At 75.2% G+C, this 55,328-nt stretch carries 48 protein-coding genes and 1 pseudogene (2 of these 49 cut by a window edge); 22 read left to right on the top strand and 27 right to left on the bottom strand.

Features of this window, described 5'->3' with window-relative positions; translation table 11 throughout:
- Positions 1 to 1,032, bottom strand: partial view of an MFS transporter gene (locus ACZ51S_RS17880; protein WP_468961379.1) — the 5' portion only. The gene continues 492 nt to the left of window position 1, outside the view; only the first 1,032 of its 1,524 coding nucleotides appear in the window; it begins with the start codon at positions 1,030 to 1,032; its stop codon lies off the left edge, out of view.
- A gap of 231 nt (positions 1,033 to 1,263) precedes the next feature.
- Between ACZ51S_RS17880 and rpmG the strand changes: the two are divergent.
- Positions 1,264 to 1,429, top strand: a pseudogene (gene rpmG, locus ACZ51S_RS17885) (50S ribosomal protein L33).
- Between the two features lie 132 nt (positions 1,430 to 1,561).
- On the opposite strand, the gene ACZ51S_RS17890 reads toward rpmG, so the two are convergent.
- On the bottom strand, positions 1,562 to 1,810 hold the full coding sequence (locus ACZ51S_RS17890; RefSeq protein WP_388940223.1) for a DUF6158 family protein: 249 nt from the start codon (positions 1,808 to 1,810) through the stop codon (positions 1,562 to 1,564).
- A gap of 175 nt (positions 1,811 to 1,985) precedes the next feature.
- Between ACZ51S_RS17890 and ACZ51S_RS17895 the strand changes: the two genes are divergently transcribed.
- Positions 1,986 to 2,723 carry a hypothetical protein gene (locus ACZ51S_RS17895; RefSeq protein WP_468476612.1) on the top strand — a complete coding sequence of 246 codons (738 nt, stop codon included), beginning with the start codon at positions 1,986 to 1,988 and terminating at the stop codon, positions 2,721 to 2,723.
- Positions 2,724 to 2,769: 46 nt separating this feature from the next.
- Here ACZ51S_RS17895 and ACZ51S_RS17900 read toward each other — a convergent pair whose 3' ends face one another.
- From ACZ51S_RS17900 to ACZ51S_RS17915, 4 genes are all read right to left on the bottom strand, one after another.
- The gene (locus ACZ51S_RS17900; protein WP_468961381.1) at positions 2,770 to 3,117 is read right to left on the bottom strand and encodes a hypothetical protein; all 348 of its coding nucleotides are present in this window, start codon (positions 3,115 to 3,117) and stop codon (positions 2,770 to 2,772) included.
- A gap of 154 nt (positions 3,118 to 3,271) precedes the next feature.
- Positions 3,272 to 3,520, bottom strand: coding sequence for a hypothetical protein (locus ACZ51S_RS17905; RefSeq protein ID WP_468803057.1), 249 nt, complete (start codon positions 3,518 to 3,520; stop codon positions 3,272 to 3,274).
- A 142-nt stretch (positions 3,521 to 3,662) separates the two neighbouring features.
- Entirely contained in the window at positions 3,663 to 4,331 is a 669-nt protein-coding gene (locus ACZ51S_RS17910; RefSeq protein ID WP_468803058.1) for a response regulator, read from the bottom strand.
- Positions 4,332 to 4,366: 35 nt separating this feature from the next.
- Positions 4,367 to 5,536 carry a sensor histidine kinase gene (locus tag ACZ51S_RS17915; RefSeq protein ID WP_468476608.1) on the bottom strand — a complete coding sequence of 390 codons (1,170 nt, stop codon included), beginning with the start codon at positions 5,534 to 5,536 and terminating at the stop codon, positions 4,367 to 4,369.
- 299 nt (positions 5,537 to 5,835) lie between these two features.
- On the opposite strand from ACZ51S_RS17915, the gene ACZ51S_RS17920 reads away from it, so the two are divergent.
- On the top strand, positions 5,836 to 7,992 hold the full coding sequence (locus ACZ51S_RS17920; protein ID WP_468961382.1) for an MMPL family transporter: 2,157 nt from the start codon (positions 5,836 to 5,838) through the stop codon (positions 7,990 to 7,992).
- Between the two features lie 103 nt (positions 7,993 to 8,095).
- Here ACZ51S_RS17920 and ACZ51S_RS17925 read toward each other — a convergent pair whose 3' ends face one another.
- The 3 genes from ACZ51S_RS17925 to ACZ51S_RS17935 all read right to left on the bottom strand — a co-directional run bounded on the left by ACZ51S_RS17925 (position 8,096) and on the right by ACZ51S_RS17935 (position 12,127).
- On the bottom strand, positions 8,096 to 9,889 hold the full coding sequence (locus tag ACZ51S_RS17925) for an ABC transporter permease/substrate binding protein (protein WP_468476606.1): 1,794 nt from the start codon (positions 9,887 to 9,889) through the stop codon (positions 8,096 to 8,098).
- Entirely contained in the window at positions 9,889 to 10,950 is a 1,062-nt protein-coding gene (locus ACZ51S_RS17930) for a quaternary amine ABC transporter ATP-binding protein (protein WP_468476632.1), read from the bottom strand. Before ACZ51S_RS17930 ends, ACZ51S_RS17925 begins: the two co-directional genes overlap by 1 nt.
- A gap of 208 nt (positions 10,951 to 11,158) precedes the next feature.
- Positions 11,159 to 12,127: a SigB/SigF/SigG family RNA polymerase sigma factor gene (locus tag ACZ51S_RS17935; RefSeq protein ID WP_468476605.1), complete on the bottom strand. Its 969-nt coding sequence runs from the start codon at positions 12,125 to 12,127 to the stop codon at positions 11,159 to 11,161.
- Between the two features lie 164 nt (positions 12,128 to 12,291).
- Here ACZ51S_RS17935 and ACZ51S_RS17940 point away from each other — a divergent pair, with 164 nt between their 5' ends.
- Complete coding sequence (locus ACZ51S_RS17940; protein ID WP_468803061.1) at positions 12,292 to 12,651, top strand: winged helix-turn-helix domain-containing protein; 360 nt, start codon at positions 12,292 to 12,294, stop codon at positions 12,649 to 12,651.
- A 124-nt stretch (positions 12,652 to 12,775) separates the two neighbouring features.
- Here the strand turns inward: ACZ51S_RS17940 and ACZ51S_RS17945 are convergent, their stop codons facing one another.
- On the bottom strand, positions 12,776 to 13,567 hold the full coding sequence (locus tag ACZ51S_RS17945) for a GntR family transcriptional regulator (protein WP_468887466.1): 792 nt from the start codon (positions 13,565 to 13,567) through the stop codon (positions 12,776 to 12,778).
- A gap of 134 nt (positions 13,568 to 13,701) precedes the next feature.
- On the bottom strand, positions 13,702 to 15,240 hold the full coding sequence (locus tag ACZ51S_RS17950) for an IucA/IucC family protein (RefSeq protein ID WP_468476602.1): 1,539 nt from the start codon (positions 15,238 to 15,240) through the stop codon (positions 13,702 to 13,704).
- Positions 15,241 to 15,325: 85 nt separating this feature from the next.
- On the opposite strand from ACZ51S_RS17950, the gene ACZ51S_RS17955 reads away from it, so the two are divergent.
- Together ACZ51S_RS17955 and ACZ51S_RS17960 are read left to right on the top strand one after the other, a co-directional pair.
- Positions 15,326 to 16,927, top strand: a complete 1,602-nt coding sequence (locus tag ACZ51S_RS17955; RefSeq protein WP_468961385.1) for an IucA/IucC family protein — start codon at positions 15,326 to 15,328, stop codon at positions 16,925 to 16,927.
- 59 nt (positions 16,928 to 16,986) lie between these two features.
- The gene (locus ACZ51S_RS17960) at positions 16,987 to 17,631 is read left to right on the top strand and encodes a class I SAM-dependent methyltransferase (RefSeq protein ID WP_468476600.1); all 645 of its coding nucleotides are present in this window, start codon (positions 16,987 to 16,989) and stop codon (positions 17,629 to 17,631) included.
- Positions 17,632 to 17,866: 235 nt separating this feature from the next.
- On the opposite strand, the gene ACZ51S_RS17965 is transcribed toward ACZ51S_RS17960, so the two are convergent.
- Positions 17,867 to 18,295 carry a DUF8189 domain-containing protein gene (locus ACZ51S_RS17965; RefSeq protein ID WP_468476599.1) on the bottom strand — a complete coding sequence of 143 codons (429 nt, stop codon included), beginning with the start codon at positions 18,293 to 18,295 and terminating at the stop codon, positions 17,867 to 17,869.
- Between the two features lie 336 nt (positions 18,296 to 18,631).
- Between ACZ51S_RS17965 and ACZ51S_RS17970 the strand changes: the two genes are divergently transcribed.
- The 3 genes from ACZ51S_RS17970 to ACZ51S_RS17980 all read left to right on the top strand — a co-directional run bounded on the left by ACZ51S_RS17970 (position 18,632) and on the right by ACZ51S_RS17980 (position 24,445).
- A complete protein-coding gene (locus tag ACZ51S_RS17970; RefSeq protein WP_468476598.1) occupies positions 18,632 to 21,463 on the top strand; it encodes an AfsR/SARP family transcriptional regulator in 2,832 nt (943 codons plus the stop codon).
- A gap of 120 nt (positions 21,464 to 21,583) precedes the next feature.
- Positions 21,584 to 23,149: an FAD-binding oxidoreductase gene (locus tag ACZ51S_RS17975; RefSeq protein ID WP_468803067.1), complete on the top strand. Its 1,566-nt coding sequence runs from the start codon at positions 21,584 to 21,586 to the stop codon at positions 23,147 to 23,149.
- A gap of 27 nt (positions 23,150 to 23,176) precedes the next feature.
- On the top strand, positions 23,177 to 24,445 hold the full coding sequence (locus ACZ51S_RS17980) for a hypothetical protein (RefSeq protein WP_468803068.1): 1,269 nt from the start codon (positions 23,177 to 23,179) through the stop codon (positions 24,443 to 24,445).
- On the opposite strand, the gene ACZ51S_RS17985 is transcribed toward ACZ51S_RS17980, so the two are convergent.
- A complete protein-coding gene (locus ACZ51S_RS17985) occupies positions 24,399 to 24,794 on the bottom strand; it encodes a hypothetical protein (RefSeq protein WP_468476595.1) in 396 nt (131 codons plus the stop codon). The two genes, ACZ51S_RS17980 and ACZ51S_RS17985, sit on opposite strands and share 47 nt — an antisense overlap.
- A gap of 109 nt (positions 24,795 to 24,903) precedes the next feature.
- Between ACZ51S_RS17985 and ACZ51S_RS17990 the strand changes: the two genes are divergently transcribed.
- Positions 24,904 to 26,328, top strand: a complete 1,425-nt coding sequence (locus tag ACZ51S_RS17990) for a sensor histidine kinase (RefSeq protein WP_468887451.1) — start codon at positions 24,904 to 24,906, stop codon at positions 26,326 to 26,328.
- Positions 26,325 to 27,008, top strand: a complete 684-nt coding sequence (locus tag ACZ51S_RS17995) for a response regulator (RefSeq protein WP_468476593.1) — start codon at positions 26,325 to 26,327, stop codon at positions 27,006 to 27,008. The genes ACZ51S_RS17990 and ACZ51S_RS17995 overlap by 4 nt, the downstream gene beginning before the upstream one ends.
- 4 nt (positions 27,009 to 27,012) lie before the next feature.
- Here ACZ51S_RS17995 and ACZ51S_RS18000 read toward each other — a convergent pair whose 3' ends face one another.
- Entirely contained in the window at positions 27,013 to 27,549 is a 537-nt protein-coding gene (locus ACZ51S_RS18000; protein WP_468803072.1) for a hypothetical protein, read from the bottom strand.
- 44 nt (positions 27,550 to 27,593) lie between these two features.
- Positions 27,594 to 28,052, bottom strand: a complete 459-nt coding sequence (locus ACZ51S_RS18005; protein ID WP_468803073.1) for a hypothetical protein — start codon at positions 28,050 to 28,052, stop codon at positions 27,594 to 27,596.
- A 304-nt stretch (positions 28,053 to 28,356) separates the two neighbouring features.
- Here ACZ51S_RS18005 and ACZ51S_RS18010 point away from each other — a divergent pair, with 304 nt between their 5' ends.
- The 4 genes from ACZ51S_RS18010 (at position 28,357) to ACZ51S_RS18025 (ending at position 32,271) form a co-directional block, all read left to right on the top strand.
- Positions 28,357 to 28,515 carry a DUF6126 family protein gene (locus ACZ51S_RS18010; protein ID WP_468803074.1) on the top strand — a complete coding sequence of 53 codons (159 nt, stop codon included), beginning with the start codon at positions 28,357 to 28,359 and terminating at the stop codon, positions 28,513 to 28,515.
- A 111-nt stretch (positions 28,516 to 28,626) separates the two neighbouring features.
- Complete coding sequence (locus ACZ51S_RS18015) at positions 28,627 to 29,802, top strand: UDP-N-acetylglucosamine--N-acetylmuramyl-(pentapeptide) pyrophosphoryl-undecaprenol N-acetylglucosamine transferase (protein ID WP_468476589.1); 1,176 nt, start codon at positions 28,627 to 28,629, stop codon at positions 29,800 to 29,802.
- A gap of 208 nt (positions 29,803 to 30,010) precedes the next feature.
- Positions 30,011 to 31,054: an alpha/beta hydrolase gene (locus ACZ51S_RS18020; RefSeq protein ID WP_468803075.1), complete on the top strand. Its 1,044-nt coding sequence runs from the start codon at positions 30,011 to 30,013 to the stop codon at positions 31,052 to 31,054.
- Positions 31,051 to 32,271: an acyltransferase family protein gene (locus tag ACZ51S_RS18025; protein ID WP_468476587.1), complete on the top strand. Its 1,221-nt coding sequence runs from the start codon at positions 31,051 to 31,053 to the stop codon at positions 32,269 to 32,271. The genes ACZ51S_RS18020 and ACZ51S_RS18025 overlap by 4 nt, the downstream gene beginning before the upstream one ends.
- Positions 32,272 to 32,352: 81 nt before the next feature.
- Here ACZ51S_RS18025 and ACZ51S_RS18030 read toward each other — a convergent pair whose 3' ends face one another.
- The gene (locus ACZ51S_RS18030; protein WP_468803077.1) at positions 32,353 to 33,012 is read right to left on the bottom strand and encodes a winged helix-turn-helix transcriptional regulator; all 660 of its coding nucleotides are present in this window, start codon (positions 33,010 to 33,012) and stop codon (positions 32,353 to 32,355) included.
- A gap of 94 nt (positions 33,013 to 33,106) precedes the next feature.
- On the opposite strand from ACZ51S_RS18030, the gene ACZ51S_RS18035 reads away from it, so the two are divergent.
- Entirely contained in the window at positions 33,107 to 34,318 is a 1,212-nt protein-coding gene (locus tag ACZ51S_RS18035; RefSeq protein WP_468476585.1) for a pyridoxal phosphate-dependent aminotransferase, read from the top strand.
- Between the two features lie 88 nt (positions 34,319 to 34,406).
- Here ACZ51S_RS18035 and ACZ51S_RS18040 read toward each other — a convergent pair whose 3' ends face one another.
- Positions 34,407 to 34,829, bottom strand: a complete 423-nt coding sequence (locus tag ACZ51S_RS18040; RefSeq protein ID WP_388940168.1) for a DUF350 domain-containing protein — start codon at positions 34,827 to 34,829, stop codon at positions 34,407 to 34,409.
- A gap of 397 nt (positions 34,830 to 35,226) precedes the next feature.
- On the opposite strand from ACZ51S_RS18040, the gene ACZ51S_RS18045 reads away from it, so the two are divergent.
- Positions 35,227 to 37,107 (top strand): ABC transporter ATP-binding protein, encoded by a 1,881-nt coding sequence (locus tag ACZ51S_RS18045; protein ID WP_468476584.1) that lies wholly within the window; start codon positions 35,227 to 35,229, stop codon positions 37,105 to 37,107.
- 35 nt (positions 37,108 to 37,142) lie between these two features.
- Here ACZ51S_RS18045 and ACZ51S_RS18050 read toward each other — a convergent pair whose 3' ends face one another.
- Positions 37,143 to 37,853: a FadR/GntR family transcriptional regulator gene (locus ACZ51S_RS18050; protein ID WP_468476583.1), complete on the bottom strand. Its 711-nt coding sequence runs from the start codon at positions 37,851 to 37,853 to the stop codon at positions 37,143 to 37,145.
- Between the two features lie 157 nt (positions 37,854 to 38,010).
- On the opposite strand from ACZ51S_RS18050, the gene ACZ51S_RS18055 reads away from it, so the two are divergent.
- Complete coding sequence (locus ACZ51S_RS18055; protein ID WP_468476631.1) at positions 38,011 to 38,502, top strand: gluconokinase; 492 nt, start codon at positions 38,011 to 38,013, stop codon at positions 38,500 to 38,502.
- 32 nt (positions 38,503 to 38,534) lie between these two features.
- Positions 38,535 to 39,932 (top strand): GntT/GntP/DsdX family permease, encoded by a 1,398-nt coding sequence (locus ACZ51S_RS18060; protein WP_468803078.1) that lies wholly within the window; start codon positions 38,535 to 38,537, stop codon positions 39,930 to 39,932.
- A 62-nt stretch (positions 39,933 to 39,994) separates the two neighbouring features.
- Here the strand turns inward: ACZ51S_RS18060 and ACZ51S_RS18065 are convergent, their stop codons facing one another.
- The 4 genes from ACZ51S_RS18065 to ACZ51S_RS18080 form a co-directional block, all read right to left on the bottom strand.
- Positions 39,995 to 40,252 carry a hypothetical protein gene (locus ACZ51S_RS18065; protein ID WP_468803080.1) on the bottom strand — a complete coding sequence of 86 codons (258 nt, stop codon included), beginning with the start codon at positions 40,250 to 40,252 and terminating at the stop codon, positions 39,995 to 39,997.
- Positions 40,249 to 40,941, bottom strand: a complete 693-nt coding sequence (locus ACZ51S_RS18070; protein ID WP_468803081.1) for a hypothetical protein — start codon at positions 40,939 to 40,941, stop codon at positions 40,249 to 40,251. The genes ACZ51S_RS18065 and ACZ51S_RS18070 overlap by 4 nt, the downstream gene beginning before the upstream one ends.
- Positions 40,942 to 40,977: 36 nt before the next feature.
- Entirely contained in the window at positions 40,978 to 41,766 is a 789-nt protein-coding gene (locus tag ACZ51S_RS18075; protein ID WP_468803083.1) for a serine hydrolase domain-containing protein, read from the bottom strand.
- A gap of 109 nt (positions 41,767 to 41,875) precedes the next feature.
- On the bottom strand, positions 41,876 to 45,442 hold the full coding sequence (locus tag ACZ51S_RS18080; protein WP_468961390.1) for a S8 family serine peptidase: 3,567 nt from the start codon (positions 45,440 to 45,442) through the stop codon (positions 41,876 to 41,878).
- Between the two features lie 192 nt (positions 45,443 to 45,634).
- On the opposite strand from ACZ51S_RS18080, the gene ACZ51S_RS18085 reads away from it, so the two are divergent.
- Entirely contained in the window at positions 45,635 to 47,194 is a 1,560-nt protein-coding gene (locus ACZ51S_RS18085; RefSeq protein WP_468476578.1) for an MFS transporter, read from the top strand.
- 110 nt (positions 47,195 to 47,304) lie between these two features.
- On the opposite strand, the gene ACZ51S_RS18090 is transcribed toward ACZ51S_RS18085, so the two are convergent.
- The 3 genes from ACZ51S_RS18090 to ACZ51S_RS18100 all read right to left on the bottom strand — a co-directional run bounded on the left by ACZ51S_RS18090 (position 47,305) and on the right by ACZ51S_RS18100 (position 49,875).
- A complete protein-coding gene (locus ACZ51S_RS18090) occupies positions 47,305 to 47,550 on the bottom strand; it encodes a DUF6126 family protein (RefSeq protein WP_468476577.1) in 246 nt (81 codons plus the stop codon).
- A gap of 44 nt (positions 47,551 to 47,594) precedes the next feature.
- Entirely contained in the window at positions 47,595 to 48,257 is a 663-nt protein-coding gene (locus tag ACZ51S_RS18095) for a helix-turn-helix domain-containing protein (RefSeq protein WP_468476576.1), read from the bottom strand.
- Between the two features lie 79 nt (positions 48,258 to 48,336).
- Positions 48,337 to 49,875 (bottom strand): ATP-dependent DNA ligase, encoded by a 1,539-nt coding sequence (locus ACZ51S_RS18100; RefSeq protein WP_468803129.1) that lies wholly within the window; start codon positions 49,873 to 49,875, stop codon positions 48,337 to 48,339.
- Positions 49,876 to 50,028: 153 nt separating this feature from the next.
- Here ACZ51S_RS18100 and ACZ51S_RS18105 point away from each other — a divergent pair, with 153 nt between their 5' ends.
- Both ACZ51S_RS18105 and ACZ51S_RS18110 read left to right on the top strand, forming a co-directional pair.
- Entirely contained in the window at positions 50,029 to 52,776 is a 2,748-nt protein-coding gene (locus ACZ51S_RS18105; RefSeq protein WP_468803086.1) for an alpha/beta fold hydrolase, read from the top strand.
- Positions 52,773 to 53,675, top strand: coding sequence for an ABC transporter permease (locus ACZ51S_RS18110; RefSeq protein ID WP_468961392.1), 903 nt, complete (start codon positions 52,773 to 52,775; stop codon positions 53,673 to 53,675). The genes ACZ51S_RS18105 and ACZ51S_RS18110 overlap by 4 nt, the downstream gene beginning before the upstream one ends.
- A gap of 37 nt (positions 53,676 to 53,712) precedes the next feature.
- Here ACZ51S_RS18110 and ACZ51S_RS18115 read toward each other — a convergent pair whose 3' ends face one another.
- Both ACZ51S_RS18115 and ACZ51S_RS18120 read right to left on the bottom strand, forming a co-directional pair.
- On the bottom strand, positions 53,713 to 54,687 hold the full coding sequence (locus ACZ51S_RS18115) for a D-2-hydroxyacid dehydrogenase family protein (protein WP_388940145.1): 975 nt from the start codon (positions 54,685 to 54,687) through the stop codon (positions 53,713 to 53,715).
- Positions 54,684 to 55,328, bottom strand: partial view of an aldo/keto reductase gene (locus ACZ51S_RS18120; protein WP_468476573.1) — the 3' portion only. It continues 303 nt past the right edge of the window; only the last 645 of its 948 coding nucleotides appear in the window; its start codon lies beyond the right edge, outside the window — the gene reads right to left on this strand; its stop codon occupies positions 54,684 to 54,686. The genes ACZ51S_RS18115 and ACZ51S_RS18120 overlap by 4 nt, the downstream gene beginning before the upstream one ends.

The following is a 55,328-nucleotide window of genomic DNA, read 5'->3' on the forward strand; positions in this document are numbered from 1 at the left end:
GGCCGCGAGGACCACCAGCCCGGCGCCCAGGACGTGCCGGATCGGGTAGCGGTGCATCAGCGCCGGCGCCACCAGCGAGGCGCAGATCAGCGCCAGCGGGGCGGGCAGCAGGCGCAGCCCGGCCTCCAGCGGGGTGTAGCCCTGGCCGTACTGGAACCACTGGGTGACGAGGAAGAGGATCGCGCCCATGCCGACCATCGGCAGGAAGATCGCGGTGGCCGCGACGCTGAAGGCGGGCCTGGTGAACAGCCGCACCTGGAGCAGCGGCTCGTCCAGGCGCAGCTGGCGGCGGACGAACACGGTGAGCGCGAGGGCGGCGACGGCGAGCAGGACCCAGGGCAGCGGGTCGGCGACGCCGCTCTTGCCGAGCTGCTTGATGCCGCCCGCGAGGGCGAGCATGCCGACGATCGACTGGCCGACGCCCCACCAGTCCCACCGGCCGGTGCCGCGCGGGGCGCGCGATTCGGGCAGGTAGCGCAGGCCCACCGCGACGATGAGGGCGGCGACGGGGAGGTTGAGGAGGAAGGCGGAGTGCCAGCCGTGGTCCTGGACGAGGAGCCCGCCGACGACGGGGCCGAAGGCCATGCCGCCGCCGAACACGGCGGCCCAGACGGCGAGTGCGAAGGCGCGCTCCTTGGCGTCGGTGAAGACGCTGCGCAGGATCGACAGGGTGGCCGGCATGATCGCCGCGCCGCCGACGCCGAGGAGGGCGCGGGCGGCGATCACGTGCCAGGCCTCGGTGGAGAACACGGCGATCAGCGAGGCGGCGGAGAAGATGCCGAAGCCCGCCATGAGCAGCCGCTTGCGGCCCCAGCGGTCACCGAGGGCCCCGGCGGTGACCAGCAGCCCGGACAGGGCGAGGGCGTAGACGTCGATGATCCACAGCTGTTGCACGGCGCCGGGCCGGAGGTCCGCGACGAGCGAGGGGAAGGCCACGTTGAGGATCGTGGTGTCCATCGAGATGAGCAGGAGACTGCCGGAGAGGATCGCGAGGACGATCCAGCGGCGCGGGTCCTGCGTGGGGGTGTGCATGGAGTTCCGTTCGGGGTAGCGCACGGGAGGGAGCCGCCCGGCGGCGCCGGCGGTGGCCTCGGGGAGGCCGGCGGCGTCGAGCAGTTCTTAATTCGGGCACCATGATGAGCCTCCTTCGCCTCGAATGATACAAATCTGTCTCACTGGACGCAAGAATGACTCACCTGGCGGGCGCGGGCGCGCCCCATCCGGCTCTATTGAAAATGGGAACCGTTGTCATATACTGAGGTCATGGCTCGCAATGACATACGCCCGATCGTCAAGCTCCGCTCCACCGCGGGGACCGGCTACACCTACGTCACCCGCAAGAACCGGCGCAACGACCCCGATCGGATGGGTGCTGCGCAAGTTCGACCCGGTGCTGCGCCGGCACGTCGACTTCCGAGAAGAACGCTGACCCCTTGACCCCGCGCGCCTTCGCCGGCGCCGATTCGCGGCGGACCGGGTTTCACCGCCCCGCCGCAGGGCACAAACCCACTGCCGCCCCGCGCATTCGCGGGGCGGACCAGTTTCCGGGGGGAACCCGTGCTCAGCCCTCGCCCGAGGTGCGGGCGCGTGCACCGGAGCGGGTACGGGCCGCACTGGGGGCGCGCTCCGGGTGGCGGCGCACGTACTCCTCCTCCAGCTCCTTGAGCCGTTGGGTGTGCGTGGCCAGCGCGTCGTCAGAGCCGTGCAGCAGGGTCTCGTGGCGCGTGCGGTGGATGGTCTCCAGCTCCTTGAGCAGTCGGCCGTCCTCCAGATCCCGCGCGGACGCACCTGCGGCGTGCTGCTCCGCCATGGCAACCACCTCCACGTCCTACGGTAAACGGGTCGGGTCCGATCAGCCGTCCGGGCCGCACCCCGGCTCCCGCACGCCCGGCCGAGCCCCGCCGGCCGCCGCGGCGGGCCTCCCCGGGCGCCCGAACGGCGGTCCCCGCGGTGCGCGGGCCGGCCGGTGCCGGGAGGGTGACGGCATGGGCGACTGGTGGTACCGCAACATCCTGGAGCCGGGGAAACTGCCGCTGCTCCTGGCGTTGTCGGCGTTCGTCGTCACCTTCGCGGTGACACGCGTCATCACGCGGATGATCCGGGCCGGGAAGGGCCCCTTCCGCAATGTCGCGCCGGGCGGTCTGCACGTGCACCACTGCGTCCCCGGGGTGGTCCTGATGACCGTCGGCGGGTTCACCGCGATCGCCGGCGGCCGGACGGGGTGGGGCTCCTGGGTGGCGGCCGTGCTGTTCGGGGCGGGCACGGGCCTGGTCCTGGACGAGTTCGCCCTGATCCTGCACCTGAGCGACGTCTACTGGAGCAAGGAGGGCACCCTCAGCGTCGAGGCCGTGATCATGACGTCGGCCCTGGCGGGACTGCTGCTGTGCGGGTTCCTGCCGCTGGGCGTCGACGGCCTGACCGAGGACCAGCAGACGAACCGTCTGCTCCTCGGGGGCACGGTGCTGTTCAACCTGCTGCTGGCCGCCGTGGCACTGCTGAAGGGCAAACCGCGCCTCGCGATGCTCGGGGCGATCGTGCCGCTCATCGCCCTGATCGCCGCGGTACGGCTGGCCCGGCCGGCGTCACCGTGGGCGCGCCGCTTCTACGTCCACCGGCCCGGGGCCCGGGCCCGGACCGTCAAGCGGGCGTACCGGCACGACCGGCGCTGGAGCGGACTCCAGCGCCGGATCGACAACCTGATCGGGGGCGCCCCCACCCCTTAGTTCCGGGAACCGGACGCCCGGTTCACCGTCCACGGAGTCCGGCGGGTCAGGCGGAGGCGGTGGAGGGCGTTCCGTCGAGCTCCCACGCGTGGCGCTTGAACTCCCGGCGGAAGTCGGCGTGGTCCTCCCACTGGCGGGCGATGCCGCGCAGCACGTCCCAGTGGTGCTCCACCGACTGGTCGATCACCTTGCGCAGCAGCGGATCGGCCGTCGCACGGGTCTCGATGAGCCCCTTGACGGCGGAGGCCTCCAGCACGCTGTTGCGCAGGGCGCGCAGGGCGCGGGAGGTGTCGTCCATCGCGAAGCCGCGCTCGCTTCCCGTCTCCGCGTCGAACAACGGGGTCAGCCGGGCCTCGATGAACGCGGTGATCCGCTCGAAGTGCTGCACGTCCATCAGGTTCTCCCGCTCCCGCCGGTCGGCGCGCGGGGCGCGACACGGCTCATCGATGCTGCTGCTCACAGGTGTGCTGAGGGCAGGATACGAGGTCACCGCGGACGGCCGGGGCGGGAGGGCGCCGGGGGCTTCGCTCCGGGGGGCGGCGCGGTCGTCAGGGGCTGAGGGGGGCGGGCGGGGTGACGGCCAGGACGGGCGGGGCCGGGGAGGCCCAGCGGTGGCCGCAGGGGTCGAAGAGCAGGTCGACCGGTTCGCCCGGGCGCTGGCGCCAGGAGATCCGTTCCGGCGCGCCCGCGCACCGCGGGCAGACGGGCAGCGGGGACGCCGGCGGGGCGGGGCGGGGACCGGTCCGGCACTCGGGCGCCGCGGCGAGTACCGGCGGCGCGGTGTGCGGATCACGCATGGGGGCTCCCTGGTCCGGCGGTTGTGCTCCTGGCACTGTGCCATGCGCGGAGCTCCCCGCGCACCGGCGGATCATCCAGTGTTCCGGCTGGTCAGGCGTACGAGTTCCAGGGGGTTCCGGTGTTCCCGCGGGCACCGGGTGATCAAGCGCCCCCGCGCTCGGGCTGGACCAGCCCCGTCTCGTAGGCGGCGATGACCGCCTGGGCCCGGTCGCGTACGCCCAGCTTGCCGAAGACGGCCGTGATGTGGTTCTTGACCGTGGAAACACTGATGTCCAGCTCCGCGGAGATGCCGGCGTTGTCCAGGCCGGTCGCGAGCAGCCGCCAGATCTCCAGCTCGCGCGGGGTGAGCCCGACGGGGGCCTCCGGGGCGGGCCGGGGCTCGCGCGGGGTGGTGCGTACGTAGGCGGAGAGCAGCCGGGTCAGCAGCCTCGGCGCGACGGCGGCCTCCCCGGTGTGGACGGTGCGGACGGCGGCGATCAGCTCCTCCGGGGAGATGTCCTTGGGCAGGAAGCCGTAGGCGCCGGCGCGCAGGGCGGCGACCACGTACTCGTCCATGTCGAAGGTGCTCAGGGCGAGCACCCGGGACTCGGGCCGGACCTCGGCCAGCCGTCCGGTGGCGGCGACGCCGTCGAGCACCGGCATCCGGATGTCCATGACCACCACGTCGGGGCGCAGCCGCTGGGCCAGGTCCACGGCTTCGGCCCCGTCGGCCGCCTCGCCGACCACCTCGATGTCCGGGTCGGGCGCCAGTATCAGGGCCAGGCCGCGCCGTACCAGCGGCTGGTCGTCGGCGATGAGCACGCGGATCATCGGTGGTGTTCCTCTCGTGGCGGGTGGAGCGGGGGTCAGGCGTGTCCGGGGTGCGGTGTCCCGTCGGGGGGCACCGGGAGGCGGGCCGCGACGCGGAAGCCGCCGTCGTCGCGGGGCGCGGCCTCCAGGGTGCCGCCGTGCAGGGCCACGCGTTCCCGCATGCCGATCAGACCGTACCCGCCGTGCCGGGGCGGCCGGCCGGGCGTGCGCCGGGCGGCGCCGTCGCCGGGGCCCTCGTCGCAGACCTCCACGGCGACCTCGTCCGGCCGGTACGTCAGCCGCACCCTGGCCGGGGCGTTCCCCGCGTGCTTGCGGGCGTTGGTCAGGGCCTCCTGCACGACCCGGAACACGGTGAGGCCGACGGTGGGCGGCAGCGGGCGGGCGGGGCCGCTGACGGTGAACTCCGTGTCCATCCCGGCGAGCCGGGACTCGGTGACAATCCGCTCCAGGTCCGCGGCCCCGGGCTGCGGGGCGGGCGGGCCGGTCTCCGGTTCCTCCCCGGCCCGCAGGACGTCCAGCAGTTGGCGCATCTCGCCGAGGGCCATCCGGCCCGAGTCCTCCAGGATGACCAGCGCCTCGCGGGCGGCCCCGGGGTCATGGGCGAGGTTGGCGCGGGCGCCGCCGGCCATGAGCTGCATGGTGGTGATGTGGTGGGCGACGATGTCGTGCAGCTCGCGCGCGATGCGACGGCGCTCCTCGGCCACCGCCCGCTCGGCGAGCAGGATCCGCTTGGCCTCGGTCTCCCGCTGCCACCGCTTGGCCATGAGCCCCGTGGTGACGACGAGGAGGCTGGCGCCCGTGTTGGCGATGAGCCCGAGGCCCGGGTCGAAGGGCAGGCCGCCCTGCCCGAGGCTGGTGAGGGGGGCCGTCGCGAGGACGGCGCACACCACCACGGAGGGCCGGCAGGCCACGGCGACCGAGTACAGGGCGACGGCCGGGGTGAGGCCGAAGTGCGGGGAGACCGAAGCCGTGAGGTTCACGGCCGCGCCGAGCAGCAGGACCGCCGCCAGTGTCACCGCCGGGTGACGGCGCCGGGCCAGCAGGGCCAGCGACGAGGCCACCACGAAGAACGCCGCGGTGACCTCCAGCGAGGCGTCCTCGAACTGGGTGTCGAAGGCGAAGCCCGTCAGGTCCACGGCCGCCGCGCCGACCGCCACCAGTGCGTCGTTGCGCGTCCACGTCAACCCCTCGGCACGCGTGCCCATCCTTCGGCTCCTCCGCCACGGACCGCCGGCGGGCCGTCCTCGTAGATCCATTCTCCCATCGGGCCGTCCCCGGGACACCGGCCCCGGGGACGGGGTGCTACCAGGACCCAGGTCCTGGTCGCAGCGGTGTCCCGGACCCTGGTCCCGGCGGCGTTCTCCTTCTCCACCAGGACGTTTTCCCGTCCGGACGCTGATGTTCTGGGTACCGGCCGGTCGCCCCGGCCGGTACCCGCACGCACCACCGGAGGAGAACAGTGATCCGCGCCCTGACGGGATGCTCGACGAGGAACCCATGGAAGGTGATCGCCCTCTGGGCGGTGCTGGGCATTGCCGTGGCGATCCTGGGCCAGGTGTTCGTCTTCCGCGCCACCCAGCCCGGCAACGACGGCTTCCTGCCCGCCTCCTACGATTCGGCGGCCGCGCTGCGGATCGCCGAGGAGAGCTTCGGGGCCCGGCCGGACTCCGACCCGCTGACGGTCCTGGTGGCCCGTACGGACGGTGCGGCGCTCGCCGCGCCCGACGAGCGCCGGATCGAGGAGGTGTCGCGGCGGCTGGCCCGGACGAAGGTCACCATGCCGAGGACGGAGGACGATCCGCCGTTCACGCAGGACCACTCCCAGGTCCCGCGCATCGGCGCCGGGATGACGGCCCCGGACCGGTCCTTCCGGCTGCTGTCCGTGGAGCTGAAGGGCAATCCGGAGGACCCCGGGGTGCAGGGCACCTACAAGGCCTTCCGCGAGCAGACGCGGGCCGCGTTCCAGGAGGCGGGACTGCGGACGGGGTTCACGGGCGGCCTGGCCGCCACGGTGGACACCGCCGATGCCGAGAAGACCCGGTCGACGGTGGTCGGCGCGGTGGTGACGGGGCTGATCGTGCTGCTCCACGTCCTGGTGTTCCGCAGTGTGTTCGCGGCGCTGCTGCCCCTGGTCTCGGTGGCCGTCATCGGCGGTGCCGCGGTCGGGGCGGTGGTCATGGCGTCGATGGCGAGCGGCATCCGGCTGGCGCCCTCCACTCCCGGCCTGATCAACGTGGTGCTCATGGGCATCGGGATCGACTACTTCCTCTTCCTTCTGTTCCGCTTCCGTGAGCAGCTGCGGCGCCACCCGGCGCAGAGCGGGCGCGCCGCGGCCGCGGAGGTCGCGGGCCGGGTGGGCACGGCCGTCACTTCGGCGGCCCTGACGATCGTGGCCGCGTTCGCCACCCTCGGGATCGCCTCCTTCGGCCAGTTCCGGGTGCTGGGCCCGGCGATCGCGGTGTCGGTGCTGGTGATGCTGCTGGGCAGCCTCACGCTGATGCCGGCGCTGCTGGCCGTGACCGGCCGGAGGATGTTCTGGCCCTCGAAGGCCCTGCGGCGCGAGCCCCGCGAGGGTGTGGCGGGCGCGCTCGGCCGGCTGACCGCCCGGCGTCCGGTGGCGCTGGTCCTCGCGTCGCTGGTGCTGCTCGGCGCCCTGACGGCGGGTCTGGCCGGCATCCGCATGGACTACGGGTCCGGCGCGGACGGCGAGCGGACCGCCGCGGTGGAGACGGCCGCGGAGATCTCCCGCGCCCTGCCCGCCGGTGTCTCGGACCCGGCGAGCGTGCTCGTCGCCGCGAAGGACGGCGCTCCGCTCGGCCCGGAGCGCGTGGCCGCGCTGGCCGGGGCGCTGGCCAAGGTCCCCGGGGTGGGCGGAGTCGCCCCGACGGTGGTGAGCGAGGACCGGAAGGCGGCCCGGATCGATCTGCTGCTGACCGTGGATTCCGGCGGGCAGCAGGCCCGCGACCTGGTCTCCGGGCCGGTGCGGGACACCATCCGGGTGCACCTGCCGGCCGGGACCGAGGCCCATGTCGGCGGTACGGCCTCGGTGTTCGCGGACATAGCGGTCGCCGTCGACGAGGACCTGAAGGTCATCTTCCCGGTGGCGGCGGTGCTGATCGCGGTGATCCTGCTGGTGCTGCTGCGGAGCCTGCTCGCGCCGGTGGTGCTGATGATCGCCGTCGGGCTGGGCTTCGCGGCCACCCTGGGGGCGTCGGCGCTGGTCTTCCAGCACGGGCTGGGGCGGCCGGGCGTGGACTTCACGCTGCCGCTGGTGCTGTTCCTGTTCGTGGTGGCGCTGGGCACCGACTACAACATCCTGATCAGCGACCGGCTGCGGGAGGAGATGGAACGGCCCGGACCGGCCCGCGCGGCGGTGGCCCGCGCCGTACGGCACACCGCGCCGGCGATCGCGACGGCCGGACTGGTGCTCGCCGCGTCCTTCGGCAGCCTCGCCGTGAGCCCGCACGCCGGGACCCAGCAGACGGGCTTCGCGACGGCGGTAGGGATCCTGCTGTCCGCCTTCGTCCTGTCCGTCGTCCTGGTGCCCGCGCTGGCCGCGCTGCTGGGCCGCTCCCTGTGGTGGCCGGTGCGGCCGCGGGTGCGGGGCGGGGAGGGGCACCGGGCGGCCCGGCCCGAGACCGAGCGGGTGCTGCTGGGCTGAGCCGCGCACGCGAAGGCCGGGGCGCCCGGGACCGCTGGGTTCCCGGGCGCCCCGGCCGCGTCGTGTCGTGTCGGACGGGCCCGGGCGCCGCGGCCCGGCCGTGTCAGACGAGCCCCGCCACCTCCGGGTGGCCGGTCAGCCAGGTGCGGACGGCCTGTTGTTCCTTGCCCTTGCCCATCTCCTGGATCTTCGCCTCCAGGCTGGTGAGCTGGGCCTCGTTCAGCTTGAAGGAACGCAGCCAGGCGGCGACCTCCGGCTCGTCGGCGGCGAAGCCCTTGCGGGCGAGGGTGTGGATGCCGTCGCCGCGGCCCCAGACGCCCTTCGGGTCGGCCAGCTTGGTCAGCCCGTAGGTGGAGTAGGCCCAGTGCGGGGACCACAGGACGCTCACCACCGGCTCCTTCTTGGCGTAGGCCCGCTGGAGTTCGGCGAGCATGCCCGGGGTGGAGCCGTCGACGACCTGGTACTCCCCTTCGAGGCCGTACTCCTTGAGGACCTTGTCCTTCAGTACGGACATGGCGCCCGCGCTCGGTTCGATGCCGATGATCCGGCCCTTGAACCGTGCCCCCTTGCCCTTGAGGTCCTCCAGGGAGCGCACGTCCTCGACGTACGAGGGGACCGACAGCTCGATGGAGGTGGGCCCGTACCAGGCGCCCAGGTCGTCCAGCCGGTTCCCGTACTTCTCCCAGTACTGGGCCTGGGTGACGGGCAGCCAGGCGTCGGTCTGGAAGTCGACCTGCCCCCCGGCGAGTCCGGTGAACAGCGCGCCCAGTTCCAGCTGCCGGGCGTCCACCCGGAAGCCGCGGCGTTCCAGCAGCTCCTTCCACAGGAAGGTGGAGGCGGTGCCCTCGTCCCAGGGGATGTAGCCGATGCTGATCTTGCGGCCCTTGCCGGTGTTCTCGGCGCCGGTCGCGGCCGCCGGCGCCGTGGAGCCGCCGAAGGTGCTCAGTCCGCCCGCGACGAGGGCGAGGACGACGGCCGCGGTGACGGCGTACGCGGGCTGGGGGCGGTGGCGCCACAGCCGGGCCGTGCCGCTCGCGGCGGACCGGGCCAGGGCCTGGGCGCGGCGGCCGACCGGGGAGACCTGCCGGCCGAGGGCCCCCGTCATGCGGTCCAGGTACATGGCGAGGACGACGATGGACAGACCGGCCTCGAAGCCGAGGCCGATGTCGACGCTGCCGATGGCCCGGTAGACGGCGCCGCCGAGGCCGCCGCCGCCGACCATGCCGGCGATCACGACCATGGAGAGGCCGAGCATGATGACCTGGTTGACGCCCGCCATGATCGTGGGCAGGGCGAGGGGCAGCTGGACGCGTACGAGGGTGTCGCGCGGGGCGGTGCCGAAGGCGTCGGCCGCCTCGACCAGTTCGGCGTCGACCTGGCGGATGCCGAGCTCGGTCATCCGTACGCCGGGCGGCAGCGAGAAGACGATCGTGGCGATGATCCCGGGGACCACGCCCACGCCGAAGAAGATGATGCCGGGAATGAGGTAGACCATGGCGGGCATGGTCTGCATGAAGTCCAGCAGGGGCCGCAGGGCGGCGCTGACCTTGTCGGAGCGCGCGGCCCAGACGCCCAGCGGGAGGGCGAACACCAGCGTGACGAGGGTGGCGACCAGGACCAGGGACAGGGTGGACATGGCCTCGTCCCACAGGGCGACGGAGTCCACGAGCGCGAAGGCGCCGAAGGCCAGGAGGCCGGCGAGCAGACCGCGCAGCCACCAGGCGGCGAGGGCGAGGAGGCCGGCGAAGAGCAGCGGTGCGGGGGCGGACAGGACGGCGTCGATGCCGTCGTAGAGGCCGCCGACCAGGGCGCTGACCGTGTCGAAGAGCCAGGACAGGTGGCGCTGGAGGAAGCCGACCGCGCTGTCGGCCCAGGCTCCGAGGTGCAGGCGGGGCATCAGGCGGCCACCTCCGCGCAGGCCATCGGGGGCCGTTGCTCGTCACCGATGAAGGCGACGAGCCGGTCCTTGGGCACGGAGCCGACGACGGCGCCGTCCGCGCCGGTGACGGCGACGGGGTGGGGGACGCGGGCGCTCACGGAGCAGAGGTCGGCGAGCGGGGTGTCGGCGCTGACGGTGGGGCAGGCGCAGGCGTGCTCGGTCCCGGTGGGCTCGTCCATGACGGCGTCGGCGGTGAGGACGCGGGAGCGGTCCACGTCCTGGACGAAGGAGGCGACGTAGCGGTCGGCCGGACGGGTCAGGATGTCCTCGGCGGTGCCCTGCTGGACGATGCGGCCGTCGCGCATGACGGCGACCCGGTCGCCGAGGCGCATGGCCTCGTTGAGGTCGTGGGTGATGAAGACGATGGTCTTCTTCAGGGTCCGCTGGAGTTCGAGGAGCTGGTCCTGCATGTCGCGGCGGATGAGCGGGTCCAGGGCGCTGAAGGACTCGTCCATCAGGAGCAGGTCGGCGTCGGTGGCCAGGGCGCGGGCGAGGCCGACGCGCTGCTGCATGCCGCCGGAGAGCTCGTCGGGCCAGGACTTCTCCCAGCCGCCGAGCCCGCACAGTGCCAGCGCCTCGGCGCCGCGCCGTTCGCGCTCGGCCCGGGGGACGCCCTGGACCTCCAGGCCGTAGGCGGCGTTGGCCAGGACGTCGCGGTGCGGGAACAGCGCGAAGTGCTGGAAGACCATGGAGATCCGGGTGGAGCGCACGCGGCGCAGCTCGCGCGGGGTCAGTGCGGTGAGGTCCTGGCCGTCGAAGAGGATGCGGCCGGAGGTCGGTTCGAGGAGTCCGTTGAGCATCCGCAGGAGGGTGGACTTGCCGGAGCCCGACAGGCCCATGACGACGAAGATCTCGCCGGGCTCGACCCGGAAGGAGGCGTCGATCACCGCTGCCGTGGTGCCGTCGGCGCGCAGCTCGTCGCGGTCGGCGCCGGCTTCGAGCGCGCGGACCGCGGCCGCCTGGCGGTCGGGGCGTCTGGCGAACACCTTGTAGACGTGCTCGGCCTGGAGCGTGGACACATACACCTCGCGGGTCGTACCGGGGCCGGCCCGCCGCCGGGGGCGCGGGCCGGGGAGCGGGGCGGGATCGGCCCGCGCGGTCCGCGGCCCGGCCCAACGTCCGGAGCACGCGGTTCCGCTCCAGCGGCCCGCGTGCCCGGCCTTCGCTGCGGCAAACGGTGTAGTGATCCAACTCACGCCGGCCCGTCGCGCCCACGGGGCGCCGGCCTCAGCGGCTTCCGGGAACCGGCTCGGCGGCGGGGCCGGGATCGGGGTCGGCCAGCATGGAGGTCCGCAGATGGGTGAGGAGCCGGGTCAGGAGCCGGGAGACCTGCATCTGTGAGATGCCGAGGGCGGCGCCGATCTGAGCCTGGGTCAGCTCCTCCCCGAAGCGCATCCGGAGCATGGTGCGTTCACGGTCGCTGAGCCGTTCGAGCAGGGGCGCCAGGGTCTGGATGTCCTCGACGAGCTCCAGGGCCGGCTCCTCCTCCCCCAGCACCTCGGCGAGGGTGTGGCCTTCGGCGGGGCCGTCGCCGTGTTCGGCGTGCGGGGCGTCGAGGGAGCCGCTGGTGTGTCCGTTGGCGGCGACCAGGCCCTCTATGACCTGCTCCTCGGTGAGGTCGAGGTGTGCGGCGAGGTCGTGGACGGTGGGCGAGCGGTCGAGCCGGACCGTCAGCTCCTCCTTCGCCTTGGCGATGTCGATGCGCAGCTCCTGGAGCCGGCGCGGGACGTGGACGGCCCAGGCGGTGTCGCGGAAGTGACGCTTGATCTCGCCCGTGATGTACGGCATGGCGAGGGTGGCGAACTCGTTCTCGCGGGCCGGGTCGAACCGGTCGATGGCCTTGATCAGGCCGATGGTGCCGACCTGCACGAGGTCTTCGACGTCGCCGGCGGCGCCGTCGGCGCGGCCGCGGAAGCGGCGGACCGCGTACTGGACGAGCGAGGCGTTCATCTCGATCAGGGTGTTGCGGACGTACTGCCGCTCAGGAGTGCCCTCGGGGAGTTCGCGGAGCCGCGCGAAGAAGACCTTCGACAGCTCCCGCGCGTCCGCCGGGGCCACCTCCCTGGGCTCGTCGATCCGGGGCAGGCCGGCCTCGCGGGCCGCCGCCCGGCCGCTGCGGGGGCCGGGCAGAAGGGGTCCGGCGGTGTCGGCCGCGGCGGGGGCGGCGAGAGGGGACTGATGGGCGGGTACCGGCATGGGGGTTCGCTCCTTGGGCTGGTCGGCTTGCGGCGCGGGACCGTGACTGCCCTCGACTCTGGACCGGATCCACTCACACGTCAAGAAATACCGGAAAAGCTTTTCGCGTCTTTCACGTCTTGTTTCACGGGAAACATGTGCCGCATCATGACGGGATGGGGAGCATGACACGCCGAGAGAACTGGACATTTCTCACAAATCACGCACGCGTCCTGGTGACCATCGCCCGGGATCCCGGAGCGCGGGTGAGGGACGTGGCCCTGGTGTGCGCACTCACCGAGCGCACGGTCCAGGCGATCGTGACCGACCTTGAGTCGGACGGCTACCTGCGCCGGGTACGGGACGGCCGGCGCAACCGCTACGAGATCTCGCCGGGCGCCATGTTCCGGCATCCCGCCGAGGCGGGCGTGCGGGTGGCCGGTCTCCTCTCCCTGCTCACCGGCGCACCCGCCGCCGAAGGCCCCGAAGCCGCCGAAGTCCGGCCGGCCCCGCAGAACCTGCCCGCCCCGGCCGCCGTGGAGTAGAGGACGCCCGACGGCTCACTCGGATCACATCCGGGCCCCATCCGCCGGACCCCCCTGGCCGGCACCGGTCGGCGGTGTGGGTCACGTCACCCGGCCCCGGGCCGGCGCCGGTCCGCCGTGTGGGTCATGTCACCCGGAACGCGATGGCCTCGGGCTCGCGGTGGAAGGTGAGCCGGTCCCAGCCGGCGAACGCCAGGTCCGTCACGGCGAGGAGCCGCCCGGAGCCGTCGTGAAGGGTGCGGCGTACGGACAGCCCGCAGGCCGGCGCGGCCGCGGGGTGGCTGGTGCGGGTCATCGTGATGGTCTCGGAGGTCCGGCCGCGCGCGGCGGCCCGTTCCAGCCAGCGGTGCAGCGGCCGCAGGTCCCCGTTCCGGACCTCGTCCGGCCCGTCGAGGTAGGCGGCGAGCTCCGGGGTGCGGGCGACGGCGCGCGGGCAGAGGTACGTCACCGCGTGCCGCACCGCCTGCCCGCCCGGGCCGTACACGTGGTGGTGGTGGACCAGAGTGCTCTCGCCGCCGCTCATCCCGAGCAGCGCGGCCAGCGAGGGCGGCACGGTGACCAGGGCGAGCCGGGTCCGGGTGACGGGGGCGCCCGCCCGCCGGGGCGGTGCCACGTGCGACCCGGCACGGGCGGGCGGGGCCGCGTACCCCGGGCCGGGCGCCTCCCGGTGCGCCGCCGCGGCGGCGGCCCGGGTGCCCCGGCGTCCGGTGACGACCAGTCCGTCGGCGCGCAGCTCCTGGAGGGCGGCCCGGACGGTCTGCCGGTTGACCTCGTACCGGGCGGCCAGGGTGCGTTCGGAGGGCAGCCTGCCGCCGGAGGTCCGGGCGGCGCGGTCGAGTTCGTCCCGCAGTTGTGCGGCGATCCGCTGGTACTTGGGCATGGCGGCCGGGCGGCCGCCCCGCGAAGGGGAGGGCATGGCTTCTCCTCTGACGGGTGGTCAAGGACTGCGCGGTCTGCCCGGCCAACCTAGCATTGGTCTATACCTTTCGGTACGGGAGTTCAGGCGGTCCCGCCACCTTGGCCGAATCCCACGCCTCGGCCCGTCCCCGCTCACGCACCCCGCAGGGGGTTGGGCAGCGCCAGGTAGCGCGCGTCGGCGCCGTCCGCCCGGGTCCAGCGCAGCAGCAGGTTCGTCTTGGCCGGAAGCGAGGGGGCCGTCAGGAGCCCGGCGATCTCCGGCAGGCCGTACGCGGTGTCGTAGCGCACCAGCTCCGCGCGGACCGCGGGCCACACCGCGTCGGCCACCCCGGGGTGCCGCTCGGCCAGTGCTCCGCCCACCTCCGCGAGGTGGTTGACGACCAGGCAGTACACGAGCCGCTGCCAGGCGGCCTCGCGCGGCATGTCCTGAGGGAGTTTCACTCCCTCCGCGTCGCGGAAGAGGGCCTGCACCGGCACGCCCCGGCCGTCCACCGCGACCAGGCAGTTCTGGAGGTGGGCCTCCAGCACGATCCCGTGCCGGGCGAACAGGTCCAGGACGGGGGGCACGACATGGCGCAGGTACGCCCGCCACCAGCCGGCCGGGTCGGGCGCGTCGTCGAGCGGGCTCCCGGGGAATCCCTCGGCGAGCGCGGCGGCCAGCAGCGGTACCGCCCCGGCCGTCACGCCCGCGCGCAGCCCGTCGCGGACGAGGACGGCCAGCTCCTCGAAGGCGAAGGCGGCCGTGCGGTACCCGCGGTCGCTCAGCCACACCGCGGCCGATCCCGTCCGGCGGCGCAGAGCGGCGAACCCCTCCTCGACGGCGGAGTCGGTGCGGCGCAGCTTCAGCAGGTCGTGGCGCCACAGCCGGCGCACGTCGTTGGTGATGCGGACGTCGAGGCTGAACTTGGCGAACAGGTCGGCCGCCGGATCCGGGGCGTAGACGGTCCGCACGGAGGCGGTGGGCCAGACCGGCAGCCGGGTCGGGCCGAGCCGCAGCAGGCGGCCGTCGGCGAAGGCCTCCTCCAGCTCCCGGCGGCCCGCGAGCAGCTCCAGCTGCCAGGGGTGCGCGGGCAGCGCCCGGTAACCGGCGGGCGGGCGGGGGCCGTCGAGGATCCCGGCCAGCGCGTCGACCGCACCGGCGGCGGCCGGGCCGCCCTCCTCGGCCACCTGGTCCTCGCGCAGCCCCAGCATCACCAGCGGGAAGCGGGCGTGCGCCTCGGGGGCGTACGGCAGCCAGCTCGCGGCGGGCGCGCCGCCCCTGGCCTTGGGGGCGGGGTGGTGCGGATGGCCCGTCACCAGGGCCTGTTCGGACAGGACGTACGGGTCCCCGGGCGCCTCGGCGGCCGCCCGGGCGGCCAGCAGCGCCGCCACGGCCCCGCGGCTGTCGCCGATCTCGCCGGGGAGTTCGTCGTTGGGGACGCCGGTGTACCGGAGCAGTTCGTCGGAGGTGAGCTTGACCAGTTCCGCGTGGCTGAGCGGATGCCAGCCGTCCGCCGTGCGCAGCTCGGGGCCGGTCGGGCGGCGTCCGCCGCCGACGCGCAGCAGCCGGCCGCTGCCCCGCAGCCGGTGGACCCGCCCGCCCTCGGCTTCGCCCACCTCCCGGAGCAGGCAGTTCAGCAGCGGTGCGGCGCTGTAGGCGTCGGCGGCGGTGTTGAGGTCCACTGGTTCCATTCGGTCCGTCTCCGGTGTGCCGGGGGTTCGCGGGAGGGACCACCGGCGGTGATCTTCAGTATCCGCGATGATGACGTGATCATCGATGGACGGACTCGAAAGGACCGGACCCCTGGACCGCAGTAGGCACGTTCCCCCGCCCCACTCCGGGCACTCCCCCGCCACCGCGGCCGAGGAGGCCGTCGCGGTCGCACTGGCCGGCCTACGGCCCGGACTGGCAGGCGCGTACGAGGCCTCGCTGGCCGGTGCGCGCGCCGCCGTGCTGACCCGGCTGTGGCGGGCACTGGCGTTCGAGCCGCTGCCGTGGGTGGTGGGCCGGGAGCACGGAGCGGACTCGCTCACGCTGCTGCTGGCCGGCGGCCGGCGGCTGGAGGGGCCGCCCGCCGACCCCTACGCGACGGACTCCCGGGTCGGCGAGGTGCGGCTGGACGGGCGGCCCTGCCGGCAGGCGGCCCGGCTGGTCCGGTCGCTGCGGGTGCCGCACGGCGCCGCCTTCGCCGCCGAACTGGACGACAGCACCGCCTCCCTGGCCCTGTCCCGGGCCGGGCGGCCGGACGGGGCGGAAGCCGGGCCGCGGGCCGGGTGGGAATGGGAGCAGCGGGTGGTGGACGGGCACCCCTACCACCCCAACTGCCGGTCCCGGCCGGGTTTCACGGTGGCCGAGCAGCTGGCGTACGCGCCGGAGCACCGGCCGCTGGTGGAGCTCGGGCTGGTCCCCGTGCGGGCGGCGGAGTGCCTGGTGGCCGGGGAGTGGCCGGAGCACCTGCGCGACGGGGACCGGATCCTGGTGCCGGTGCACCCCTGGCAGGCCGAGCACGTCCTGAAGGGCGAGACGGTCCTTCCCGGGCCCGCGGCACATCCGCTGATGGCGCTGCGGACGCTCGCCCCGGCGGCGGGCGGCCCCCATGTGAAGACGGCACTGAGCACGCGGCTGACCTCCTCCGTCCGCGACATCTCCGCGTACTCGGTGGAGACGGCCGCCGTGCTCTCGGCCTTCGCCCACGCGCTGACCGAGCGGCTCGACGGCCGCCTGCACATCACCCGGACGCTGGGCGCGGCCACCGCCTACAGCCCGGATCTGGCCGCGGTGCTCCGCGAGCCCCCGGAGGCGTACGCGCGGCCCGGCGAGCGGGTCGTCCCGGTGGCGGCGCTGGCGGACACGGAGCTGGGGCGGTCACCCGCCTGGCGGGCGGCGTTCGCCCGGCTCGCGCTGTCGGTGTGCCTGCGGGTGCTGGACCTCGGGGTGGCGCTGGAGGCCCACGGGCAGAACCTGCTGGTGGTGCTGGCGCCCGACGGGAGCCCGCTGCGGCTGGTCTACCGCGACCTGGCCGACATCCGGATCAGCCCGGCCCGTCTCGCCCGGCACGGCCTGCCGGTGCCGGCCCTTTCGGGGCGGCTCGTGACGGACGACGAGACGGTGCTGCGGCGCAAGCTCTTCGGCTCCCTGGTGGCCGGGGCGCTCGCCTCGACGGCGGGCTCGGCCGGGGCGTTCGCGGAGTGCCTCGCGGCCGGGCTCGACGGCCTGGCGCCCACCGCCGACTCGGCGGCGCTGCGGAGCGGGCCGCTGCCGGTGAAGGCGCTCACGCTGATGCGGCTGAGTCCGGGGGTGCCGGGCGACCAGTGGGCAGAGCTGCCCCTGCCGTCGGCCGGGGGCCGAGGGAGGCGGCCGGAGGCGGCTGGGGGCTGACGGAGGCCGGCCGGAGGAGGGGGTGAGCGGGGCGGCCGGGCGGGCTACTGTTCAGGGGCATGACACAGACCTCGCGCCTCAGTGCCGTCCGGGCGTCGTACGACGCCGTCGCGGTCGACCACGCCCGGCTGCTGGGCGACGCCCTGGACGCCCGGCCCCTGGACCGGGCCCTGCTCAACGCCTTCGCCGAGTGCGTGCGCGGCGGGGCCGTCGCCGACCTGGGCTGCGGTACGGGCCGCGTCACGGCGTACCTGGACGGCCTCGGCGTACGGGCCTTCGGCGTCGACCTCTCCCCCGCGATGGTGGCGGTGGCCCGGCGCAGCTATCCGGGCCTGCGCTTCGACGTGGGCCGGATGGCCGGGCTGGACATGGCCGACGGGGTGCTGGGCGGGGTCCTGGCCTGGTACTCCACCGTGCACACTCCGCCGGACGAACTGCCCGCCCTCTTTGCGGAGTTCGCCCGGGTACTGGCGCCCGGGGGCCACGCGCTCGTCGCGTTCGAGGCCGGGGACGAGCGGCGCCGGCTGGAGCACGCCTACGGGCATCCGGTCGACCTCGAGGTGTACGGGACCCCGCCGGATCTGGTCGCCTCGCTGCTGGCCGGGGCGGGGCTGGCGGAAGTCGCCCGGATGGTACGGGAACCGGACGCCGGGGAGCACGGCCCGCAGGGGTTCCTGCTGGCCCGCCGGGAGCCGGACGCCTGAGGCGGACACCGGGGCCGTGGCGCCGGGGGCCGCGCGCCGGGCCGGCGTGGCGCGGGCCGGGCACGACCGGGCGGAGGCGGCCGCATCGGCGACGCGACGCCCGGCGGGGGGGGCCGCCGGGCACGACCGCGCGGCGCGCGGGCCGGAAGCCCGGCCCGCGCGCCGCGCGAGGGGGGCCGGGCGGGCATCGCGGAGGTGCAGCACCGCTACGTCCGCCCGGGCCCTCGGGGAGGGGTCAGCTCTGCCAGCCGGTCCAGGTGCCGCTGGTCAGGCGGTGGCGGTACCAGCGGTCGCCGTCCATGCCCACGACGGAGATCGTGGGGGTCCAGGTGTTGTTGCCCTCGATCCGGACGCCGCTGCGGGCCTTGCCGCTCAGCGACTGCCAGCTGGACCAATCGCCGTTCGTGTAGTTGTAGCGGGTCCACACCGCGAAGTCGGAGCCGACGATGAAGACCTGGCGCTGACCGTTCGGGAAGGTCTGCCAGGCCTCCCCGTACTCGCAGATGTAGTCGCCGCCGAGGCCGGGCACGTGACAGTACGCGGCCGCCGCGGACGGGGCCCGGTCCTGCGCCGGGGCGGCCGAGGCCACACCGGTCAGGGCCACGCCGGCCAGGGCGAGGGTGGAGGCCGCCAGGGCCGAGGCGCGGACGATGGATAAAGCCATGAAGTGACTCCCTGTTCCCGCTGGTCTTCTGAGGTTGCCGGCCGGTCCGCCCGGGGACCCGTCCCCCACGGGGCCGGGAGGGCGGGACCGTCGTGCGGACCGCCCGGCGGACAAGAGACTTCCAGCGGCCGCCAACGCACTCCTAACGCCCGGCTAACGGGGTTTCGCCGATCCTTGCGCCACGAGGCCCTTCCGGGTGCCCGCCGGCGCGTCGCCGCAGGTGCGCGCGGTGCGGGGCGGCATTGGCGGGCCGGAGCGATTGGCCGGGATCCCCCTCATGGACCGAAATGCGGAGACATATGCTCGGGTGGGGGAAAACGGATGGAAGGGGCATGCATGGAGTTCCGCGTGCTGGGGACGGTCACCTTGGTTGCGGAGTGCGGAAGGCCCGTGCAGCTGGGCCCCGCCAAGCGGCGGAGCCTGCTGGCGATGCTCCTGCTGCGGCCCAACGCGGCCGTCGGGGTGGACCGGCTGACGCGGGCGCTGTGGGACGAGGACCCTCCCCGGCACTCCCGAACGGTACTGCAGGGTCACGTCTCCCGGTTGCGCGCCCTGTTCGCCGAGCACGGGGCACCGGCCCACGGTGTGGAACTCCTCACCCAGGGACCGGCGTACGCACTGCGGCTGCCCGAATCCCTGGTGGACGCCCACCGCTTCGAGCGACTGCACCGGCTCGCCCGGGAACAGCGCGAACCGGCCCGGGCGGTACGGCTGCTGCGGGAGGCTCTCGCGCTGTGGGAGGGGCCCGCGCTGGGCGGGACCGTGGGCGGGCCGCTGCTGGAGGCCGCCGCGCACGGGCTGGACGAGATGCGGCTGACGGCCGTGGAGGAGCTGGCCGGGGCGCATGCGCTCCTCGGTGAGCACTCGGCCGCGGCGGCCATGCTGCGGGCGGAGGCCGTACTGCACCCGCTGCGGGAACCGCTGGTCGCGGCGCTGATGCTGGCGCTGGGCCGGTCCGGCCGGCAGTCGGACGCCCTGGACTGGTACCACCGCACGCGGGAGCTGCTCGCCGACCAGCTCGGTGTCGATCCCGGAGCGGTGCTCTCCGACGCGTACACCGCTCTGCTCCGGGCCGACGCACCCGCGCGGGCCGTCCCCGCACCCGTACCGGCTGCCGCCGTGCCCACGGCCGCCGTCCGACTGCCCGCCACCCCCTCCCCGGCCGCCTGGGGGCCGGACGGGGAACCCGCCGGGCCGGGCTCGGGATCGGCCGCACCGGACGGCGGACCGGCCGAGCCGGACGGGGGATCGGCCGCACCGGGCGCGGGATCCGCCGAGCCGGCCCCGCCCGCCCGCACGCCCGCGGTACCCCAGCTCCTCCCGCGCCGCCCCGGCGGCTTCACGGGCCGTACCGCCGAACTGGCGGCGCTCGACCGGGCCACGGCCGCCCACCCCGACGCCGTCGTCATGCTCACCGGCAGCGCCGGCGTCGGGAAGACCGCGCTCGCCCTGCACTGGGCGCACCGGCGGCGCGCGGACTTCCCCGACGGCCGGCTCTTCGCCGACCTCCACGGCTACAGCCCCGTCCCGGCCCGGGACACCACCTCCGTGCTGCGCGAGTTCCTGCTCGCGCTCGGCGTCCCGGCCGAGCGGATGCCGGACACCGCGCAGGCCCTCGGCGCCCGCTACCGGGAGCTGACCTGCGGGCGCCGGATGCTGGTCGTGCTCGACAACGCCCGTGACTCCGCACAGGTGCGGCCCCTGCTGCCCGGCGGCGACGGCTGCGTCACCCTGGTCACCAGCCGCAGCCGGCTCGGGGAACTGGTGGTCTCCGACGCCGCCCGCCCCGTACCGGTGCGCGAACTGCCCGCCGCGCAGTCCACGGAGCTGCTCGCCGCCGTCCTGGGCCCGGACCTGGTCGCGGCCGAGCCGGAGGCCGCGGCGCGCCTGGCCGGGCTGTGCGACGGCCTGCCGCTTGCCCTGCGCGTGGCCGCCGCCCGGCTCGCCACCCGCCCGCACCGGGGACTCGCCGCCTTCGCCGGTGAACTCGCCGACGAGCACAGCCGGCTGGACCTGCTGAACGTGGGGAACACCGGCGTCGCCGCCGCTCTGGGCCTCACGGTGCAGCACCTGCCGGAGCCCGCCCGGCGGATGTTCCACCACCTCGGACCGCATACCGGCGCCACGCTCGACCTCCGCACGGCCGCCGCGCTCGCCGGCTGCCTGCCCAGCCAGGCAGCCGCCGCCCTGGACCAGCTGGCGGCCGCCCAGCTGGTCGTGGAGGCGGGCCCGCAGTCGTACGTACTGCACGACCTGGTGCGGCTCTACGCCCGCAGCCTGTCGCCGGGTTACGACCCGGAGGCGCTGCTGCGGCTGCTCGACCACTGGCTGCGCACCCTCCTCGCGGCCTGCGCCGCCGCCGAGCCGGGCAGCGAGCCCTGCTGCGCCCTGCCCGCGGGGGTCCGGCGGGCCGCACCGGTGCGGCCGTTCGCCGGCCGCGCGGACGCCCTGGCCTGGTTCGCCGCCGAACGGGACGCGCTGCGCGGCGCGGTGGAGTCGGCCGTCGCCGCCGGGCTGCACGACCGCGCCTGGCGGCTGGTGCTGCTCCAGTGGCCGCTGATCGTGTGGCAGGTCCGCGACGGCTGGGTGTCCCTGCTGGAACGGGCGCTGGTCTGCGCCGAGGCCGACGGCGACCCCGGTGCCCAGTCGCGGACCCGGGCGCTGCTGGGCTGGGTGCTGTCCGAGGAAGGGCGGCCGCAGGAGGCCCTCGCGCAGCTCGAACGGGCGCCCGGCCTGGCCGCCCTGGCGGGTGACACGGCCGGGGAGGCCATCGCCCGGATCAACCTCGCCGTCGCGCTCACCCGGACGGGCGAACGCGCCCGGCCCGGGGAGCTGCTGTCCTCGGCCCTCCGCCTGGCGGAACGGGCGGGCCGCACCGACACGGTCGCCCTGGCCCACCAGCACCTGACGGAGCACCTGCTGACCGTGGGCGCGCCCGAGGCGGCCGCCGATCACGCGGTCCGCGGCCTGGCCCTGGCCGCCCCGCCCGCGGCGGCGCCCCGGCGGGTGGTGCTGCGCACCCTGTACGGCGAGGCGCTCGCCGCGACGGGCCGCAGGGTCGAGGCGGTACGCCAGCTCGGCGACGCGGCCCGGGAGGCGCGGGCCCACGCGTACGAGGAGGGCGAGAGCGCGGCCCGCGCCGCGCTGGAGGCCCTGGCGGAACGCTGAGCCGGGGCGCGGCGGCCGGGCCCCCGCCGTCCCGCGCGGCCCTGGTCCGTTCGGGCGGGAAGCGGCGGCGGGCGGGCCCGCCTGCTCGGCGATCGGGCCCGGCGGTGGCAGGAAGGGGGGATGAGCCTTCCACGCCGCCGGGCCCTCGCGGCCGCGGCCGCCGCCGTCCTCGCCGCCACCGGGGCGAGCGCGCGGGCGGACGGGATGGGGGACGGCGGGGCGCGGCGGGGCCCGCGTGCGGCGGCCGGGGCGGGCCCCGGCTTCGGGGCGCTGGGCCGCGCGATGGACGGGCGGCTGGTGCTTCCGGGGGACGCCGACTACGCCGAGGCCCGGCAGCTGTTCCAGCCCCGCTACGACGCCGTGGCGCCCGGCGCCGTGGCCTACCCCGCGCACGCCGGGGACGTGGCCGTGTGCCTGGACTTCGCGCGCCGCTCCGCCGCGGCGGTGGTGCCGCGCGGCGGCGGCCACGGCTACGCGGGGTGGTCCACGGTCGCCGGGGGGCTGGTGGTGGACACCGGGGCGATGGCCGCCGTGACGGTCGAGGGGGACGTGGTGCGGGTCGGTGCCGGGGCCCGGCTCGCCGAGGTGCACGCGGCCCTCGCCGCGCGCGGCCTCGGCGTCCCCGCCGGGCTGTGCCCCTCCGTCGGCATCGCCGGGCTCACCCTCGGCGGCGGGCTGGGGCTGGGTTCGCGGGCGTACGGGACCACCTCCGACCGGCTCTCGGGGGCCCGCGTGGTGACCCCGGACGGGGTGGTGCGCGAGGTCGGCGCCGACCGGGACCCCGATCTGTACTGGGCGCTGCGCGGGGGCGGGGGCGGGAACTTCGGCGTGGTCACCGAGTTCCGGCTGCGCACCCATCCGGTGGGTGACGCCGCGTTCGCCGAACTGCACTGGCCTGCCGGGGACTCCGCGGCGGTGGTACGGGGCTGGCAGCGCTGGCTGGGCGCGCTGCCGGACCCGTTCTGGAGCCAGGTGGAGTTCACCGTGGGGGCGGGCCGGGACGCCGTGCCCGCCGTCAGGGTGGTGTGCCTCGACGGGCGGGCGGAGCTTGAGCGGGAGCTGACCCGGCTGACCGGCCTGGTGGGCCCGGAGCCGCGGGACAGCTGGATCCGCGTACGCGGCTACGGGGACACCGTGCGGGCCATGGCGGGCTGCGCGGACCTCGCTGCCGCGGGGTGCAGGCTGCGGGGCCGGCTGCCCGGCCGGGATCCGCGGGGGCGCCTGGGCCGGGACTCGTACGCGGCCCGTTCCGACTTCTGGGGCGGTGCGGGGCTCCCGGAGGGCGCGCTGGCGGCGGTGCTGGACGCGGTCCGGCGCTACGGGCGGCAGGCTCCGGGGGGCGGCTTCGGAGTGGTCCAGTTCGACGGGGTGTGCGGCGGGGCCGTGAACCGGGTGCCCGCCGTCGGCACCGCCTTCGTCCACCGGGACAGCGCCTTCCTCGCCCAGTACCTCGCGTACTGGCCGGAGTCCGCGACGGCGGCCGAGGTCTCACGGCACCAGGGCTGGCTCGACGGGCTGTGGCGGGACCTGCGCCCCTGGGCGGGCGGGCGCGCCTACCAGAACTACGCCGATCCGAAACTCGCCGACTGGCGCGAGGCCTACTACGGGTCCAACCTCCCCCGCCTGGAGGAGGTCAGGCGCGCCTACGACCCGGGCAGGCTGTTCCGTTTCCCCCAGGCTGTCTAGGGCAGTCACGACAGGAACGAGCGAGACATGCGACGTTTGTTGACGGTGGTGACGGCCGCGGCCGCCGCGGCCGCCGCCCTGATCCTGCCGGGCGGGGTCCTGCCCGTGGCACGGACGGAGCGGGCGGAGGCGGCTTCCGAGCACTGGTCGGCGCGGGAGGCCGCGGCCTTCTGGACGGAGGACCGGATGGCCGCCGCCCTGCCCGTGCCCGAACCGGACCCCGCCGCCGGTACGGTCCCGCATGCCGTCGCACCCGCCCGGCCCGCGGCCGGTTCGGCGGCACCGGCCCCGTCCCCGGCGGCACCGGCGGACCCCGCCCAGCCGGACGGACCGGTCTCCCCCGAAGCCGGGGCCGATGCCGGAGCCGGCGTCGATGCCGGAGCCGGTGATCCCGCCGCCACGGCCCCCTCCGCCGCCGGCCCCGGCACCACCGGCCCGGGGGGCGACACACCCGCGCCCCCGCCGGCTCCGGAGCCGGCGACCGGGCCCGCCTCACCGGCGCCCGTGTCCGACCCGGAGCCGGCACGGTCCGCCGCGTCCGCGAAGCCCGCCGCGGCGGTCCTGCCGGCCACCCCCGGTGTCGGGCAGGACTTCAACGGCATCCCGGTGGTGGGCCGGATGTTCGTCATGCAGGGCGGCGGCGCCTACTTCTGCACCGCCAGCGTGGTCTCCTCCCCCGGCCGCGACATGGTGCTCAGCGCGGCGCACTGCCTGCTCGGCACCGACACCCGCCAGGTGGCCTTCGTCCCGCAGTACACGCGCGCCAACCCGCGCCCGTACGGGCTCTTCCCGGTGCTGCGCGACGCGGCCGGGCGCTCGAAGGTGTGGATCGCCCCCCGCTACCGCACCGAGGGGCCCGACCGGGCGGCCACCCTGGACGTGGCCTTCGCCCAGGTCGGGCCCGGCGCCGACGGCCTCCCGGTGGAGGACGTCGTGGGCGGGAACCGGCTCGTCACCGGCGCCGCCTTCAACCACTCCAAGGTCACGCTGGTCGGCCATCCGGCGCCGGCCGCGCGCCCGCGCGTCTGCGTGAACCGTACGACCAGGTTCACCAGCCGCGACCCGAAGAGCCCCGGATCGTTCCTGAGGATCGACTGCACCGGCTATCCGGGCGGGACCAGCGGCGGCCCCTTCCTCGCGCACTACGACACGCGGACCCAGACGGGCGACGTCATCGGCGTGATCGGCGGCTGGAAGACGGGCGGGCCCACCGCGGACACCTCGTACAGCTCCTACTTCGGCGCGGAGATCAGGAAGCTGTACCGGACGGCGGTTGCCGGGGCACGGGCGCGGTGAGCACCCGCACCCAGCGGGTACGGCGCGGGTTGCCGACGGTCCGGGGCGTCGCCGGGACCCCCTCGGCGGTCAGCGGGTCGGCCGGGGCGAGCGCGAGCTGGCGGCGCAGGTCGGCCAGGGCCGCGTGCACCGGCGCGAGGATCACCTCGGCGCGCGGGTGGATGGACGCGAGGGCGTGCGCGGTGGTCTCGATGGTCTCGGCGGCGTCCTCGGCGGCGGTCCGGCTCCAGCCGCCGGGCCCCGCACCGGTGGCGGGCGCGACGGCGTCGTAGAGGTGGCAGGCGGCATCGGCCGCGGCGTCGGCCCGTTCACCGACGCCCGGCGCCGCGATGGTCGGCAGCAGCTCCATGCCCGCTCAACGAGCGGGACCCGCCGGGGGAACGAGACGGCGCCGTCGGATCCCGGGACGCCTGTCTCGTGCCCCGGCGGGGGGTGCGGGCGCATAGGCTGGTCGGATCATGAGCCTTCGAGTGCGCAGGCCGGCCCGCGCGGACGGGGACGGCGCCGACAGCGGGACGACCGGCGGAACGGCCGAATCCCGCAAGCCCCGCACGTCCCGCACGTCCCGCAAGACGCAAGCGCCGCGTACGCCCGGCGCCTTCTCCCAGCTCGCCGTGGCGCTGCGTACGCCCGCCCGGCCGGGCGAGCCGCTGTGCGCGCGGGCGCCCCGGCGGTGGCAGCGGATGCTGCCCTTCGCCGTGGCGGGCGTCTTCGTGGCGTCGCTGCTGCCGTCGACCATCTCGGTGCTGACCGACGACTACGGCATGGGCGGCGGCTGGGCCGGGGCCCTCGGCGTGGCCCAGACGGTACCGCTGCTCCTGGCGCTGTCGCGCCCGCTGGCGGCCTGGGGCCTGATGCTGCTCGCGGACGTCGTCGGGGCGGCGCTGCTGATCGGAACCGACCGGATGGCCGGGCACGCCTGGCCGTGGACGCCGATGGTGGTGGTCGGGTACCTGGCGCTGATGGTCTGCCTGGGGCTGCGCGAGCCGGTGCGGACCCTGGTGGGGGTGTGGCTGGCGACGGGCGCGGCGGGGGTGGTGCTCGGCTTCTTCCAGCCGGCGGGGGTGACGACCACCGTCGCGCTGCTGTTCGTGCTGAGCGGGACCGTGCTGGCGCTGTCGGGCGCGCTGCGCGGGCTGGGTGACGCGCGGCAGCGGATCGCCGAGCAGGAGAGCATCAGCGAGGCGGAGCGGGCGCGGCGCACCCTGCTGGAGGAACGCGCCCGGATCGCCCGGGAGTTGCACGACGTGGTGGCCCACCACATGTCGGTGATCACCGTGCAGGCGGATTCCGCCCCCTACCGGCTGCCCGGCATGGCGGAGCCGGTGCGGGAGGAGTTCGCGGCCATCGCCTCCAGTGCGCGCGAGTCGCTGGGCGAGATGCGGCGGCTGCTGACGGTGCTGCGGGGCGACGGCACCAACGGCTCCGGCGGTGAGGGCGGCGGCCTGGCACCGCAGCCGGGAATCGCAAGGATCCAGCAGCTGGTGGAGGCGACCGTACGGGCCGGGCAGCCCGTGGAGTTCTCCCTGGCGACGGGGCTGGCCGCGACGGCCGTACCCCCGGCGGTGGACCTGTCGGCGTACCGCATCGTGCAGGAGGCCCTCGCCAACGTGGTGCGCCATGCCCCGGGCGCGCGGACACGGGTGTCCGTGACGTGTAACACCGAGGAGGACGAGGTGCTCGTCCTGGTGGTCAACGGTCCGGCCCGGGACACGGCGGCGGAGGTGGAGGTCTCCGGAACGGGCACGGGGCACGGCCTGGTGGGGATGCGCGAGCGCGTACGGTTGACCGGCGGGACGCTGGACGCGGGCCCGCTGCCCGAGGGCGGTTTCCGGGTCGCCGCCCGGCTCCCTCTCGACTCCAGGACCGAGGAACCCAGTTGACCATCCGCGTGATCATCGTCGACGACCAGGCCATGGTGCGGGCGGGATTCGCCGCGCTGCTGTCGGCACAGCCCGACATCGACGTGGTGGGCGAGGCCCCCGACGGCCGCCAGGGGGTGCGGGTCTCGCGCACGGTCCACCCCGACGTGGTGCTGATGGACGTACGGATGCCCGAGCTGGACGGGCTGTCGGCGGCCCGCGAGCTGCTGGACCCGCCGCGGGGGGTGACGCACCGGCCGAAGGTGCTGATGCTGACCACCTTCGACATCGACGACTACGTGTACGAGGCGCTGCGCGCGGGCGCGTCGGGCTTCCTGCTGAAGGACGCCCCGCCGGCCGACCTGATCGCGGCGGTCCGGGTGGTCGCCTCCGGCGAGGCCCTGCTGGCGCCGTCGGTGACGCGCAGGCTGATCGCGGACTTCGTCCGGCAGCGGCCGGCCCCGCGCAAGGACCCGGCGCTGCGGCTGAACGGCCTGACCCCGCGCGAGACGGAGGTGCTGGAGCTGATCGCGCGGGGGCTGTCGAACCAGGAGATCGCCGCCCACCTGGTCCTGGCGGAGCAGACGGTGAAGACGCACATCGGCCGGGTCCTGGGCAAGCTGGACCTCCGCGACCGGGCGCAGGCGGTGGTCTTCGCCTACGAGGCGGGTCTGGTCCGCCCGGGCGACTCGGCCTCGTGACCGGTCAGTAGCAGTCCATGCGCGATCCGTCGGTCGACGCCTCGGTGTACACGTGGATCCAGGTCCGGGGCGCGGAGCCGGCCGGCTCGGGGCCGGGGTCCACCCGGTAGAACTCGCGGAGGTCGGCGGGTGACTCGAAGGTGACGACGACGCTGGGCCGGTCCGGGGATTCGAAGCAGGACACGGGGTTCCCGCCCGCCGGCACCGGTCCGCTCCGCGGAACCGGATGCCAGCCCGCCGCGGGGAGCTCCCGCGCGTAGTACGCCAGTACGTCCGCGGCGCTCCCGTCGTACACGTACAGCCGGTCCGCGCTCAGCCAGGCGTCCCCGCTGTCATCGGTGCAGGTGGCCCCGTCCGTCGCGCCGCCGTGGAGGGGCCTGGACCCTGGCGGGTGCAGGTCCAGGGCCGGCAACTCGTCGAGGGCGGCCACTTGCGGACCGGTGCCCTCACATGTCGTGAAGGGCGAGAGGTAGGAGCATCCGCTGAGCGCGGCCGCGGCGAGTACGGCCACGAGCAACAGCCGCAACCCAGTCATGTTCATGGCGGAATTATGCCTACCGGCCGGCTCGGTCGACGCGGGGCTCCTCAGGCGTGCTGCATCGACGTGTGCCGGCAGTATTCCCGCTGACACCGGGCGTCGAGGCCGCCGTCGTCGTCAGGCGCGAGGAACTGACTGCACGTGCAGACATAGCAGTACAGAGGACCACCGGGATCGTAGCCCGCCTCCCGCAGACGGGCCGCGGCGGCCTCGCGCACCGAACGGCTGTGGTTCTCCAGTTCGGCGAATTCGGACCCATTGCGCGTGAACGCCTCGCGTTGGGCGTCGGTGAGGTGCGGCGGGTCCTCGTCGCTGGGCGTGTGCACCACCCAGCGGGCCGTGTGGGGTGGGGTGAACTCGACGTTGTGTTCGCCCGCCGCCTGGGTGGCGGCCTCTTTCGTGGGGAACAGCATGTGGACGTTGAGGTCTTCCTCCGGGCAGTACACGTCCCACGCGGTGCGGGAGCGGGATCCCGTCGGGGTGGGCTGCTCACTGGGATTCGTCATCGGAAAAGCCTCCGTGCAGGGGCCGTGCCGAGGTGCCGGGCCGAACGGAAGCAGCGGCGGAGGTGCCCGGTTCTCAGGGAATCGCGAAGGCGACGGACGGGTTGCCCGGGCACGCCGGCCTCGGCTGAGCGCAACTCCATTGTCCGGCCGGTGACACGGGCCTGCCACTGGAGAAGTCCTCCCGCTTCACCTCCCCCTTTCGCCGCGGCACCCGTCCACGGGCCATCAGATGATCGGAAGGATACGGCCCGGCGGGCCGCCCGGACTGGGGGAGACCCGCAATCCCCCGGAGGAGCCCACCGCCATGACGGACGCCACCCAGGACAAGCGCGCCGCGACGGAGCACGAGAAGTGGAAGGCCAAGGGCGTCGCCCTGCGCGCCTTCTTCTACATCGCCGGTACGCACGGGTTCGCCGGTTTCATCATGATGCTCTTCTACCTGGGCGAGCACGCCCAGAAGTAGCCGGCCCGCGCGGGACGGCCGGGTCCGCGGATCCGCCACCGGGGAACGCCCGTGCCGTGCCGGCCGGTACCGGCGCGGCGCGGGTCCCACCACGGCGGTTAGGGTGACCGCGTGAACCTTTCTTCCGCTCTTCCGCGTTCCTTCCGGCTGCTCGTCACGGGTGGGGGGACCGGCGGCCACACCTATCCCGCCCTGACGGCGATCCGTACGTTGCAGAGCCGCCTCGCGGCCGCCGGCAGCACCCTGGACGTGCTGTGGATCGGGACCGCCGACGGTCTCGAGGCGCGGGTCGCCCCCGCCGAGGGGATCGCGTTCCGGACCGTCGCCACGGGGAAGATCCGCCGCTCGGCGAACCCGTTGAAGATGCTGTCCGCGGCGAACATGAAGGACATGGCGAAGGTGCCGCTCGGCGTGGCGCAGGCCCGCACCATCGTCTCCGAGTTCGCTCCGGACGTCGTGCTGGCCACCGGCGGATACGTCGCGGTGCCGGCCGGTCTCGCCGCGCGGATGTGCAAGCGTCCGCTGGTGCTGCACGAGCAGACTGTGCGCCTGGGTCTGGCCAACCGGAAGCTGGCCGGATCGGCCACGCGCATCGCCGTCTCCTCGGAGTCCTCGCTGCCGCTGCTCCCCGCCGAGGTGCGCGGGCGCGCCGTCGTCACCGGCAACCCCGTCCGCCCGGAAGTGCTCTCCGGGCACCCCGACAAGGCCGTGCACGCGCTGAACCTCACCGGGTTCGACCGCCGGCTGCCGACCGTCTACGTCACCGGCGGCGCGCAGGGCGCCCAGCAGATCAACGGCGTGGTGCGCGAGGTGCTGCCGTGGCTGCTGAGCCACGCGAACGTGATCCACCAGTGCGGCCCGGCCAACGTCGACGAGCTCCGCTTCGCCGCCTCGGGCCTGGACCCGGTCCTGGCGGGCCGTTACCACGTGACCGGGTTCGTCGGCCCGGAACTGCCGGACGTACTGGCGCTCGCCGACGTGGTGCTGTCCCGGTCCGGGGCGGGCACGCTGGCGGAACTCACCGCGCTGGGCAAGCCGGCGGTGTTCGTCCCCCTGGCGACCTCCGCCGGCAACGAGCAGGCCCACAACGCCCAGCACCTGGCCGACGCGGGCGCCGCCGTCGCCCTGCTCGGCGAGGTGACCGGCCAGAGCCTCGCGGACGCGGTCGGCCCGCTCCTGACCGACCCGGGCCGACGGGCACAGATGGCGGAGCGCGCCCGCGCGTACGGACGGCCGGACGCCGCCGAACGGCTCGTGGACGTACTGCTGGCCGCGGCCGCCGGCTGACCGGCCGCACACGGGCTCCGGGCCCGGCGGTCGGTGACGCCCCGCCCGCCGGGTTCTCCCCCGCCCGCCGGGTTCTCCTCCACCCCCTACCCGGGTATGACATCCGGCTTGGCTCTCCGGTCCGACGTGCCGCCGGGTACCTCCTTCCTACCTTCCTCCTCGTCAACGGCCCCTCCTCGGGGGCCGCCACGAGGAGAGGGGGAAGGGCATGCGCCGCTTCGGCAGGACGGCCCTCGCGGCCGCGCTGGCGTTGGCCGTCGTCGCGGGAACCGCGGGATGGGCCACCGGTGACGGCCGGCCGGCCGTCACCGGGCCGCCGCCCGGCAGCGCCGCCTGGCGGGCGGCATCGGTGGGCGGGCGGGCGCTGCCCGATCCGGCGGGGGCCTCCCCGGGCGAGGTGGCCCGGTTCTTCGCCGCCCTGGACGGGGACGCGCGCCGGGAGCTGGTACGGGCGCATCCGCTCGTGGTCGGCAATCTGGAGGGGGCGCCGCTCCCCCTGCGGTACGAGGCCAACCGGATGGCCGTCCTCGCCACGGGTGAGGCCCGCTACGCCTCCCTCGCCGGACCGGACCGGCAGATCCTGGCCTTCGACCCGCGCGGGCGGGGTCAGGTCGCCGAGGTGTTCGGGGACCTGGAGCGGGCGGCGCACGTCTCGGTGATCGTGCCGGGCTCGGACAACGACGCCTCCACCCATGACGCGCCGCGCGCCCCGCACACCGGGCCGGCCGGGATGGGGCGTGCGCTGCGGGCGGCCGCCGGCGGGACGACCGCCGTCGTCGCGTGGACGGGCTACACCACTCCGGTGGGGGTGGGTCCGGACGCGGCGACCGGGCGGCTCGCCGAGGCGGGCGCGGTCCGCCTGGCCCGTTTCACCGCCGGGCTGGACGCGGTCGGCGCGCCCGACCCGGTGCTGTTCTGCCACAGCTACGGCTCGGTGGTGTGCGGGCTGGCGGCCCGCCACACGGACGCCACCGACGTCGTGGTCCTCGGCTCCCCCGGCATGCGCGCGGACAGCGCCGCGGGCCTGGGCACCCGGGCCCGCGTCTGGGCGGCCCGCGGGCCCTCCGACTGGATCGCGGACGTGCCGAACGTCGCGTTCGCGGGTCTCGGGCACGGCGCCGACCCGGTCTCACCCGCCTTCGGCGCGCGCCGGGTGCCGGCGTCCGACGTCCTCGGCCACGCCGGCTACTTCGCGCCCGGCACCCGGTCCCTGGCGGCGTTCGCCACGATCGCGGCAGGGGAGGTCCGGTGAGCGCGCCGACCAGGCTGCGGGACGCGGCGCACCGGATCGACGGGCAGACCCCCGCCCACCGGGACCGGGCGCTCGACGGCCTGCGCGCCCTGGCCCTGCTGGCGGTGCCGGCCGGGCACTGGCTGCTCGGCGGGTTCACCCTCGACGCGGACGGCGGCCTGCACAACGCGAGCCCGCTGTCGGCCTTCGGCGCTCTCGCCCCGGCGAGCTGGGTGCTCCAGATGCTCGGCGTCTTCTTCCTGGTCGGGGGCCACGCCTCGGCGCTCTCCTTCCGCCGTCGCACCGGTTCGACGGGGGCCTGGCTGAAGGGGCGGATGGTCCGCCTGGGACGGCCGGTGCTCGGGGTGACGGCGGTGTGGGCGCTGGCCGCGCCCGCGCTGTACGCGGCGGGCGTGCCCGAGGCCACCCTGCGGACGGGGGCCACGCTGGTGGTGCAACCGCTGTGGTTCGTCGGGGTGTACGCGGTGGTGACGGCCCTGACCCCGTACTGCGTGCGCGCCGCGCACCGGCTCGGCGGGTGGGCGGCGGCTCCGCTGCTCGGGTCGGTCGCGGTGGTGGACTTCCTGCGGTACGGGCCGTTCGCCGGCTCGGTGCCGTCCTGGCTGTCCGTGCTGAACGTCCTGCCGGGCTGGCTCTTCGCGTACCAGCTGGGCGTCGGCTGGGGCGAGCGGCGGATCGGGCGGCGCGGGGCGTGGCTGCTGCTGGCGGGCGGGGCCGTGCTGTTCGCGGCGCTGCTGCTGGTGTTCGGCTATCCGGCGTCGATGGTCGGGGTGCCCGGTGCGGAACGGACCAACTCGCATCCGCCGTCGCTGCTGGTGCTGGCGCTGGCCGCGGCGCAGTCCGGGGCGGCGATCCTGCTGCGGGACCGGCTGGCGGGGCTGCTGGCCCGGCCGGCGCTGTGGGCGCCGGTGGTGGTGGTCAACCTGTCCGCGATGACGATCCTGTGCTGGCACCAGACCGCGATGCTGGCGGCGGCCGTTCCGGGGGCGCTCGCGGGCGAGGTGGCGGGACTGACGACGGCGCCCGACACCCTCGGCTGGATCGCGGCGCGGGCGGCGTGGCTGCCGCTGTTCGCGGTGCTGCTGGTGGGCATCGCCCGTTACGCGCGCCGCTTCGAGGCGCCCCCGGCCCGGGGCCGCCGGGCCCCGGCGGTACGCCGTACCGTGGCGGGGCTGCTGGCGGCGGGCTTCGCGGTGTTCGCGCTGGGCCTGGCGTGACGGGGGCCAGGGGGACGGGGGCCGGGGGGAGGAGGGAGGAGGGCCGGGGGGAGGAGGGCCCCGGGGCGGCCCCTCCCCGGGTCAGTGCCCGCGCAGCGCGTCGGCGGCGGGCCCTTCGCCGGCCACCTCGAGCCGGCCCTCCTCGACGGCCCGTGCCACGGTGAGCGTCCCCTCGCCCAGTTCCCGGCAGGTGTCGGCGTCGAGCACCAGGCGGGCGTCCGGCGCCTCCGCGGGCCCGTCGCCGTACGCGGGTCCGGCCCCGTCCGCCGGGCCGTCGCCGCCGATGCGGACGTGGAACACGCCCTCGTCCAGGACCACGTCGACGACGGCCGGGACCCCGGGCGCCGGGAGGCGGCGCAGCAGGGGCAGGGCGTACCAGTGCGCGCGCAGCGCGTCGGTGGGGCGGCGTTCGGCGAGTTCGGGGGCGCCCCATTCGGCGAGCGCCGTGAGCACGGGCAGCAGTCCCGCGCCGCGCGCGGTCAGTTCGTACACCGTCGCGGCCGCCGGCGGGGGGAGCTTGCGGCGCGTCGCGAGGCCCTGCGCCTCCATGTCCTTGAGCCGGCCGGCCAGTACGTCCGTGGAGACTCCGGGCAGGTCGGCGTGGAGGTCGGTGTACCGGCGGGGGCCGGCCAGCAGTTCCCGGACGATCAACAGGGTCCAGCGGTCCCCGACCGCGTCCAGGGCGCGGGCCGAGGCGCAGTACTGGTCGTAGCTTCGACGGCGTGGCTGACGTGGTGACATGCAGCGCAGTCTAGACAACATGTTGGACTTTCCAAGCTCTTGCTTGGTAAAACCAAGCAAGAAGTGCGGAGTACGGGAACAGGGAGGGCACGGCATGGAGTTCCGGCAGTCGAGCAAGCTCAGCGAGGTCTGCTACGAGATCCGGGGACCGGTGATCGAGCACGCCAACGCGCTCGAGGAGGCGGGCCACAGCGTGCTGCGCCTCAACACCGGCAACCCGGCCCTGTTCGGCTTCGAGGCGCCCGAGGAGATCGTCCAGGACATGATCCGGATGCTCCCCAAGGCCCACGGGTACACCGACTCGCGCGGGGTGCTCTCCGCCCGCCGGGCCGTCGTCCAGCGCTACCAGGCCATCGGCCTCACCGACGTGACGGTGGACGACGTCTTCCTGGGCAACGGAGTCTCCGAGCTGGTCTCCATGGCCGTCCAGGCGCTCCTGGAGGACGGGGACGAGGTGCTCATCCCGGCCCCGGACTTCCCGCTCTGGACCGCCGTCACCACCCTGGCGGGCGGCAGGGCCGTGCACTACGTCTGCGACGAGGCCGCCGACTGGTACCCGGACCTCGACGACATGGCGTCCAAGATCACGGACCGCACCAAGGCCGTGGTCATCATCAACCCCAACAATCCCACGGGCGCCGTATATCCCAGGGAAGTCCTGGAGGGCATCCTCGAACTCGCCCGCCGCCACGGGCTGATGGTCTTCGCCGACGAGATCTACGACCAGATCCTGTACGACGACGCCGTCCACCACAGCACCGCGGCCCTCGCCCCCGACCTGGTCGTCCTCACCTTCTGCGGGCTGTCGAAGACGCACCGGGTGGCGGGGTTCCGCTCCGGCTGGCTGGTGGTGAGCGGTCCCCGACAGCACGCGCGCAGTTACCTGGAGGGCCTGACCATGCTCGCCTCCATGCGGCTGTGCGCCAACGCCCCGGCCCAGTACGCCATCCAGGCCGCCCTCGGCGGGCGCCAGTCCATCAAGGAGCTGACCGGCCCGGGCGGCCGTCTCCTGGAACAGCGCGACCGGGCCTGGGAGAAGCTGAACGAGATCCCCGGGGTGTCCTGCGTGAAGCCGAAGGGCGCGCTGTACGCCTTCCCGCGCATCGATCCGAAGGTGCACCCGATCCACGACGACGAGCGGTTCGTGCTCGATCTGCTGCTGCGGGAGAAGATCCAGGTCGTCCAGGGCACCGGCTTCAACTGGCCCCGCCCCGACCACTTCCGGATCCTGACCCTGCCGTACGCCGACGACCTGGACGCCGCGATCAGCCGGATCGGCCGCTTCCTGAGCGGCTACCGCCAGTAGGAGCGGGCGGGCGAGGCGCACCACCACGAGCGAGAGCACCGTTCCCGATGGGGAGCGGTGCTCTCGTCATGTCCTCGTTCCGCTGCCGTCAGGCGATGGAGGCCGCCACGACGGCGGCTACGGCGAGGTTGCAGGAAGCGGTGACCCAGACGGCCGGGTGCGGCTCCGGATCCACGACGATGGCGCCGAGCTTGCCCGGCGTCACCAGGTCCAGCACCAGGAAGGCCACGGCCATCAGGACGAGACCGAGGACACCGAAGGCGGCCGTGGACACCAGGCCCTTGCCGAAGTCCTCGTAGGTCGTCCAGATCGAGGTGAAGACGATGCCGCCGATACCGAGGAGCGCCGAGCTGAGCAGGAGGGCCGCGTTGCGGTTGCGCTCCTCCCAGATCTGCTTCGGGAGCTTCCCGGGCGTCAGCACGTCCACGAGGACGATGCCGAGGATCAGCAGCACCAGACCGAGGGCGCCGTAGGCGCTCGTACGGCCAAGTCCGTTGACGATGTCGCTCATTGAGAAGCCTGTCTCCGCGTGGGTGGGAAATGATGGGCCAGGGCGTGCCGTGGGGAGGCCGAATCTATCGCACGGCCCCCGCCCCGGACCATGGGGAGGTCAGGAAATGGCAAAGGTCAGGGCCGCGCGGACCCGGGAGGCGGCGGCGCCGACGGCGCTGGTGATGCGGTCGGAGGCGTCCTCGGGGCGCGGCGCCGGATCCTCGCCGCGTGCGCGCCGCGGCTGCGCGTACGGGAGGCGGAGCCGCCCGCCCGCCGGATCGCGGTGGCCGAAAACCCGCGCGGGGAGGCAGTGGCGGGGCGATGAAATCCCGTCAGGGCCCGCGCCGTTGGATCCGGCGGAGTGAGCGCACGCGATTCCTTGACCCGAAGTTTGGTTGAGGTTCTAGCGTGGGGGTATGGACATGGAAGTCACCGCCTGGCATTCGCTGCACAGCGCGATCAACGCCCAGCAGGACCGCCGCCCGCTCTCCCGGGCGAGCCTGCGGCGGATCGCATCCTTCGCCCGCCCGCACCGGCGGGGGCTGACCCTCTTCCTGCTGCTCAGCGTGGTGGGCGCGCTGCTGGCGGTGGCCACTCCGCTGCTGGCCAGCCGGATCGTCGACACGATCGTGGGGCACGGGGACGACGGCGATGTCATCCGCCTCGCGCTGCTCATCGCGGTGATCGCGGTGGCCGAGGCGGGGCTGGGCCTGCTGACCCGGAAGCTGTCCGCGACCCTCGGCGAGGGGCTGATCCTCGATCTGCGCCGGGCGGTCTTCGACCACGTCCAGCGGATGCCGGTCGCCTTCTTCACCCGTACCCGGACGGGCGCGCTGGTCAGCCGCCTCAACAACGACGTGATCGGCGCCCAGCGGGCCTTCAGCAACACCCTCTCCGGGGTGGTCTCCAATCTCGTGACCCTGCTCCTGACGCTGGGCGTGATGCTGACCATCTCCTGGCAGATCACCCTGCTGGCCCTGGTGCTGCTGCCGGTGTTCGTGCTGCCGGCCCGCCGGATGGGGGCCCGGATGGCGGGGATGCAGCGGGAGGCGGCGGCGCTGAACGCGGCGATGGGAACCCAGATGACGGAACGGTTCTCCGCCCCCGGCGCGACCCTCGTCAAGCTGTTCGGGCGGCCCTCCGACGAGTCCGCCGAATTCGCGGCCCGCGCCGCCCGGGTCCGGGACATCGGGATCCGGACGGCGATGGCCCAGTCGGCCTTCATCACCGCCCTGACCCTGGTCTCCGCGCTGGCCCTCGCCCTGGTGTACGGCCTGGGCGGGTACTTCGCCCTGCGCGGCACCCTGGAGGCCGGCTCCGTGGTCGCCCTGGCCCTGCTCCTGACCCGGCTGTACGCCCCGCTGACCGCGCTGGCCGGGGCGCGGGTCGAGGTGATGAGCGCCATGGTCAGCTTCGAGCGGGTCTTCGAGATCCTCGACCTGGAGCCGCTGATCGCCCAGAAGCCCGACGCCGTCGCGGTGCCCGAGGGCCCGGTCGCGGTGGAGTTCGACAAGGTCTCCTTCGGCTACCCCTCCGCCGACAAGGTCTCGCTCGCCTCCCTCGAGGAGGTGGCCGCGCTCGACGCCCGCGGCGGCACCCAAGTGCTCCACGAGGTGTCCTTCCGCGCCGAGCCCGGTCAGATGGTCGCCCTCGTCGGTTCCTCCGGCGCCGGCAAGTCGACCATCGCCCAGCTGCTGCCGCGGCTGTACGACGCCGACGCGGGCGCGGTCCGCCTGGGCGGCGTCGACGTACGGGACCTCACGGCCGACTCCATCCGCGACACCCTCGGCATGGTCACCCAGGACGGGCACCTCTTCCACGAGTCGGTACGGTCCAACCTGCTGCTGGCCCGGCCGGAGGCGGGCGAGGACGAGCTGTGGGACGCCCTGCGCCGCTCCCGCCTGGACGGACTGGTCGCCTCCCTCCCGGACGGCCTGGACACCGTCGTCGGCGAGCGCGGCTACCGGCTGTCCGGCGGGGAGCGCCAGCGGCTGACCATCGCCCGGCTGCTGCTGGCCCGGCAGCGGGTGGTGATCCTCGACGAGGCCACCGCCCACCTGGACTCCACCTCGGAGGCGGCCGTGCAGGAGGCCCTGGCCGAGGCCCTCTCCGGCCGGACCGCCGTGGTGATCGCGCACCGGCTGTCGACGGTCCGGGCCGCCGACCTGATCCTGGTGGTGGAGGCCGGCCGGATCGTGGAACGCGGCACGCATCCCGAACTGCTCGCGGCGGGCGGCCGGTACGCCGAGCTGTACCGGACCCAGTTCGCCGCACACGGCGCGGCCGCGGCCGGCTGAAGCACACCAGGCCCCTCTTGCCGCCGGGCGCCGCCTCAGGGGGCGAGTACGTCGAGTTCGTCCAGGGCGCCGAGGGCGATCCGGCGGGTCAGGGTCTCGGCGGCGGCCGCGTCGCCCTCGCGCACCGCTTCGGCGACCCGTACGTGGAGGGTGACGGCGGCCGGGTCGGGGTCGTGGAACATCACGGCGTGCCGGGTGCGGCCGGTGAGGACCTCGGCGACGATGTCGCCGAGCCGGGCGAACATCTCGTTGCCGGAGGCGTCGAGAACGGTCCGGTGGAAGGCGATGTCGTGGTGGAGGTAGCCCTCCAGCTGGTGGCCGCGGGAGGTGCGGACCATGCCGAGGGCCGCCTCGGTGAGCCGCGCGCACTGCTCCGGGGTGGCGTGGGAGGCCGCGAGACCGGCGGCGACGGGTTCGACGGCGGAGCGCAGGACGGTCAGAGACCGCAGCTGGCGGGGACGGTCGGCGCCGGCGAGGCGCCAGCGGATGACCTGCGGGTCGTAGACGTTCCACTCCTCGGCGGGGCGGACGGTGACCCCGACCCGGCGCCGGGACTCGACGAGCCGCATCGACTCCAGGACGCGGACCACCTCCCGGACCACGGTGCGGGAGGCGTCGAACCGCCCGGCGATCCCGTCCGTGCGCAGGACGCTGCCGGGTGGGTACTCGCCCGCCGTGATCGCGAGGCCGAGGGTGTCCAGCACCTCGGAGTGGAGTCCTCGGCCCGGACTGCCTTCGGTGGTCATGGCGTAAGCGTACGGTGACGCCCCGACGGGCAAAAGATACGACGTTTTCCCGCCCAGCCCTTGAATAAGTACTACTTAATGGGCTTCAGTGGTGCTCCCACTCCTGACGACGAGGACAGCGAGGTACGACGTGGGCCCCCAGCGCGTCATTGTGGTGATGGGCGTCGCCGGCACCGGCAAGACGACCGTCGGCCGGCTGCTGGCGGAGGCGCTCGGCCTTCCGTACGCGGAGGGCGACGCCTTCCATCCGGCGGCCAACGTGGCGAAGATGTCGGCCGGCACCCCGCTGGACGACGCCGACCGGTGGCCCTGGCTGGACGCCGTCGGCGAGTGGATCCGCAACCGGGCCGCGCAGGACGGCGGCGTGGTCGCCGCCTCCTGCCTCAAGCGCTCCTACCGCGACCGGCTGCGCTTGGCCGCTCCGGACGCCGTGTTCGTCCACCTCACCGGGGACCGGCCGCTCATCGAGAAGCGGATGGCGGACCGCAGGGGGCACTTCATGCCGCCCTCCCTGCTGGCCTCCCAGTTCGCCGCGCTCGAACCGCTCGGCGCGGACGAGCGCGGGATCGCCGTCGACGTCTCCGGCACGCCCGAGGAGATCACCGAACGGGCGCTGGCCGCCCTCCGGCCGCCCCGTCACCAGAGCTGACCGCTCCCCGAGAGAGACAGAGGAACCCCACCGTGACCGGTCTCGGCGTCGAGACGCTGGCAGCGGCCGCCCCCGCACCCATCACCTCGGCCGGCGACGCCCAGCTGGGTGTCGCCGTCCTCGCGGGCATCGCCGTCATCGTCCTGCTCATCACCCGCCTCAAGATGCACGCCTTCCTCGCCCTGACGGTCGGTTCGCTCGCCCTCGGATCCTTCGCGGGCGCCCCGCTGGACAAGACGATCGCGAGCTTCACCACGGGCCTCGGCTCCACGGTCGCGGGCGTCGGCGTCCTCATCGCCCTCGGCGCGGTCCTCGGCAAACTCCTCGCCGACTCCGGCGGGGCGGACGAGATCGTGGACACCATCCTCGCCCGCGCGCGGGGCCGGGCCATGCCGTGGGCCATGGTGCTGATCGCCTCGGTGATCGGGCTGCCGCTCTTCTTCGAGGTCGGCATCGTGCTGCTGATCCCGGTGGTGCTGCTGGTCGTCCGGCGCGGCGGCTACTCGCTCATGCGGATCGGCGTCCCCGCGCTGGCCGGCCTGTCGGTGATGCACGGGCTGATCCCCCCGCACCCCGGCCCGCTGGTCGCCATCGACGCCCTGCACGCGGACCTGGGCGTCACCCTCGCCCTGGGCGTCCTCGTCGCGGTACCCACCGTGGTCATCGCCGGGCCGCTGTTCTCCCGGTACGCGGCGCGCTGGGTGGACGTCCCGGCGCCGGAACACATGGTCCCGCAGCGCCCCTCGGCCGGGCTCGAACAGCGCCCCCGGTTCGGGGCGACGGTCTCCACGGTGCTGCTGCCGGTCGCGCTGATGCTGGTCAAGGCGCTGGTCGACATCGTCGTCGACGACCCGGACCACGCCGTCCAGAAGGTCACCGACGTCGCGGGCTCCCCGCTCATCGCCCTCCTCGCCGCCGTACTGGTGGGGATGGTGACCCTCGGCCGGGCCGCCGGGTTCAGCCGGGCGGCCCTGTCGTCCACGGTGGAGAAGTCACTCGCCCCGATCGCCGGGATCCTGCTGATCGTGGGCGCGGGCGGCGGTTTCAAGCAGACGCTGATCGACGCGGGGGTGGGCCGGATGGTCCTGGACCTCTCGCAGGACTGGGCCGTCCCGGCCCTGCTGCTGGCCTGGCTGATCGCGGTCGCCATCCGGCTGGCCACCGGCTCGGCGACGGTCGCCACCATCTCGGCGGCCGGCCTGGTCGCGCCGCTGGCGGCGGGCATGCCGGCGACGGAGACCGCCCTGCTGGTCCTGGCGATCGGGGCGGGCTCGCTCTTCTTCAGCCATGTCAACGACGCCGGGTTCTGGCTGGTCAAGGAGTACTTCGGGATGAGCGTCGGACAAACCCTCAAGACCTGGTCGGTGATGGAGACCATCATCTCGGTGACCGGGCTGGGCTTCGTCCTGCTGCTGTCACTGGCCCTCTGACAAGCCGTTCCGTACGAGCGACCGCGCCCGCCCGTTCCGTACGAGCGACCGTGCCGGTCCGTTCAGCCCAGCGGGCCCCGTCCGCGCCGCAGGTGGGCACCCTCCAGCTGGGCCGCCGCCAGCGCGAGGCCGGCTGCGGCGCGGGCGCAGCGGTCGGCGAGGACGGCGACCTCGGCGCGGAAGGCGTCGGCCTCCTCTCCGCGCCACTTCAGGGCGGCCGCCCCCGCCCGCAGCCTGCGGGCGTGGGAGCGCAGGGCGGCGGAGTGGGTGCGCAGGCCGTCCGCCGGGGCGGGCCGGCTCGGCCGGGGACAGTCGCTCACGGGCTCCTCCGGGGGTTCGCGGGGGCGGCCGGTCCGGGGCCGCGGGCGCAGAGGGCCCGCAGGGCGGCGCCGAGGCCCAGCAGGGGCCGGGCGGGGGCGGCCCGGCCGGTGGCCACCTGCCAGCCCGCGTGGTCGTTGAAGGGGTTCCCGTCGGTCAGGGCGTCCCAGGCGAGGATGTCCGCGAAGGACGGGGACAGCAGGGCGAAGGCCTGCCCGGCCCCCCGCTCGCGCAGCAGGGTGCGGAAGCCGCGGGCGGCGTCGGCCTGCCGGTGCTCCGCGACGGCGCGCAGCACGGCGGCGCAGTCCGGGTCGGCGAGCATTTCGGGGCGGCCCTCGCCCGCGGCGCGGATCCGCCCCTTCAGCCCGCAGACGGCGGTGCTGACGGCGAGGTTCTCCCGGCGGCCCAGGATCCCGGCGAGCCATCCGGCCCGGGCCAGGCCGCGTCCGCGCGGGGCCCAGCCGAGCCCGGCCGGGTCGGTGAGGGTGCGCAGCAGGGTCCGCCAGGCGCGGCGCCTGCTTCCGCCGCGCCCCACGGGTGCCCCTGCCGTGAGGCGGACGCCGAACGCGAGCCCGGAGGCGTACCGGGCGGCCTCGCCCACGGCGTCGGCGGCCTCGGCCAGGTCCCGGCACAGGGCGTCGAGCGTGCCGGCGTCCGGGTCGGTCGCCTGGGCGGTCGCGGCATCGGACATGGGTTCCTCGCGGGGCTGCGTGCGGTGACTTCGGGATCACCGTACGTCGGCGCCGCGGGCGGCGCGCGCGGGAGCGGAACCGAACGCGGCCTCGCGGAACGCGGCGCGCGGCGGGCCGGCGGCAACCGCCCCGGCGCCGGGGACGAGGACCGCCCAGCGGCCCTGGCGAGGGGAGATCCACACGCCCGGGCCGGAGCCGGACGGGGGGTGGTGGGTCCAGACGCCGGCGGGCGCGGGGTGCCAGAGCAGGCCGCGCGAGGGGGTGAGTTCGCCGGTGCGGATCCTCAGGGACTCGGCGGTCCAGGCGCGGGGGACGGGCTCGTCGGCGCTGGAGAGCAGATGGCGCAGGAACCGGGCGAGATCGGCCGGACAGGTGCGCAGTGTGCCCGCGGCGAAGCCGGTGCGGGTCATGCCGAGGGGCTGCCAGACGTGGCTGTGGGCGTAGTCGGCCAACGGGGTGCCGGCGAGGTGTTCGGCGAGGCGGGTGAGGGCTGCCAGGGGAGCCGGGCCGTCGCCGCGGGTGAGCAGGTGGTGGGCGGTGGTGCCGGCGGGCAGTCCCGCCGAGGGGGCCGTCCCGTAGGCCGTGAGGGGGGTGTGCAGGGTGAGTTCGCCCTGGCCGACGAGGCGGCCGATGACGGGCCAGAGCGCGAGTACCGCGGTCAGGTCCCCGGCGTCGACCGGGGTGCCCCAGCCGTCCGGCGCGTCCGCGGCGTCCGCGTCGCCCTCCGGACCGGGGTGTGCGGCGTGGACGGCGTCCGCCGATCCCACCGCCCAGAACGCGCCCGGGCCGGCGGCGCGTGCGAGAGCCTCGATCTGCGGCGTCATGGTCGTCCACGCTACGTCGCCCCGCCGGGCGGGCCCGGCAGGTCCGCCGGGGAGTCCCGGCGCGGTCGCCGCCCGCCACCCGATTGCCGGGGGCGGGCGGCGCGCGTGGCTATGGCGCGTCGGGGCGGTCGGTCACCCGGAGGGTGTTGACCAGGGGCTTGCCTGCACCGTGGTGCGTCACGAAGCGGATGTTGAGCACGCCGTCCGTGACCTTGACGGTGTAGGTCCTGGTCAGGGCGGTGTAGGTGCCGGCCTCCAGGGAGATGTCGAGCGAGGGCAGGATCTGGGCTCCCTCGGCCAGGACGTCGAAGACGCGCTTGTCCGGCCTGGTGGGGGTGAGCTCGGCGAAGCCCAGTTCCACGGTGTAGGTGCCGTTGGGGACGTTGTCGAAGCGGTACTCGTACATGCCCTCGCGGGCGTTGCGGAAGAGCCGCTGGTCGTCGGTGCCGGCGATGGCGCGGCCGGTGGAGTGGACGCCGCCGTTGCCCTGGTAGCCGTAGGAGCCGGGGGTGTAGGCGCGGTCCGGGGACCAGGAGTCGCCCGCCGTGTCCGTGCCCGCGTAGTCGGAGCCGGCGTCCACGGCGCTCTGGTACCGCGGGACGACGATCTTGACGGGGACGGTGAGGACGGGGCTGCGGCCGCTGGCCGAGGTGATCCGCAGGCCGGTGCTCAGCACCGTGCCCGGGGCCAGCCCGGCGGTGTCGGCCGTCAGGGTGAGCGGGGCCTTGCCGCCGGCCGGCAGGTTCCCCTCCGCCGGGGACGCCGTCAGCCAGGGCGCGTCCTCGGCGACCGTGTAGGCCGTGGTGAGGCCGGGGTTGGTGAGCTCCAGGGTGCGGGTGCGCCGCTGGCCGGCGGGGAGGACCAGTTCCACGGCCGGCGCGGATGCGGTGACCCGGCCGGTGCGCAGCGAGCGGTCGACCCCGGTGACCTCGGCCGGCTTCACGTCGGCGGTGGTGGCGGCGGTTTCGTACGAGGGCGCGGCCATGGTGACCGTACGGACGCCCGACGGGCTCTGGACGACGTACCCGCCGTCGGCCGCGGTGGTGGCGGAGACGGCCGCGTCGCCGCTGCCGACGGTGACCGTGGCGCCGGGGACGCCGTTGCCGTCGTTGGCGTCGAGCACCCGGCCGGTGACGACGCCGCTGCGGGTGGTGCGGAAGCCGACGGAGAGGCCGTCGGTGAGGGCGGGGGTGTTGAAGGAGTACGTGAAGGCGTCGGTGCCGGCCGCGTTCTCCACGCCGACGGTGGCGGAGGAGCCGCCCTTGACGCCGGTACCGCCCGTCCCCTTGTAGGAGTAGGTGACCGTGCCGTCCTCGCCGATCGCCGCCGAGAAGGAGAAGGTGTCGGCCTGCGCGGACCAGTGGGAGACCTGCCGCCACTCGATGACGTAGCGGCGGTGCGGGGCCGTGCCGGTGACGGCGGTGAAGACGCCCGAGCCGCTGTCGGCGGCGCCGACGACGAGGTCGTCCCAGAAGGGGTAGAGGGCCGCGTTGGGGGTGGCGGAGCTCGGGAGGTCGCCGTTGACGTCGCCGGTGTGGTTGCCGCCGAGGCTGACCGTGCCGTTGGTGCCGATCCAGGCCTGGGCGTACGTCTTCCCGTACAGCGGCAGCGGGAAGGGCAGGTCGACGCGTTCGGTGGTGTTGTCGCCCGTCAGGGCGAGCCGCCGGTCGCCGGCGGGGTACGGGCGGCCGCCGTGGGCGGCGCAGGCGTAGCCGTAGGCGTCGGTGCGCTCGGGGAGGGTGACCGTGACGGCGGTGTCGCCGGTGACGGTGGACCGCGCCGTGCCCGTGGTGAGGCAGCGCGCCGGGTGGGTGGCGCTCACGTCGTAGGTTCCGTGGGGCACGGTGACCTCGAAGCGGCCCTGGGCGTCGGTGGTGGCCGTCACGGGGGTGCCCAGGAGGGTGACGGCCGCTCCGGCGGCGGGCCCGGTGGCGGAGCCGACGGTGCCGCTGAGCCTGGCGGTGGGCGCCCGGGTGAGGGTCAGGTCCGCGGTGGCGGTGGCCTGTTCGGTGACGGTCACCGTGGTGCCCCGCTGTCCGTGGCCGAACTTGGAGGCCGTGAGCTCGTAGGCACCGACGGACAGGACGCCGAAGCGGTAGGTGCCGTCGGCGGCCGTGGTGGCCGTCCGGTCGATCGGGCCGTGCGCGGTGACCTCGGCGCCCGCCACGGGCTCGCCGCCGTCGGTGCGGACGGTGCCGGCGAGCGCGCCGACCGCGCCGCGCGGAGCGGCGTTCACCGCGGCCAGGGCGTCGAGCCGGCCCTCGCCGAAGACGTTGTTGTCGGCGGGGGTGCCGCCGCACTGGCCGCTGTCCGTGTCCTGGGCGGTGCCGTCGAGCAGGGCTTCGGTCTGCGCCACGTCACCGGCGAGGGAGGGCGCGGCCGACCACAGCAGGGCCACGGTGGCGGCGGTGTGCGGTGAGGCCATGGAGGTGCCGGAGAAGGAGGCGTACTCGCCTCCGGGGACGGAGGAGCGGACGTTCACACCGGGGGCGGCGATGTTCGGTTTGACGATGCCGCCGGGGCCCGCGCCGCGCGAGGAGAAGGCGGCGACGGCGTTGTCGATGCCGAAGGCGCCGGAGCTGTAGGAGCGCGCGTAGTCGCCGGGCGAGCCGCTGGTGCCGCAGCCGGGGCCGGAGTTGCCGTTGGAGAAGGCGGGGAAGATGCCGGCGGCGCGCCAGGTGTCGACGACCTGCCGGTACCAGTCGTCGTGCGCCGTGCCGCCCCAGGAGTTGTTGACGACGTGCGGGGCGAGGTCGGGTCGCGGGTTCCGGCCGTTCAGGTCGGTGGGGGCGACGATCCACTGTCCGGCGGCGAGCAGGGAGGCCTCGGAGCAGGAGTTGGACTCGCAGCCCTTCGCGGCGATCCACCGGGCCCCGGGGGCCACGCCGATCTTGTTGGCTCCGCCGTCGTCGCCGACCATCGTGCCCATGGTGTGGGTGCCGTGGTCGTTGTTGTCGCAGGGCGCGGCGCCGGCGCAGACGCCCGCCGGGTCGAACCAGTTGTGGTCGTGGTCGTACGAGCCGTCCGCGTTCCTGCCGCGGTACTGGTGGCTGACGGCGGGGTGGGTGTGGTCCACGCCGCTGTCGATGTTGGCGACGACGATGCCCTCGCCGCGTACGCCGAGCCGGTCCCAGACCCGGGGGGCCTTGATCCGGTCGATGTTCCATTCGACGGCGTCGGCGGCGGTCGCCTCGCGGGTGCCTTCGGCTGGTTCGGCGAGCGCGACCACGTCGTCGGCGTCGATCCGGGCGACCTCGGGGCGCTCGGCGAGGGTTGCGGCGAGTTTGCGGCTGCCGACGACGCGGACCGCGTTGACGATCCAGTACGAGGTGTACTCCGCCCTGGCTCCTTCCAGCGCCTTGAGGACCTCGGCCTGGGTGCGCGCGGCGTGGTCCTGCTTGGTGCGCAGCACCGTTTCGGCCTTGGCGGCGCGGGTCCGCTGTTTCCCCGCGGCGGTCAGGTCGGCGGCGCTGTCGAGGTAGACCCAGAAGGCGGCCTTGTCGGAGCCGTCGAACTGGGCGCGGAGGGCGGGTTCGAGCTTGCGCTCGGCCGCGGAGGGTGCGGGGCCGGGCCGCGGGGCGGCGGTGGCGGCACCGGCGCCGGCCGGCAGGAGCAGGGCGGCGCTCAGAGCGGCGAGCGCCGCGCGTAAGGAACGTCGTGGGTTGCGTCGTGGCACGTGTCGTCTCCTCTTACGCCGTGTACGGCGTGTGCGGATCGTGCGGATCGTGTGGAAAGCCCGTGCGTGCTGTGCGCGGGTCATGCTCCGAGAGGTGCCATGTGCATTACAAGAGGGCCCCGTGCGCCACGCGGCGGGCGGCCGCGGCCCCGCCCGGTGGCCTTCCGGGCACCGCCGCGTCAGCCTGGAGGGATGAGTGCGCAACCCGGCGGACCCCCGCCCGAGAACGGCCCCCCGCCGGCGCCCCGGCCCGGCCCCGCGCCCGCCGCGGAGCCGGAGGTCGCACTGCGCTCCGCGCGGGGACGGTGGGTCCTGGCCGCCACCGTGCTCGGGTCGGCGATGGCACTGCTGGACTCGACCGTGGTCAACGTGGCCCTGCCCCGCATCGGGCGGGACCTCGGCGCCGACCTGGCCGTCCTCCAGTGGACGGTGAACGCCTACCTGCTGACCCTGGCGGGGCTGATCCTGGTGGGCGGGGCGCTCGGCGACCGCTTCGGGCGGCGCCGGATCTTCGTCCTCGGCGTGGTCTGGTTCGCGGTCGGCTCGCTGCTGTGCGGGCTCGCGCCGAACGCCGGGATCCTGATCGCCGCCCGCGCCCTCCAGGGCATCGGCGGCGCACTGCTGACACCCGGTTCGCTCGCGCTGATCCAGGGCTCGATCCGGCCCGCCGACCGGGCCCGCGCGGTGGGCCTGTGGTCGGGTTTCGGCGGGGTCGGAGCGGCCGTCGGACCGTTCCTCGGCGGCTGGCTGGTGGACGGGCCGGGCTGGCGGTGGGTGTTCCTGATCAACGTCCCGGTGGCCGCTCTGTGCGTGCCCGCCGCCCTGAAGCACATTCCGGAATCGCGGGATCCGCAGGCGGGCGGGCGGTTCGACGTGCTCGGCGCGGTGCTCGGCGCGGCCGCCCTGGCCCTGCTGACGTACGCGCTGATCGAAGCCCGGTCCGCGACGGCCCCGGTCGTCGGCGCGGCCGTGGGCGGGGTGCTGCTGGCGGTCCTCTTCGTGTACGTCGAGCGGCGCCGGCCGGATCCGATGCTCCCCCCGGGGATCTTCTCCTCCCGGCAGTTCACCGCCGTCAACCTGGTCACCCTCTTCGTCTACGCGGCCTTCGGCGGCTTCTTCTTCCTCGTCGTGCTCCAGCTCCAGGTGGTGGCCGGGTACTCCGCCCTCGGCGCCGGGGCCGCACTGCTGCCCACCACCGTCCTGATGCTGCTGCTGTCGTCCCGGGCGGGGGAGCTCGGGGAACGCATCGGGCCCCGCGTCCCGCTCACCCTCGGGCCGCTGCTGTGCGCCGCCGGGACGCTGCTGATGCTGCGCGCGGGCCCGGACGCCTCGTACGCACGGGACGTCCTGCCGGCCATGGTGGTGATGGGGGCCGGCATGGCCCTGCTGGTCGCCCCGCTGACCTCCACCGTCCTGGCCTCCGTGCCGACGGGCCGGGCGGGCCTCGCCAGCGGCATCAACAACGCCGCCGCGCGGGCCGCCGGGCTGCTCGCGGTGGCGGCGCTGCCGCTGCTGGCGGGGATGGGCCCGGACGCGTACCTGTCGGCCGGCGCCTTCGACGGGGCCTTCGGGCGGGCCATGCTCTGGTGCGCCGGGGCTCTGGTGGCGGGCGCGGCCACCGCCTGGGCGACCGTACGCGCCCCCGCGGCCGGGGCCTGCCACCCCCAGTGCCGTACGCACTGCGCGGTCGGCTCCCCGCCGCTCGAACACCCCGAGCCGGAAGCCGGGGCGGACCTCCCGGCCCGGCCCTGACGGCGCGGGCCGGCCGTGGGGGTGGTGGGGGTGGTGGCCTGGATGCGGCCGCTGGGGGCGGTGCCGGCTGCCGGGGCGGTGCTCTGCGCGGCGCTGCGGCGGGAGGGGGACTACTGGTTCTGGCCGCCCAGGACGAAGAGCAGGTAGACGAAGAAGGCGAAGAGGTGGCCGACGAACAGGTACGCGACGAGCCTGATGATCAGACCGCGCGGGAACTTGGACTCGAAGCGCCGACGGAAGGTCAACGGCGCCGCCGCCTCCCCGGAAGCGGTCCGGTCGGCCGTCTGACCGGCCTCACCGGCCTGACCGTCCTGATCAGCGGTCCGGTCGGCGTTCTGCTGTGCTGTGGTGGGCATCTGGTCTCCTCTGGAATGCGACTCGGACACGGGTACGGCTCCCCCTAGTGCTGGCGCGTGGTCTTGGCGTCGCCGAGGCACAGCCCGGCGAGGCTGCTCTGCAGCAGCGTGTGGACGAACAGCAGCTCGCACCCGCCCGGCCCGGCCGCGCCGATCCGGTGCGGGGTGAGCGAGTCGAAGTGCGCGCTGTCCCCCGGCTCCAGCAGGTGCTCGGTCTCCCCCAGGTGCAGCCGCAGGCGGCCACCGAGCACGTACAGCCACTCCTCCCCCGGGTGGACGCGGACCAGCTCGCCCTGGCTGCGCCCGTGCGGGACGTGGACGCGCAGCGCCTGCATCCCCCGCCCGGGGCCGCCCGCCTGCCAGTACGTCCACCCGTCGGCCTCGCGGGCCCCCGGACCGCCCGCCCGTACGATGGGATCGGCGACGGCGGGGGTCTCGCCGAGCAGCTCGGAGACGGTCGTACCGTAGGTGCGGGCCAGCCCGAGCAGCAGCGGCAGCGAGGGCTGGCGCCGGCCGGTCTCCAGCCGCGACAGGTGCGCGGGCGAGAGCCTGGCCCGCGCGGCTGCGGCCTCCAGCGTGAGCCCGGCGCGCCGGCGCAGCTCCCGCAGCTGCGGGGCCACGGCGGGCAGCTCGTCGGCGGTGCCGTCGGCGGCTTCGGGGGCCAGGGCGCCTCGGGCGCCTTCTGGTTCCTCGGAAGGGGGCGTCATACCCCCGATTGAGCCAGAGCCTTACCTGTCAGGCAAACTCCCTTGCCTCTGAGGCAAAAAGCTCCCGCCCGGGAGGCTCTTACTCCTCCCGGCGGCCCTGCTCCAGCACCGTTTCCACCGTGTCCGCCTCCCGCGCCTCCTTGTCCGGGCGGTGCCGCAGGACGCGGGCGAAGCGCAGGGCGACCCCGGCCGGGTAGCGCGGGGAGCGCTGGAGGCCGTCGTAGGCGATCTCCACCACCAGCTCGGGCCGGACCCGGACGGTGAAGCCGTCGTCCTCCACGGCCAGCTCGCGCAGCCGGCCCGTCTGCCAGCGCAGCATCTCGTCCGTCAGCCCCTTGAAGGTCTTGCCCAGCATGGCGTACGTGCCGTCGCCCGCCCGCGCGCCCAGGTGCAGGTTGGACAGCAGCCCGGTGCGGCGGCCGTGGCCCCATTCGGCGGCGAGCACGACCAGGTCGAGGGTGTGCACCGGTTTCACCTTCAGCCACTGCTTTCCGCGCCGGCCCGCCGCGTAGGGGGAGCCGAGGGCCTTGACCATGACCCCCTCGTGGCCCCGGCGCAGGGCCGCCGTCCAGAACTCCTCGGCCTCGGCCGCCTGCGCCACGGCGTCCTCCACCACCAGCCGCCGTACCCGCCGGGTTTCCGGGACCAGGCCGGCCAGGGCCGCGTACCGGTCGTGGACCGGCAGGTCCAGCAGGACGTCGTCACCGAGGGCCAGCACGTCGAAGAAGTACGCGGTCACCGGCAGCGCCTCGCGTGCCGCCGTCACGTCGAGCCGGGAGCCGACCCGGCCCGCGATCTCCTGGAAGGGCACCGGCCGGCCGTCGGCGCCCTGCCCGATGACTTCCCCGTCGAGGACGAACCGCTCCCCCGGCAGGCTCCGCGCCAGCTCGGCCACCTCCGGCAGCCGGCCGGTGATGTCGTCGAGGGAACGGGTGTGGATCCGTACCTCGTCCCCGTCGCGGTGGACCTGGACACGGATCCCGTCGAGCTTCTCCTCCACCGCGCAGGGTGCGAGCGCGGTCAGGGCGTCGGCGAGGGAGCGGGCGGTCCCGGCCAGCATGGGCTGTACGGGCTGCCCGATGCGCAGGGTGACGTCCCGCAGCGCCGGGGCGCCGCCGGCCAGGACCGCCGCCGCCATCCGGGGCAGCGAGCCGTCCAGCATCACGGCGCGGCGCAGCTCGGCGGCCGGTACCCCGGCGGCCGCGGCCACCCCTTCCAGGGCGACGGCGTCCAGCGCGCCCTGGCGCACCTCGCCGGACAGCAGGCTGCGCAGGAAGCGCTGTTCGCCCTCGGTGGCGGCGCCCAGCAGGCCGGCGACGATGCGGCGGCGCTCGGCCTGCGCCCCCGGCCCGGCCACGGCGGCCAGCTCGCTCACGGCGGCGTCGACGGCCGGCACGGTGAGCGTCGGCTCGGCGGCGGGGGCGGTGTGCTGGGCCAGCGTGCGCCAGCCGACGCCGGGCCGGCCCTGCGGGAGCCGCCCGGAGAGGTAGGCGATCACCAGGCCCGCCTCATCGGCGGGGGCGGCCGCGAAGAGCTCCGCGAGCAGGGCGGTCTTCCGGGACCGGGCGGAGGTCTCGGCGACCTCCCGGGACACGCGAGCGACCTCGGCCAGCAGCATGCCGTCCATCCTCCCGCCGCCGCCGCCGCGGCGCAGGTCGGGGCGGCGTACCGCGGGCGCGGTACGCCCGGCCGCCCGGGTAGTCCTGGAGAAGGGGCCGGGCTCCCCCTGAGGGAGCTCGGGGAAGGCGATCACGGGCTTTAGGGTGCCCGTATGAAGCTTCGACTGCCCCGGCGTCCCCGGGACCGCCTGCTCGCCGGTGCCGCCGCCCTCGTGGTCCTGGCGGGCGCCGGCACCTGGACGGCCGCCGCGTCCGGGGACGAGCCGGCCGTGCACCGCGAGGACCGGTTCGTGAGCGTGCCGGGAGTGGACACGCCCGCGCCGGGCGCGTCCGGAACGGGGATCGACACCTCCTTCTTCACCTCCGGGGACCCCTCGCGGGAACGCCCCGCAGTGCTCCTCGGCCACGGCTTCGGCGGCAGCAAGGACGACGTCCGGGCCCAGGCCGAACGCCTCGCCCGCGCCGGCTACGCCGTCATGACCTGGTCGGCGCGCGGCTTCGGCCGCTCCGGCGGGACGATCGGGCTGAACGACCCGGAGCACGAGGTCAAGGACGTCTCCGCGCTCGTCGACGCGCTGGCCCGCCGGCCCGGCGTACGGCTCGACGCGGACGGCGACCCGCGGGTGGGCGTGGCCGGGGCCTCGTACGGAGGGGCCGTGGCCCTGCTGGCCGCCGGGTACGACCGGCGGGTGGACGCGATCGCCCCGCAGATCACCTACTGGAACCTGGCCGACGCCCTCTTCCCGCAGGGCGTGTTCAAGAAGCTGTGGGCCGGGATCTTCTTCACCACCGGCGCGGCGGGCGGCTTCCAGCCGGCGCAGCCGCCCGCCGGCGGTGCGGCGGGCGCACCCGTCGGGACGGGCGGGCCGGGCTGCGGCCGGTTCGAGCCGCGGCTGTGCGCCATGTACGAGCGCGTCGCGGTGGCCGGGAAGCCCGACGCCGAGGCGCGCGAGCTGCTGGAGCGGCGCAGCCCCTCGGCCGTCGGTGACCGGATCAGGGTGCCGGCGCTGATCGTGCAGGGGCAGGACGACTCCCTCTTCCCGCTGGACCAGGCCGACGCGATGGCGAAGGCCATCTCCGCGAACGGCGCTCCCGTCGCCGTGGACTGGGCGGCCGGCGGGCACGACGGCGGCATGCGCGAGGCCGCCCGCGTCGAGGCCCGCGTGGCCGCCTGGTTCGACCGCTACCTGAAGGGCGACGAGGCGGTGGACACCGGCCCGGCCTTCCGCGTGACGCGGTCCGGCGGGATCGACTCCACCGACGGCCGGCTCACCCTGCGCGGCGCCACCGGGGAGCGCTACCCGGGGCTCGTCCCGGACCCGCGCGCCTTCGCCCTGTCGGGGCGGGAGCAGACCTTCGCCAACCCGGCGGGCGGAGCGCCGCCCGCGCTGTCCTCGCTGCCCGGGGTGGGCGGACAGCTCGCCTCCCTCGGAGCCGGGCTGTCGCTGGACTTCCCCGGGCAGAACGCCCGCTTCGAGTCGGAGCCGCTGCCCGGGGCGGTACGGGTCACCGGGACCCCGACCGTCACGCTGAAGGTGAGGTCGACGGCCGCCGACGGGTCGGCCGTACTGTTCGCCAAGGTGTACGACGTGGGGCCCGACGGCCGCCGGCAGGTGCTGCCGGCGCAGTTGGTCGCGCCCGTACGGGTGGAGGACGCCGGGCAGGGCCGGACCGTGGAGCTGCGGCTCCCGGCCGTGGACCACACCGTCCAGGCCGGGCACCGGCTGCGGCTGGTGGTCGCCGCCACCGACCTCGGCTACGCCTCTCCGGCCGCGCCGGCCGCGTACACCGTCTCCGCGGAGGGGCCGCTGCGGGTGCCCGTCGCGGACGGGGTGCGCACGGCGTCCGCCGGCCTGCCCGCCTGGACCTGGGGGCTGCCGCTGGCCGCGCTGGCGCTGGCCGCGGGGCTCCTCGGGATCCGGCGGACCGGCGGGGGCCGGGCGGCGACGCGGGCGGGGGCACCGCAGCCCGAACCCGCGCTGGCCGACGTACCGCTGGACATCACCGGGCTGACGAAGCGCTACGCCGGGGCCCGGGACCGCTACGCCGTGCGGGACCTGTCGTTCCGGGTGGAGAAGGGCCAGGTCCTGGGTCTGCTGGGGCCCAACGGGGCCGGGAAGACCACCACCCTGCGGATGCTGATGGGCCTGATCGCGCCGGACGCCGGTGAGGTCCGGGTGTTCGGGCACGCGGTCCGGCCCGGGGCTCCGGTGCTCTCACGGGTCGGGGCGTTCGTGGAGGGCGCCGGGTTCCTGCCGCACCTGACGGGCCGGGCCAATCTGGAGCTGTACTGGCAGGCCACGGGCCGTCCCCCCGAGGACGCGCACCTGGCGGAGGCCCTGGAGATCGCCGGGCTCGGCGACGCCCTGGAGCGGGCGGTGCGCACGTACTCCCAGGGCATGCGGCAGCGGCTCGCGATCGCGCAGGCCATGCTGGGGATGCCGGACCTGCTGATCCTCGACGAGCCGACGAACGGTCTGGACCCGCCGCAGATCCGGGAGATGCGGGACGTGATGATCCGCTACGCCGCCGGCGGACGGACGGTCATCGTCTCCAGCCACCTGCTGTCGGAGGTCGAGCAGTCGTGCACGCACCTCGTGGTCATGGACCGCGGGCGGCTCGTGCGGGCGGGCGAGGTCGCCGAGATCACCGGCGGCGGGGACACCCTGCTGGTGGCGCTGGCGGAGCCGGTGGACGAGGTGACCGTGGGGAAGGTCGCCGCCCTGGAAGGGGTGGCCTCCGCGGTGCGCTCCGAGGAGGGGCTGCTCGTACGGCTCGACGGTGCGACGCCCGCCGCGCTGATCGGCGAACTCGTCCGGCTGGAGCTGCCGGTCGCGGCCGTGGGGCCGCACCGGAGGCTCGAGGACGCCTTCCTGACCCTGATCGGAGGTGCGGCATGAGTGCCGTCCCGAACGAGCTCGTACGGGAGACCGTGCCGGGCCGGGAGACCGCGCCCGGCTACCGGGCGGGCCGGACGCTGCCGCTGCGCGTGGAGGCGCTGCGGCAGTGGCGGCGACGGCGGACGCTGGTGATGGGCGGGGTGCTGGCCGCGCTGCCGTTCGTCATGATCATCGCGTTCGCGGTGGGCGGCGGCCCGGACGACGACGGGCGCGGCGGCGGCAACGGCCGGGTCAGCCTGATCGACACGGCCACGGCGTCCGGCGCGAACTTCGCGGCGACCTGCCTGTTCGTGTCGGCCGGTTTCCTGCTGGTGGTGCCGGTGGCGCTGTTCTGCGGGGACACGGTGGCCTCGGAGGCGAGCTGGTCCTCGCTGCGCTACCTGCTGGCCTCGCCGGTGCCCCGGGCCCGGCTGCTGTGGAGCAAGCTCGTGGTGGCGCTGGGGTTCAGCCTGGCGGCGATCGTGCTGCTGCCGGTGGTGGCGCTGGCGGCGGGGACGGCCGCGTACGGGTGGGGGCCGCTCAGGCTCCCGACGGGCGGGGCGCTGCCCGCCGGGGACACCGTGCCGCGCCTCGCGCTGGCCGTCGCCTTCGTGTTCGTGTCGCAGCTGGTGACGGCCGGGCTGGCGTTCTGGCTGTCGACGCGGACGGACGCGCCGCTGGGCGCGGTGGGCGGTGCGGTCGGCCTGACGATCGTGGGGAACGTGCTCGACGCGGTGACGGCCCTGGGTTCGTGGCGCGAGTTCCTGCCCGCGCACTGGCAGTTCGCCTGGGCGGACGCCCTGCAGCCGCAGCTGGAGTGGGGCGGGATGGCCAAGGGCGCGGCGGTGTCCGTGTCGTACGCCGTGGTGCTGTTCGCGCTCGCGTTCCGGGGGTTCTCCCGCAAGGACATCACCTCCTGAGGCGGAGGGGCTCCGGGCGGGAGAACCGCCCGCCGGTTCAGCCGCCGCCCAGGACGCGCACGGGCGAGCCGTCGAGGAACGCCAGGATGTCCTCGACGGCCTCGCCGTAGTAGGTGGCGTAGTTGGCGCGGGTGACGTAGCCGAGGTGGGGGGTGGCGAGCAGCCCCGGGGCGGTGCGCAGCGGGTGCCCGGCGGGCAGCGGCTCGGTGTCGTAGACGTCGAGGCCGGCCCCCGCGATGCGGCCGGCGCGCAGGGCGTCGAGCAGCGCCTCCTGGTCCACGATGGCGGCGCGGGAGGTGTTGACGAGGTAGGCGGTCGGCCGCATCAGCTCCAGCTCCGCCGCGCCGATCAGGCCGCGGGTGCGCTCGCCGAGGGCGAGGTGGACGGAGACGAAGTCGCTGCCGGCCAGCAGTTCCTCCTTGGACGCGGCGAGCGTCACCCCTTCCGCGTCCGCCCGCTCCTTGGTGAGGTTCCGGCTCCAGGCCGTGACCTCCATGCCGAAGGCGAGCCCGATCCGGGCGACGCGGCTGCCGGTCTTGCCGAGGCCCAGCAGGCCCAGGCGCCGCCCGTGCAGGTCGGCGCCGACGGTCTGCTGCCAGGGGCCGCCCTCGCGCAGGGCGGTGTTCTCCTGGACGATCCCGCGGGCCAGGCCCAGCAGCAGGGCCCAGGTCAGCTCGACGGGCGGGGTGGAGGAGCTGGCGGTGCCGCAGACGGTGACCCCGGCGCGCCGGGCGGCGGCGTGGTCGATGACCGAGTGGCGCATGCCGCTGGCGACCAGGAGGCGCAGGCGCGGCAGCCGCTCCAGCAGGCCCGCCGGGAAGGCGACGCGTTCGCGCAGGGTGACGACGATGTCGAAGCCGGCCAGACGGGCGGCCAGTTCGTCCTCGTCGTCGAGGTGGTCGGCGTACGTGACCACCTCGACGCCCCGGCCGGTGACCGGGGACCAGTCGGCCAGGCTGGTGGCCACCCCCTGGAAGTCGTCGAGGACCGCGCAGCGCAGCGGACCGCTCATGCGTGGGCCTCCGCGACCTCGTCGATCTCGGCCAGCAGCTCCGCCTCCAGCGGGCGGTCGGCCACGGCCGCGTTGGCCCGTACCTGCTCGGGCGAGGTGGCGCCTGCGATGACGGAGGAGCAGCCGGGCTGGGCGGAGAGCCAGCCGATGGCCAGCTCCAGGACGCCTCGGCCGTGCTTCCCGGCGATCGCGGCCAGGGCCTCCACGGTGTCGAGGCGCTCCTCGGTGAGGTAGGCGTCGCGGCCTTCGAGGCGGGAGCCGGCCGGGACGGGGGCGCCCCGGCGGATCTTGCCGGTGAGGAGGCCGTTGGCCAGCGGGAAGTACGGGAGGACGCCGAGGCCGTAGTGGCGGGCGGCGGGGACCAGCTCCCGCTCGGCGGAGCGCTGGAGCAGCGACCACTCGTTCTGCGCGGAGACGAAGGGCACGGCGCCCGTCTCGCGGGCCACGTGCGCGGCTTCGGCGAGCTGCCAGCCGGTGAGGTTGGAGTGGCCGATGTAGCGGACCTTGCCCTCGGTGACGAGCTCGGTGAGGGCGGCGAGGGTTTCCGCGACGGGTGTGGCGGGGTCGGGGCTGTGCAGCTGGTAGAGGTCGATGTGGTCGGTGTCCAGGCGGCGCAGGGACTCCTCGACGGCGCGCCGGAT

This window comes from Streptomyces sp. NPDC034043 (assembly GCF_055575675.1).

Bases quoted from the DNA above. Each gene is read 5' to 3' on its own strand.
- ACZ51S_RS17890 (WP_388940223.1), bottom strand. From the start codon at position 1,810: ATGGCGGAGCAGCACGCCGCAGGTGCGTCCGCGCGGGATCTGGAGGAC.
- ACZ51S_RS17895 (WP_468476612.1), top strand. From the start codon at position 1,986: ATGGGCGACTGGTGGTACCGCAACATCCTGGAGCCGGGGAAACTGCCG.
- ACZ51S_RS17900 (WP_468961381.1), bottom strand. From the start codon at position 3,117: ATGGACGTGCAGCACTTCGAGCGGATCACCGCGTTCATCGAGGCCCGG.
- ACZ51S_RS17905 (WP_468803057.1), bottom strand. From the start codon at position 3,520: ATGCGTGATCCGCACACCGCGCCGCCGGTACTCGCCGCGGCGCCCGAG.
- ACZ51S_RS17910 (WP_468803058.1), bottom strand. From the start codon at position 4,331: ATGATCCGCGTGCTCATCGCCGACGACCAGCCGCTGGTACGGCGCGGC.
- ACZ51S_RS17915 (WP_468476608.1), bottom strand. From the start codon at position 5,536: ATGGGCACGCGTGCCGAGGGGTTGACGTGGACGCGCAACGACGCACTG.
- ACZ51S_RS17925 (WP_468476606.1), bottom strand. From the start codon at position 9,889: ATGCCCCGCCTGCACCTCGGAGCCTGGGCCGACAGCGCGGTCGGCTTC.
- ACZ51S_RS17935 (WP_468476605.1), bottom strand. From the start codon at position 12,127: ATGCCGGTACCCGCCCATCAGTCCCCTCTCGCCGCCCCCGCCGCGGCC.
- ACZ51S_RS17940 (WP_468803061.1), top strand. From the start codon at position 12,292: ATGACACGCCGAGAGAACTGGACATTTCTCACAAATCACGCACGCGTC.
- ACZ51S_RS17945 (WP_468887466.1), bottom strand. From the start codon at position 13,567: ATGCCCTCCCCTTCGCGGGGCGGCCGCCCGGCCGCCATGCCCAAGTAC.
- ACZ51S_RS17950 (WP_468476602.1), bottom strand. From the start codon at position 15,240: ATGGAACCAGTGGACCTCAACACCGCCGCCGACGCCTACAGCGCCGCA.
- ACZ51S_RS17955 (WP_468961385.1), top strand. From the start codon at position 15,326: ATGGACGGACTCGAAAGGACCGGACCCCTGGACCGCAGTAGGCACGTT.
- ACZ51S_RS17960 (WP_468476600.1), top strand. From the start codon at position 16,987: ATGACACAGACCTCGCGCCTCAGTGCCGTCCGGGCGTCGTACGACGCC.
- ACZ51S_RS17965 (WP_468476599.1), bottom strand. From the start codon at position 18,295: ATGGCTTTATCCATCGTCCGCGCCTCGGCCCTGGCGGCCTCCACCCTC.
- ACZ51S_RS17970 (WP_468476598.1), top strand. From the start codon at position 18,632: ATGGAGTTCCGCGTGCTGGGGACGGTCACCTTGGTTGCGGAGTGCGGA.
- ACZ51S_RS17975 (WP_468803067.1), top strand. From the start codon at position 21,584: ATGAGCCTTCCACGCCGCCGGGCCCTCGCGGCCGCGGCCGCCGCCGTC.
- ACZ51S_RS17980 (WP_468803068.1), top strand. From the start codon at position 23,177: ATGCGACGTTTGTTGACGGTGGTGACGGCCGCGGCCGCCGCGGCCGCC.
- ACZ51S_RS17985 (WP_468476595.1), bottom strand. From the start codon at position 24,794: ATGGAGCTGCTGCCGACCATCGCGGCGCCGGGCGTCGGTGAACGGGCC.
- ACZ51S_RS17990 (WP_468887451.1), top strand. From the start codon at position 24,904: ATGAGCCTTCGAGTGCGCAGGCCGGCCCGCGCGGACGGGGACGGCGCC.
- ACZ51S_RS18000 (WP_468803072.1), bottom strand. From the start codon at position 27,549: ATGAACATGACTGGGTTGCGGCTGTTGCTCGTGGCCGTACTCGCCGCG.
- ACZ51S_RS18005 (WP_468803073.1), bottom strand. From the start codon at position 28,052: ATGACGAATCCCAGTGAGCAGCCCACCCCGACGGGATCCCGCTCCCGC.
- ACZ51S_RS18010 (WP_468803074.1), top strand. From the start codon at position 28,357: ATGACGGACGCCACCCAGGACAAGCGCGCCGCGACGGAGCACGAGAAG.
- ACZ51S_RS18020 (WP_468803075.1), top strand. From the start codon at position 30,011: ATGCGCCGCTTCGGCAGGACGGCCCTCGCGGCCGCGCTGGCGTTGGCC.
- ACZ51S_RS18030 (WP_468803077.1), bottom strand. From the start codon at position 33,012: ATGTCACCACGTCAGCCACGCCGTCGAAGCTACGACCAGTACTGCGCC.
- ACZ51S_RS18035 (WP_468476585.1), top strand. From the start codon at position 33,107: ATGGAGTTCCGGCAGTCGAGCAAGCTCAGCGAGGTCTGCTACGAGATC.
- ACZ51S_RS18040 (WP_388940168.1), bottom strand. From the start codon at position 34,829: ATGAGCGACATCGTCAACGGACTTGGCCGTACGAGCGCCTACGGCGCC.
- ACZ51S_RS18045 (WP_468476584.1), top strand. From the start codon at position 35,227: ATGGACATGGAAGTCACCGCCTGGCATTCGCTGCACAGCGCGATCAAC.
- ACZ51S_RS18050 (WP_468476583.1), bottom strand. From the start codon at position 37,853: ATGACCACCGAAGGCAGTCCGGGCCGAGGACTCCACTCCGAGGTGCTG.
- ACZ51S_RS18055 (WP_468476631.1), top strand. From the start codon at position 38,011: ATGGGCGTCGCCGGCACCGGCAAGACGACCGTCGGCCGGCTGCTGGCG.
- ACZ51S_RS18070 (WP_468803081.1), bottom strand. From the start codon at position 40,941: ATGTCCGATGCCGCGACCGCCCAGGCGACCGACCCGGACGCCGGCACG.
- ACZ51S_RS18075 (WP_468803083.1), bottom strand. From the start codon at position 41,766: ATGACGCCGCAGATCGAGGCTCTCGCACGCGCCGCCGGCCCGGGCGCG.
- ACZ51S_RS18085 (WP_468476578.1), top strand. From the start codon at position 45,635: ATGAGTGCGCAACCCGGCGGACCCCCGCCCGAGAACGGCCCCCCGCCG.
- ACZ51S_RS18090 (WP_468476577.1), bottom strand. From the start codon at position 47,550: ATGCCCACCACAGCACAGCAGAACGCCGACCGGACCGCTGATCAGGAC.
- ACZ51S_RS18095 (WP_468476576.1), bottom strand. From the start codon at position 48,257: ATGACGCCCCCTTCCGAGGAACCAGAAGGCGCCCGAGGCGCCCTGGCC.
- ACZ51S_RS18100 (WP_468803129.1), bottom strand. From the start codon at position 49,875: ATGCTGCTGGCCGAGGTCGCTCGCGTGTCCCGGGAGGTCGCCGAGACC.
- ACZ51S_RS18105 (WP_468803086.1), top strand. From the start codon at position 50,029: ATGAAGCTTCGACTGCCCCGGCGTCCCCGGGACCGCCTGCTCGCCGGT.
- ACZ51S_RS18110 (WP_468961392.1), top strand. From the start codon at position 52,773: ATGAGTGCCGTCCCGAACGAGCTCGTACGGGAGACCGTGCCGGGCCGG.
- ACZ51S_RS18115 (WP_388940145.1), bottom strand. From the start codon at position 54,687: ATGAGCGGTCCGCTGCGCTGCGCGGTCCTCGACGACTTCCAGGGGGTG.